Annotated in this window: 41 protein-coding genes and 1 pseudogene (1 of these 42 running past the window's edge); 26 read left to right on the forward strand and 16 right to left on the reverse strand. The window is 41.8% G+C overall.

Translation table 11 applies throughout. The features are described 5' to 3' along the window. Window positions 1–122: the 5' end (the start) of a TIGR02281 family clan AA aspartic protease gene (locus CXF95_RS20625; protein WP_101200455.1), read on the reverse strand. It extends 382 nt beyond the left edge of the window; the window shows 122 of its 504 coding nt (coding positions 1–122); the start codon lies at window positions 120–122; its stop codon lies off the left edge, out of view. Window positions 123–211: 89 nt separating this feature from the next. On the opposite strand from CXF95_RS20625, the gene ampD reads away from it, so the two are divergent. From ampD to CXF95_RS20670, 9 genes are all read left to right on the forward strand, one after another. After that, entirely contained in the window at window positions 212–748 is a 537-nt protein-coding gene (gene ampD / locus CXF95_RS20630; RefSeq protein WP_101200456.1) for a 1,6-anhydro-N-acetylmuramyl-L-alanine amidase AmpD, read from the forward strand. A gap of 43 nt (window positions 749–791) precedes the next feature. After that, window positions 792–1,616, forward strand: a complete 825-nt coding sequence (gene ampE, locus CXF95_RS20635; protein ID WP_101200457.1) for a beta-lactamase regulator AmpE — start codon at window positions 792–794, stop codon at window positions 1,614–1,616. Window positions 1,617–1,812: 196 nt separating this feature from the next. Beyond that, complete coding sequence (locus CXF95_RS20640; RefSeq protein WP_101200458.1) at window positions 1,813–2,559, forward strand: GntR family transcriptional regulator; 747 nt, start codon at window positions 1,813–1,815, stop codon at window positions 2,557–2,559. Window positions 2,560–2,704: 145 nt separating this feature from the next. Next, window positions 2,705–5,389 carry a pyruvate dehydrogenase (acetyl-transferring), homodimeric type gene (gene aceE, locus CXF95_RS20645; RefSeq protein WP_101200459.1) on the forward strand — a complete coding sequence of 895 codons (2,685 nt, stop codon included), beginning with the start codon at window positions 2,705–2,707 and terminating at the stop codon, window positions 5,387–5,389. 24 nt (window positions 5,390–5,413) lie between these two features. Continuing rightward, window positions 5,414–7,099 carry a dihydrolipoyllysine-residue acetyltransferase gene (gene aceF / locus CXF95_RS20650; RefSeq protein WP_101200460.1) on the forward strand — a complete coding sequence of 562 codons (1,686 nt, stop codon included), beginning with the start codon at window positions 5,414–5,416 and terminating at the stop codon, window positions 7,097–7,099. A gap of 137 nt (window positions 7,100–7,236) precedes the next feature. Then, the gene (gene lpdA, locus CXF95_RS20655) at window positions 7,237–8,658 is read left to right on the forward strand and encodes a dihydrolipoyl dehydrogenase (RefSeq protein ID WP_101200502.1); all 1,422 of its coding nucleotides are present in this window, start codon (window positions 7,237–7,239) and stop codon (window positions 8,656–8,658) included. A 508-nt stretch (window positions 8,659–9,166) separates the two neighbouring features. Then, window positions 9,167–11,233, forward strand: coding sequence for a M13 family metallopeptidase (locus tag CXF95_RS20660; RefSeq protein ID WP_101200461.1), 2,067 nt, complete (start codon window positions 9,167–9,169; stop codon window positions 11,231–11,233). A gap of 141 nt (window positions 11,234–11,374) precedes the next feature. Beyond that, complete coding sequence (locus CXF95_RS20665) at window positions 11,375–11,644, forward strand: DUF1289 domain-containing protein (protein WP_101200462.1); 270 nt, start codon at window positions 11,375–11,377, stop codon at window positions 11,642–11,644. A 22-nt stretch (window positions 11,645–11,666) separates the two neighbouring features. After that, the gene (locus tag CXF95_RS20670) at window positions 11,667–12,449 is read left to right on the forward strand and encodes an SDR family oxidoreductase (protein WP_101200463.1); all 783 of its coding nucleotides are present in this window, start codon (window positions 11,667–11,669) and stop codon (window positions 12,447–12,449) included. A gap of 2 nt (window positions 12,450–12,451) precedes the next feature. On the opposite strand, the gene CXF95_RS20675 is transcribed toward CXF95_RS20670, so the two are convergent. The 3 genes from CXF95_RS20675 to CXF95_RS20685 are packed head-to-tail and all read right to left on the reverse strand — an operon-like array spanning window position 12,452 to window position 15,653. Next, window positions 12,452–13,357, reverse strand: coding sequence for an alpha/beta fold hydrolase (locus tag CXF95_RS20675; protein WP_101200464.1), 906 nt, complete (start codon window positions 13,355–13,357; stop codon window positions 12,452–12,454). A 22-nt stretch (window positions 13,358–13,379) separates the two neighbouring features. Further along, a complete protein-coding gene (locus CXF95_RS20680; RefSeq protein ID WP_101200465.1) occupies window positions 13,380–14,180 on the reverse strand; it encodes a triacylglycerol lipase in 801 nt (266 codons plus the stop codon). A gap of 24 nt (window positions 14,181–14,204) precedes the next feature. Continuing rightward, window positions 14,205–15,653, reverse strand: coding sequence for a wax ester/triacylglycerol synthase family O-acyltransferase (locus CXF95_RS20685; RefSeq protein WP_101200466.1), 1,449 nt, complete (start codon window positions 15,651–15,653; stop codon window positions 14,205–14,207). Window positions 15,654–15,822: 169 nt separating this feature from the next. Here CXF95_RS20685 and CXF95_RS20690 point away from each other — a divergent pair, with 169 nt between their 5' ends. From CXF95_RS20690 to CXF95_RS20700, 3 genes are all read left to right on the forward strand, one after another. Continuing rightward, window positions 15,823–16,677, forward strand: coding sequence for an HDOD domain-containing protein (locus tag CXF95_RS20690; RefSeq protein ID WP_101200467.1), 855 nt, complete (start codon window positions 15,823–15,825; stop codon window positions 16,675–16,677). Window positions 16,678–16,799: 122 nt separating this feature from the next. Beyond that, the gene (locus tag CXF95_RS20695) at window positions 16,800–17,615 is read left to right on the forward strand and encodes a YdiY family protein (protein ID WP_101200468.1); all 816 of its coding nucleotides are present in this window, start codon (window positions 16,800–16,802) and stop codon (window positions 17,613–17,615) included. Between the two features lie 75 nt (window positions 17,616–17,690). Further along, the gene (locus CXF95_RS20700; protein ID WP_101200469.1) at window positions 17,691–18,413 is read left to right on the forward strand and encodes a YdiY family protein; all 723 of its coding nucleotides are present in this window, start codon (window positions 17,691–17,693) and stop codon (window positions 18,411–18,413) included. Window positions 18,414–18,578: 165 nt separating this feature from the next. On the opposite strand, the pseudogene CXF95_RS30825 reads toward CXF95_RS20700, so the two are convergent. The 7 genes and pseudogenes from CXF95_RS30825 to CXF95_RS20735 all read right to left on the reverse strand — a co-directional run. Beyond that, window positions 18,579–18,817, reverse strand: a pseudogene (locus CXF95_RS30825) (hypothetical protein); the annotation flags it as partial. Between the two features lie 117 nt (window positions 18,818–18,934). Beyond that, window positions 18,935–22,333 (reverse strand): FimV/HubP family polar landmark protein, encoded by a 3,399-nt coding sequence (locus CXF95_RS20710; RefSeq protein WP_101200470.1) that lies wholly within the window; start codon window positions 22,331–22,333, stop codon window positions 18,935–18,937. Window positions 22,334–22,743: 410 nt separating this feature from the next. Next, window positions 22,744–23,760: an aspartate-semialdehyde dehydrogenase gene (locus CXF95_RS20715; protein WP_101200471.1), complete on the reverse strand. Its 1,017-nt coding sequence runs from the start codon at window positions 23,758–23,760 to the stop codon at window positions 22,744–22,746. Window positions 23,761–23,815: 55 nt separating this feature from the next. Continuing rightward, window positions 23,816–24,943 (reverse strand): 4-phosphoerythronate dehydrogenase, encoded by a 1,128-nt coding sequence (locus CXF95_RS20720; protein ID WP_101200472.1) that lies wholly within the window; start codon window positions 24,941–24,943, stop codon window positions 23,816–23,818. 150 nt (window positions 24,944–25,093) lie between these two features. Then, window positions 25,094–25,168, reverse strand: a complete 75-nt coding sequence (locus CXF95_RS31570; RefSeq protein ID WP_369809335.1) for a hypothetical protein — start codon at window positions 25,166–25,168, stop codon at window positions 25,094–25,096. 64 nt (window positions 25,169–25,232) lie between these two features. Continuing rightward, entirely contained in the window at window positions 25,233–26,123 is an 891-nt protein-coding gene (locus CXF95_RS20730; protein WP_101200473.1) for an alpha/beta fold hydrolase, read from the reverse strand. Between the two features lie 3 nt (window positions 26,124–26,126). Next, window positions 26,127–26,882, reverse strand: a complete 756-nt coding sequence (locus tag CXF95_RS20735; RefSeq protein WP_101200504.1) for a class II aldolase/adducin family protein — start codon at window positions 26,880–26,882, stop codon at window positions 26,127–26,129. A 91-nt stretch (window positions 26,883–26,973) separates the two neighbouring features. On the opposite strand from CXF95_RS20735, the gene CXF95_RS20740 reads away from it, so the two are divergent. Then, window positions 26,974–27,660 (forward strand): Crp/Fnr family transcriptional regulator, encoded by a 687-nt coding sequence (locus CXF95_RS20740; protein WP_101200474.1) that lies wholly within the window; start codon window positions 26,974–26,976, stop codon window positions 27,658–27,660. Window positions 27,661–27,671: 11 nt separating this feature from the next. On the opposite strand, the gene CXF95_RS20745 is transcribed toward CXF95_RS20740, so the two are convergent. Genes CXF95_RS20745 through CXF95_RS20755 form a run of 3 tightly spaced genes read right to left on the reverse strand, consistent with a single transcriptional unit; the run spans window position 27,672 to window position 29,689 of the window. Then, window positions 27,672–27,860 (reverse strand): DUF2970 domain-containing protein, encoded by a 189-nt coding sequence (locus CXF95_RS20745; protein ID WP_101200475.1) that lies wholly within the window; start codon window positions 27,858–27,860, stop codon window positions 27,672–27,674. After that, the gene (locus CXF95_RS20750) at window positions 27,861–28,058 is read right to left on the reverse strand and encodes a hypothetical protein (RefSeq protein WP_157828193.1); all 198 of its coding nucleotides are present in this window, start codon (window positions 28,056–28,058) and stop codon (window positions 27,861–27,863) included. Between the two features lie 11 nt (window positions 28,059–28,069). Beyond that, window positions 28,070–29,689, reverse strand: a complete 1,620-nt coding sequence (locus CXF95_RS20755) for a cation:proton antiporter (RefSeq protein ID WP_101200477.1) — start codon at window positions 29,687–29,689, stop codon at window positions 28,070–28,072. Between the two features lie 626 nt (window positions 29,690–30,315). Here CXF95_RS20755 and CXF95_RS20760 point away from each other — a divergent pair. The 4 genes from CXF95_RS20760 to CXF95_RS31575 all read left to right on the forward strand — a co-directional run bounded on the left by CXF95_RS20760 (window position 30,316) and on the right by CXF95_RS31575 (window position 32,729). Beyond that, on the forward strand, window positions 30,316–30,921 hold the full coding sequence (locus tag CXF95_RS20760) for a DNA-3-methyladenine glycosylase I (RefSeq protein WP_101200478.1): 606 nt from the start codon (window positions 30,316–30,318) through the stop codon (window positions 30,919–30,921). A gap of 556 nt (window positions 30,922–31,477) precedes the next feature. Further along, window positions 31,478–31,978, forward strand: a complete 501-nt coding sequence (slyD, locus tag CXF95_RS20765; protein WP_304528710.1) for a peptidylprolyl isomerase — start codon at window positions 31,478–31,480, stop codon at window positions 31,976–31,978. Between the two features lie 249 nt (window positions 31,979–32,227). Further along, a complete protein-coding gene (locus tag CXF95_RS20770) occupies window positions 32,228–32,449 on the forward strand; it encodes an addiction module protein (RefSeq protein WP_101200480.1) in 222 nt (73 codons plus the stop codon). A 1-nt stretch (window position 32,450) separates the two neighbouring features. Further along, a complete protein-coding gene (locus CXF95_RS31575) occupies window positions 32,451–32,729 on the forward strand; it encodes a type II toxin-antitoxin system RelE/ParE family toxin (RefSeq protein WP_101200481.1) in 279 nt (92 codons plus the stop codon). 100 nt (window positions 32,730–32,829) lie between these two features. Here CXF95_RS31575 and CXF95_RS20780 read toward each other — a convergent pair whose 3' ends face one another. Then, the gene (locus tag CXF95_RS20780; RefSeq protein ID WP_101200482.1) at window positions 32,830–33,411 is read right to left on the reverse strand and encodes a PEP-CTERM sorting domain-containing protein; all 582 of its coding nucleotides are present in this window, start codon (window positions 33,409–33,411) and stop codon (window positions 32,830–32,832) included. A 766-nt stretch (window positions 33,412–34,177) separates the two neighbouring features. Here CXF95_RS20780 and CXF95_RS20785 point away from each other — a divergent pair. From CXF95_RS20785 to CXF95_RS20830, 9 genes are all read left to right on the forward strand, one after another. After that, window positions 34,178–35,335 carry an ice-binding family protein gene (locus CXF95_RS20785; RefSeq protein WP_101200483.1) on the forward strand — a complete coding sequence of 386 codons (1,158 nt, stop codon included), beginning with the start codon at window positions 34,178–34,180 and terminating at the stop codon, window positions 35,333–35,335. A gap of 827 nt (window positions 35,336–36,162) precedes the next feature. Continuing rightward, complete coding sequence (locus tag CXF95_RS20795; RefSeq protein WP_101200484.1) at window positions 36,163–37,200, forward strand: cysteine synthase A; 1,038 nt, start codon at window positions 36,163–36,165, stop codon at window positions 37,198–37,200. A gap of 1,461 nt (window positions 37,201–38,661) precedes the next feature. Beyond that, on the forward strand, window positions 38,662–40,176 hold the full coding sequence (locus tag CXF95_RS20800) for a choice-of-anchor C family protein (protein ID WP_101200485.1): 1,515 nt from the start codon (window positions 38,662–38,664) through the stop codon (window positions 40,174–40,176). Between the two features lie 343 nt (window positions 40,177–40,519). Then, entirely contained in the window at window positions 40,520–42,157 is a 1,638-nt protein-coding gene (locus tag CXF95_RS20805; protein WP_101197715.1) for an IS1634 family transposase, read from the forward strand. 58 nt (window positions 42,158–42,215) lie between these two features. After that, window positions 42,216–42,407 carry a hypothetical protein gene (locus CXF95_RS20810; protein WP_101200486.1) on the forward strand — a complete coding sequence of 64 codons (192 nt, stop codon included), beginning with the start codon at window positions 42,216–42,218 and terminating at the stop codon, window positions 42,405–42,407. A gap of 182 nt (window positions 42,408–42,589) precedes the next feature. Continuing rightward, on the forward strand, window positions 42,590–44,134 hold the full coding sequence (istA, locus tag CXF95_RS20815; protein WP_101200487.1) for an IS21 family transposase: 1,545 nt from the start codon (window positions 42,590–42,592) through the stop codon (window positions 44,132–44,134). 9 nt (window positions 44,135–44,143) lie between these two features. Next, entirely contained in the window at window positions 44,144–44,890 is a 747-nt protein-coding gene (istB, locus tag CXF95_RS20820; RefSeq protein ID WP_101200488.1) for an IS21-like element helper ATPase IstB, read from the forward strand. A 97-nt stretch (window positions 44,891–44,987) separates the two neighbouring features. Continuing rightward, window positions 44,988–45,515: a transposase gene (locus CXF95_RS20825; protein WP_198556657.1), complete on the forward strand. Its 528-nt coding sequence runs from the start codon at window positions 44,988–44,990 to the stop codon at window positions 45,513–45,515. Window positions 45,516–45,776: 261 nt separating this feature from the next. Further along, the gene (locus tag CXF95_RS20830) at window positions 45,777–46,184 is read left to right on the forward strand and encodes an SMI1/KNR4 family protein (RefSeq protein ID WP_369809336.1); all 408 of its coding nucleotides are present in this window, start codon (window positions 45,777–45,779) and stop codon (window positions 46,182–46,184) included. Window positions 46,185–46,730: 546 nt separating this feature from the next. On the opposite strand, the gene CXF95_RS20840 is transcribed toward CXF95_RS20830, so the two are convergent. After that, window positions 46,731–47,358: RHS repeat-associated core domain-containing protein (locus CXF95_RS20840; RefSeq protein WP_101200505.1), on the reverse strand; the 628-nt coding region annotated here is incomplete at its 5' end.

Here is a 47,358-nt window from a genome sequence, read left to right on the forward strand (position 1 = left end):
ATAGGCTCGGCATTAGGATTAAACTGCTTGGCAAGCTGATCATCGAACAACAGAGTTAACAGGCCCAAACCAATGATCCAAGCAACAATTAACATGCCTTTACCCATTTTATTTTGTTGCATTGTTTAATTTACCCTATTGAAAATTTATCGGCGTTCGCTGATCCACTTTGTTATGATAACAATATCAAGCCTTTCATGCCGCTAATACCTTGATTAAGAACGCCATTTGTACACAAGCTGAATATTGTCCTACCACCCACTGGGACGAACGCCCCAAGCAAACTACCATTTCACTCTTGGTAGTACACAATATTTCTTTGCCACCGAATGAGTTTGGTGGTGACTATATAAAATACTTTTTTACCGGCTGTTTAGATCCTAAATTACACCCCTATTTTGCCAGCATTTATCAGATGCGGGTGTCCGCTCATTGCTTAATTAAACGGGATGGGCATATTTTGCAGTTTGTGCCTTTTGACAAAAGAGCATGGCATGCTGGCCTATCAAGTTTTCAGGGTGTGAATAGCTGCAACAATTATTCTATTGGAATTGAGCTTGAGGGAGCTGATGATATTGCTTACACCCAAACTCAGTATCAAACTTTAAGTGCATTAACCAAAGAATTGATGCAGGATTATCCTGCAATCACCCTAGGGCGCATTGTTGGTCATAATGATATTGCACCCGGCAGAAAAACCGATCCAGGCGTCGCTTTTGACTGGCCACGATATCGACAGATGATATAATTTATTCGTCCAATCTAACTAAGATTTAACAAGAGATAAAATCATGACATTAATCAGCTTGTTGCTGGTACTACTAGTCGAACGCGTCACCACTAAATCCAAATATTGGCAAGCCGGGTTTTACACCGATAAATACTTACACAGTATCCAGTCTCGGGATTGGTTTAGCTCGTCATCAAAATCTTGGGTTTTGGCTCTGGTTATTTTTGTGCCTGTGATTATTGTCTACTTAGTGGTACAAAAATTTGCTGGCGGATTATTAGAGTTAGTCATAAGCACGGCCATATTGATGGTTTGTGTGGGTTGCCCCACTATCCGCGCCACCTATAAATGTTTTTTACAAGCCGCAAACAGAGGCGATTTGCAGGCATGCAGTATGTACGAGGATCAAATAAGCGGCGATGACAAAGGGACGATTTCATTTGGGTTGAACCTAGTTTGGCAAAACTACCGCCACTATACTGCGGTTATTTTATGGTTTGCAGCCTTTGGTGCCGCAGGAGCCATTTTGTATGTATTGGTCAGAGAATTAGAGTCAAAGTTATCAAATGATAATGAACAAGTGGGTCATCAAATAAAGGGATTACTCAACATTGTTGACTGGATACCTGTACGTATAACGGCATTGGGATTTTTATTGGTTGGACATTTTTCTCGTGCTTTCCCCACTTGGTTAGGCTACCTACCCGACCCAGCAGTGCAAGCAAAAACACTGTTGTTAGATGTATCAAAAAAAGCCGAAGAAATTGAGCCAGATGAAAATGATTGCACCGAAGAACCCTGTACTTTAGTTCGCTTGGCTAAAAGAAATGTCATGTTTTTGTTGGTAATTATTGCATTGTTAACCTTAACTGGTTGGATTGATTAAAAGGTCTGACCAGAAAACCCACCTCCTATTCATCTGATTTTTATATGTTTTATTTATTTCACCCGCGGCTTAATTGGTCATTTGTAAAATTAATATTTACCCAAAGGTCAATGTCTACTAAGCTATGTCGGCTTAATGGTCTTACCAATTTACCAAACAATAAATTTATTGTTGTTACGTACCGTGGAATTATTGAATGCGCCGAGTGCAATCTAGAAAATTATCTGATGATATTATGGAGCAATTAGAATCCATGATATTAGACGGTAGACTGCTGGCCGGACAAAAACTTCTATCAGAACGTACCCTCGCAGAACAATTTGCGGTCTCTAGGCCTTCAGTAAGAGAAGCGATTCAAAAGCTCGAAAACAAAAATTTGGTGGAACGCAAACAAGGCGGAGGGACTTTTGTTAAGCCCCGTCTCAACGAATTGATTACCGATCCTCTGCTGCTACTCTTATCCGAGAAACCAGAAATGCAATTCGATTTACTTGAATTTCGCCATGCACTAGAAGGCATGGCGGCTTATTATGCAGCCCTGCGAGGTCAACCAGAAGATTACCAAGCGCTAGAAAGCGCATTAGATGCGCTCCCAGATGACTCAACCGATAAAAGCCAACAAGCCATCGCCTTAGTTGATTTTTATCTCACTATGGCCAACGCTGCTCATAACATGGTTTTACAGCATGTGATGCGCAGTCTACAGTATATGCTCCAAGACAATATCCAGCGCAACTTAGAGGTATTAGCCAAACATGCTGATGCGGCTCAAAATATACACCGTCAAAGGCGCAATATAGTCCAAGCTATTTTAGCAGGTGATCCTGAGCAGGCTCGCAAGGCTAGTAATGAACACTTGGCTTATATTGAAGACACCTTACTGAACATTAATCGACAAGACATGCGTATGCAGCGGGCGTTGCGGCGAATTGAAGTAAATTAACTATTTCATTGGATGTGTTACGGCACATTCAAGGATGAAATGAATAACAACTTTTTAAATTATTAAGCAAAGCGGGTGTCATACACTGGTTTTATTAATAATTAATAAGTTCCTACATTAACAAACTATAAAAAAGGAAAGCACCATGGCTGATATGATGCATCCGGATGTGGATCCACAAGAAACACAAGAGTGGTTAGACTCTCTAGAAACAGTTTTTGAAGAAGAAGGCGCAGAACGTGCGCATTTCCTTTTAGAGGCGCTAATCGATAAAGCTCGTCGTAGTGGAGCGCATTTACCCTATGACGCAACCACTGCGTATATCAATACGATCCCAGTAGTTCAAGAGCCAACTATGCCCGGTGACCAAACAATCGAAGCGCGCATTCGAGCTGCAATCCGATGGAACGCCTTAATGATCGTGTTGCGTGCTTCTAAGAAAGACTTAGACTTGGGTGGTCATATCGGTAGCTTTGCTTCATCGGCTATGTTGTACGATGTAGGTTTCAACCACTTTTTTAAGGCACCTAATGACAAAAATAGTGGCGATTTTATTTTTTATCAGGGTCATATTTCTCCAGGTATCTATGCTCGTTCTTTCCTTGAAGGCAATTTATCAGAAACCCAATTAAATAATTTCCGTCAGGAATGTGATGGTCAAGGTATACCTTCTTACCCACATCCCCACTTAATGAAAGATTATTGGCAGTTTCCTACTGTTTCTATGGGTTTAGGTCCATTGCAAGCTATCTACACTGCGCGTTTTTTAAAGTACTTAACTAACCGTGGCATCAAAGATTGTTCGGAGCAAAGAGTCTATTGTTACTTAGGTGACGGTGAGTGTGATGAGCCTGAATCATTAGGTGCTATTGGTTTGGCTTCTCGTGAGGGTTTAGACAACTTAACATTTGTGATCAACTGTAACTTGCAACGTTTGGATGGACCGGTTCGTGGTAACGGCAAAATAATCCAAGAGCTTGAAGGCACTTTCCGTGGCGCAGGCTGGGAAGTAGTCAAAGTCATTTGGGGTAGCTACTGGGATGCACTGATTGCCCGTGACAAGTCTGGTAAACTTTTACAACTGATGAATGAAACCGTAGACGGTGAATACCAAAACTGTAAAGCCAAAGGTGGCAAGTACACCCGTGAAAACTACTTTAATAAATACCCCGAAACCGCGGCATTAGTGGCAAACATGTCAGACGAAGATATTTTCCGTCTGAACCGTGGTGGACATGATCCCGTTAAAGTATTTGCGGCTTACCAAAAAGCCATGGACACCAAAGGCCGTCCAACGGTTATCTTAGCCAAAACCATTAAAGGTTTTGGTTTAGGTGCATCAGGTGAAGCGTTAAACATCGCCCACAACGTGAAAAAAATGGACGTGGATTCTCTTAAAAAATTCCGCGATCGCTTTAATATCCCTGTTGCAGACGAAGATATTGCTGATTTACCTTATTATAAATTTGCTGAAGACAGTGAAGAATATAAGTATATGAAAGCACGTCGCGAAGCATTAGGTGGTTCATTGCCACAGCGCCGTGTACAAGCAGAAGAACAGCTTGAAATGCCTGAATTAAAAGCCTTTGATGCTATTTTAAAAGGTTCAGGAGATCGTGAAGTATCTTCTACTATGACCTTTGTACGTGTACTGAATGTCTTATTGAAAGATAAGAAAATGGGTAAACGTGTGGTCCCTATTATTCCTGATGAAGCCCGTACCTTTGGTATGGAAGGTTTATTCCGTCAAGTGGGTATTTATGCCAACGAAGGTCAAAAATACACTCCTCAAGATGCGGATCAAGTGGCTTATTACCGTGAAGATAAAAAAGGTCAGGTATTACAAGAAGGTATCAACGAACTAGGTGCAATGGCTTCTTGGGTTGCTGCTGGTACGTCTTACTCCACTTGTAATGCCACCACTATTCCGTTTTACATCTACTACTCCATGTTTGGTTTCCAACGTGTAGGCGATTTAGCTTGGGCTGCTGGCGACAGCCAAGCACGAGGCTTTTTGTTAGGTGCCACGGCAGGTCGAACAACCCTAAACGGTGAAGGTCTACAACACCAAGATGGACATTCACATGTTCAAGCTAATTTGATCCCTAATTGTGTCACTTATGACCCAACTTACGGATATGAAGTAGCGGTAATAGTACAAGACGGTTTACGCCGGATGTACACTGAAAACGAAAATGTTTTCTATTACCTCACATTGATGAATGAAAATTATCAACATCCTGCTATGCCAGAAAGTAAAGATGTAGCCGCACAAATCATTAAAGGTATCTACAAATTAGAGCGTGTTGAAGCAAAAGGTAAGGCTAAAGCCAAGTCTAATGTTCAATTAATGGGCTCGGGCACTATCTTAAATGAAGTGCGCAAAGCAGCACAAATTTTAAGTGAAGACTACAAAATATCTTCTGATGTGTATTCAGTTACCTCTTTCAACGAATTAGCCCGTGAAGGTCAGGCCATAGCACGTTGGAATATGCTTAACCCTGAAGCTGATGCTAAAACGTCATACATAGGTGAAGTGATTACTAAAGATGCTGGCCCTGCTATTGCAGCCACTGATTATGTGAAAGGTTATTCTGATCAAGTGCGCGCCTTTATCGACACCGACTATCGTTGCCTAGGCACTGACGGTTTTGGTCGTAGTGATAGTCGCGCCAACTTGCGTACCCACTTTGAAGTCAACGCTGCATACATAGTTGTTGCGTCTTTGTATGAACTCGCCAAACGTGGTGAAGTTGACAAGAAAGTGGTGACCGAAGCAATCAAACGCTTTGACATCAACACCGACAAACTTAATCCACTTTACGCCTAATAGTGACTAGTAAGGAGTTTACATATGTCTGATATACAAAAAATTCTAGTCCCCGATGTAGGTGGCGAAGAAGTTGAAATCATTGAAATTTGTTTCGCCGTTGGCGACACACTTGAAGCTGAAGATGGAGTGATTACCGTTGAAACCGATAAAGCATCAATGGACATCCCTGCCCCTTTTGCAGGTGAATTGACCAGTTTGTCGGTCAAAGTGGGTGACAAAATCAAAGAAGGTGATGTGATTGGTGAAATTAAAACATCAGGATCAACCGCTGCTGATGAAGAAGCGCCAGCAGAACCCGAAGAAAAAGAATCCGCCCCTGAAGTTGCTGTAAAAGATGAGCCTAGCAAAGTAGAACCTGCTCCGGAAGCTGAGCCTGAAACAACGGGAGGCATTGAGCTAATTGACGTGGCTGTGCCGGATATTGGCGAAGACGGCGAAGTGGATGTGATTGATGTATTGGTGTCTGTTGGTGATGTGATTGAACAAGAAGACGGTTTGATCACCTTAGAAACAGACAAAGCCACTATGGATGTGCCCTCTACTCACGCTGGAACAGTCAAAGAAGTCTTTATTTCCTCTGGTGATAAAGTCAAGCAAGGCACTCTTGTAATTAAACTTGAGACTACTGGTGGTAAAGCCGCTGACAAATCAGCTGAAGCGGCACCAGCCGCTGCCGAAAAGCCTGAAGCAAAGCCTGAAAAAGAGTCTCCTGCAGTTGCAGAAAAACCGGCGCCGGTTCCAGAAGCGCCTACTCCTACTTCTGGTGGCAAAGCACACGCTTCACCTTCAGTACGCAGAGTAGCCAGAGAATTTGGTGTCGACTTAAGCCTAGTTGCAGGTACCGGCCCTAAAAAACGTGTTCTGAAAGAAGACGTACAAGCCTATGTGAAAGCAGAATTAGCGAAACCTCGCTCAGCCAGCGGCAACGCAACTGGCGGCAACGCGGTTGGCGCAGACAATGTTTTACAAATTGCTACCGTTAAACCTGTTGATCACGCCAAATTTGGTGAGGTTGAAATCTTACCTTTAAGCCGAATTCAGAAAATATCTGGCCCCTTCTTACACCGTAATTGGGTCACTATTCCCCATATTACTCAGTTCGACGAGGCAGATATCACTGAAGTTGAGACTTTCCGTAAAGAGCAAAACGCTTACCACGCCAAGGTTAAGTCTGGATTAAAAATCACACCTCTCGTTTTTGTGATGAAAGCAGTAGCCAAAGCATTGGAAAAATACCCAGCCTTTAACTCTTCTTTATCTGAGGATGGCGAAAGTTTAATACTTAAGAAATTTATTAATATCGGTATCGCGGTAGAAACACCAGGCGGTTTAGTGGTTCCCGTTATTAAAGATGTCAACAAAAAAGGCATCGAACAGCTTTCTAAAGAGTTGATCGAAATTTCTGGTAAAGCCCGAGAAGGCAAGTTAAAAGCAAACGATATGCAAGGTGGTACATTTACCATATCAAGTTTAGGTGGGATTGGCGGAACAGCGTTTACGCCTATTGTTAATGCGCCTGAAGTTGCTATATTGGGCGTCTCTAAATCAGAAATGAAACCTAAGTGGAATGGGTCAGAGTTTAAACCACGCCTGATGGTGCCATTAAGTCTGTCTTACGACCACCGGGTTATCGACGGTGCAGTAGGCGCGCGCTTCTCAACTGAAGTGGCTGCAAATTTAACTGATTTACGTAGAATTATACTTTAGTGAACATGACTTTACTGAAGAACCGGTGACAGGTTACTGTTACCTGTTTTTTTAAAGCCAAAAAGCAGAATTTATTCACGACATGTTAACTGCATTGTTAGCAAAACATGTCGTTCAAAAAAGAATTTGAGGAACATATGAGCGAAATCAAGACACAATTAGTTGTATTAGGTGCAGGCCCAGGAGGCTACGCAGCCGCTTTTCGTGCTGCTGATTTAGGTGTGGAAACGGTTATAGTTGATGCTCGTGATACTTTAGGCGGCGTGTGTTTAAACGTAGGTTGCATACCTTCAAAAGCATTACTTCACGTGGCCAAAGTGATAGACGATGCCAAAGACATGGCGGGTCACGGTGTCACTTTTGGTGAGCCCACTATCGATTTAGACAAAATACGCGGCTGGAAAGACAGCGTAGTTACCCAGTTAACCAAAGGGTTATCTGGTATGGCTAAAATGCGTAAAGTCAAACACGTACAAGGTTATGGTAAATTTACCAGCAGCAATACACTTGAAGTGGAAGGCAAAGACGGAAAAACGACTATAACCTTTGATAATGCTGTTATTGCAGCAGGCTCTGAGCCAGTTAGTTTGCCGTTTATTCCAAAAGATGATCCTCGCGTAATCGATTCCACTGGCGCACTTGAGCTGGCTGATATTCCAGAAAAAATGTTAGTCCTAGGCGGCGGTATAATCGGCCTAGAAATGGGCACAGTTTACCGTGCATTAGGTTCAAAAATTGATGTGGTTGAGTTCCTTGATCAGCTAGTACCGGCGGCTGACAAAGATGTAGTCAAAGCCTATCAAAAATACGTTAAAGATAAATTTAACGTTATGTTAGAAACCAAAGTCACAGGCGTGGAAGCGAAGAAAGATGGTTTGTATGTATCTTTCGAAGGCAAACAAGCACCAGCAGAGCCAGTTAAATACGATAAAGTATTAGTCGCAGTTGGCCGTCGTCCAAATGGCAGCATGGTAGATGCAGAAAAAGCCGGTGTAAAAGTAGATGAACGTGGATTTATCAATGTTGATAAACAACTGCGTACTAACGTGTCTAACATTTTTGCTCTAGGTGACGTAATAGGTCAACCCATGCTTGCTCACAAAGCTGCCCATGAAGGTCATGTCGCTGCGGAAGTGATCTCAGGCTTGAAACACTACTTCGACCCTAAAGGTATTCCTTCTGTTGCTTATACCGATCCAGAAATGGCATGGGTAGGCGTCACTGAAAAAGAAGCCAAAGAACAAGGCCTCAAGTACGAAGCAGCGACTTTCCCTTGGGCTGCATCAGGCCGTGCGATTGCATCAGCACGTACTGAAGGTTTGACTAAGTTAATCTTCGACAAAGAGACACACCGTATCATTGGTGGCGCTATTGTCGGCATTAACGCCGGTGAAATGTTAGGTGAAATTGGCCTAGCCATCGAAATGGGCGCCGATGCAGAAGATATCGCATTAACTATCCATGCTCACCCTACCCTTAACGAATCAATCGGCCTAGCCGCTGAAATGTACGAAGGTAGCATTACTGACTTGCCAAACGCTAAGGCAAAGAAAAAGTAAATACTAGTAACTATTCATTCTAAAAAAATAAATCCGATGAAAGAAATTTCATCGGATTTATTTATGGGTGGAAAATAAGCTAATACCAATCGATCTTAATTTATTCCCTCTACGCAACGCTCTGTGTTCTGAGACGAGTTGCAGATTCGCTGATAAGACAAAACCTATATTTAAATTAGTTCGTCTAAACATGCCTATTCCTCTGTGTAGCGAAGCGCTCCTTTTTCTCTGTGGTGTATATAGCTTTTAATGCTGAAGAGCCAAAGAACAAGATATTTAAACCACCGAGGTCACCGGGTGCCGCGCATCGGGTGCTGCGCACAGAGAGCCCAGAGAAAAGCAAAGCCTATTGATTGCGAGTTACCGAGACATGCATGTTTATTCACTGTAACAAATCCTCACACTTAACTCTTTTCACCTTTTGCAGTTACCTCTAGCAATCAGTAAACTCACGCCCCTCCATAAAACAAAACGAGAGCTAATAACATAGCTCCATGAAGGTAGACAGATGAAAAAAATTAGTATGTTAGCGTTCAGTATCAGCTTGGCGCTAGGTTTAAGTGCGTGTACTCCCGCAAGTCAATCTGACACAATTTCCGCTCCAGCAGTGATCACTGATACGGCTATGACTTCGGGTATCGATTTAACAGCCGTTGATAAAAACGTCCGTGCCCAAGATGATTTTTTTAGGCATGTAAACGGTACATGGTTAATTCAAACCGAGATCCCAGCAGATAAGTCTCGTTATGGGTTGTTCAACGTTTTATATGATGACACCCAAGAAAACTTAAAAACGCTTATCCAAGAGGCAGCGAATACTCAAGCTAAAAAAGGCTCAAACACCCAAAAATTGGGTGACATGTATAACAGCTACATGAATGTCGAGATGGCCAATGAAAAGGGCATGACTCCAATTCAACCTCTTTTAGATAAAATCAGCCGCGTAGAAAATATGCAGCAACTTTCTAAAGTATTTGGTGAATTGTATGTATTCGGAGTAGGCGGTGCGTTTAACTTCTATACCTCCCCTGATGCTAAAGATCCTGAAATGACGACTATGTATCTTTATCAAAGCGGTTTAACGCTTCCGGATCGAGATTATTACAGCAAAGAAGAAGAAAAATTTGTTAATTTCCGCGCTGCCACTGAAAAATATATGGCCAAGATTTTAACGAAAGTGGGACATGAGTCCGGTACTGAAGCAGCCAGTAAAATAATGGCTTTAGAAAAAGATATCGCTGGCAAACATTTATCACGGGTTGAAAGCCGAGATGCTCAGAAAAATTATAATAAACAGTCTGCAATACAGGTGAAGGAATTACTTGGCAGCTTTGATTGGCAAACCTATGCAGCAGCCAGTGGCGTAGATCAAGTGAATGATATGATAGTGCGCAACATGCCCTATTTCGAGGAAATGGCCGGGATATTCGCCGCTCATGACCTACAAACATGGAAAGACTATCTAACCTTTAACTTAGTCGACACTTACGCTTCTCGTCTCAATCAAGATATGGTGGACTTACATTTTGATTTCCACTCCACCACCTTAAACGGAATACCAGAACAAACTCCACGATGGAAACGTGCGGTAGCTGCCACCAGCAGTATATTAGGTGAAGTATTAGGCCAGCAATATGTAGAGCGTCACTTTACCCCAGAAGCTAAAACCAAAATGGATGTTTTAGTACAAAATCTGACTAAAGCCTACGGTGCTAGTATCAATCAATTGGAATGGATGACCGCTGCAACCAAAACAGCAGCCTTAGAAAAACTGGCTGCATTCACCCCTAAAATTGGTTACCCAGATAAATGGCGTGATTATTCTGACTTAGAAATCAAAGCCGATGATCTAGTTGGGAATTACCTTCGTTACTCTACTTTTGATCACTTCGAAGACACTAACAAGATAGGCAAACCTGTCGACAAAGCTGATTGGGGCATGACGCCGCAAACCATCAATGCCTATTATTCTCCCGTTAGAAACGAGGTCGTGTTCCCAGCAGGAATTTTGCAAGCGCCCTTCTTTGATATGAATGCCGACGATGCAGTGAATTACGGTGCCATTGGTGCCGTAATTGGCCACGAAATTGGTCATGGCTTTGACGACCAAGGTTCAAAATATGATGGCCAAGGCAACTTGCGTAGTTGGTGGACAGATGCAGATCGTGCAGCGTTTGATGTATTAGGCAAAAAATTAGTTGCCCAGTTCAACAAATTTGAACCGATTAAAGGCCAGAACGTCAACGGAGAATTGACCTTAGGCGAAAATATTGGTGATTTAGCTGGCGTTACTATTGGTTATAAGGCTTATCAAATGTCATTAAATGGCAAAGATGCTCCCCTGATTGATGGACTAACAGGTGATCAACGTTTCTTTATGGGATATGCCCAAGTATGGCGCAGTAAATCCCGAGAAGACGCATTAAGAGCACAATTGATTAGTGACCCACATTCACCAGGGGAGTTCCGCGTTAACGGTATAGTTGGCAACGTAGATGTTTTCTATCAAGCATTTGATGTTAAAGAAGGCGATGGGATGTATCTTAAACCCGAAGACAGAGTGAATATCTGGTAGTATGATATTGATATTTAAGGCTGCTAATTTGCGGCCTTTTTATTGTCTGTAATAGCAGTCAGTATAAAAAGTGACTGCTCAGATTTCGTGCAACATGTTATTATTAAGATCACACGATATATGTAGCTTTTGAGGCAATCATTGAAGCAGATTGAAATCTTTGAAATAACCAGCCCATGTATTGGCGTCTGTCAATCTGGGGCAAAAGGTTTCTGCGTAGGCTGTTATCGCTCCAGAGAAGAAAGAGTGCATTGGATAAACTTGGAACAAGATGTACAGAGTAAAATTATCAAAGCCTGTGCCGCACGTAAAAAACGGGCAAAAGCTGCACAAAATAAAAAGAAAAGTCCAACCGGCACGTCACCACAACTTGGTTTTGTTGACGACTCATTCAACCAAAAAGATCAATAAACTCACGCTTAACGAGAAATAAATGCCCAAACTTAACACAGCACTCATCACCGGTTCTTCAGAAGGCATTGGCCGCAGCTTTGCAGAGATATATGCAAAGAATGGACATGACTTAGTGTTAGTTGCGCGTAATGCCGCTAAGTTAATGGAGTTTGCCTCCGAACTAAAAGCAAAATACCCAGTTAATGTGCATGTCTTCGCCGCCGATTTGATCCCCATCGATGCAGCACAAAAATTATTTGAAGCGATTGCATTAAAAGAAATTAAAATTGACATATTAGTGAACAATGCAGGCATGATGCAAGTCGAAAAGTTAAGCCTTAGTGACTCACAGCAGCTCAATAATTTGTTGCAATTAAATATCCAGAGCTTGGTCAATATGACCCAACAATTTGTTAACCCCATGCTCGCCCGTGGCCAAGGAAAAATTGTCAATATAGGCTCTATTGCTAGTTTTATGCCCACACCTAATTTTGCAGCATACGGTGCCAGTAAAGCGTTTGTCTTATCTTTTTCAGAAGGTATCGCCGAAGAACTGCGAGGCACTGGAGTAAGCGTCACTTGTGTATGTCCCGGCATGACAGAAACCAAAATGCTCAGTCACGCTGATGGTTTTGAAAAATTTATTCCTAAGTTTTTAAAAGCCGACCCTATGGAACTTGCTGCACAAGCATATAAGGCAAGTATGAAAGGTGAGGTGGTATTTTTGGACAAGATAGCCAACAAATTATTAGTACAAATGGCCACACACTATCCTCGGTGGATGGTGCGCAGCGTTAACGGATTGTTTGCACGTTTTAAATAAAGTCAGCTAGCCTTAATGTGATCCAATATCTGTTGGGTTATATCAGCATATAGTTGACTGGGTATGGTGTGCCCCATGCCTGGGTAGGTTTTTATTTTGGCATTGGGTATAGCTTTAGCTGTGGCATACCCACAAGCAACAAGTACTAAAGGATCGTCCTCACCATGTAGGATTAAGCTGGGTACGGTTAAAGTATTTAGGGCTTCAGTTCTATCCGGTGAGTCCAAAATAGCCGCTAGTTGCCGGGTGTTGCCCGCAGGATTAAAACCTCGCTGTAATGCCCGCGTTATTAAACCAAGCACTTTTGGTTGATCAAATGGATAATAATTCCCCTGTATCATTCGCCACACATGCATGCCATAGGTAACTGCTTTATCAACATCTTTAGGAGGAGGTTTAAGCATTTTAAAGCTAAAGGCCGCAGACGGCTTGGGTAACTTCCTATTACCGGTAGTAGACATGATAGAAGTCAGACTTTTAACTCTGTGTGGGTGATGGATTGCAATTTCTTGAGCAATCATTCCGCCCATAGATGCACCCACTATATGTGCACTTTCAAGCTGTAATGCATCTAATAAGCCCACCGTATCTTGCATCATATCAGACAATAAATAAGTGGCACCAAGTGGGCGTTTAAACACCGCATTTGTCAGTAAAGCAAGACTAGTGGGTGGAGGTATTGAGTCCAACCAAGTACTTTTGCCATTATCCCGGTTATCAAACCTGATGACCCAATAACCCTGTGAGGCGAGTAATTTACAAAATTGTTCGTCCCAATAAATCATTTGGGTGGCTAACCCCATGATCAATACAATGGCTGGATGACTTTTGTCTCCAAAACTATCGTAATTAATATGGAGGTTGTTAGCTGCAACCAACTGCTCGGGGTGGTGAGTGATAGAATTCAAAGGTGTCAAAACTCCTAGCAAATTAAACGTACTTTAGCTTGCCTGAAAACTGAGTTTTTTCAAGTTCAGCGTTTTTATATGGCTGCCAACTAGCTTCTGATTGCGACAATCTATTCGCGACAATCCAAACAGCCTGTGGGTTGTGACCTAAACCAGAATGACTGCCTCGTACCTGAATATTTTCTGCTTGATGATGTGCTTCAATTCGGTGATTGATACAAGCTTGCCAATGAACAACACCATCAGTTTTAGAATATAATGCCGAATTTGGAACCGGTGGTGGGGTAAACATTTTTCTCACCACATCTGGATTAGATTGAGAAACATTACCATTAATAAGTTCAAACAATCTTTCGACTGCGGGAGAAGACCCATGAGAACCATTGAATGGACTACCCAATGTAATGACTTGGCGTACGCAATCTGGAATGATACGAGCAAGTTCTCTAGCCAAAATGCCACCCAAACTCCAGCCTATTAGGCTCACCTTCGCGTTGTGGATCACCGATAACTCAATCACTCGATTAATTAATTGATCACTTAATACTTGTTCACCCCCGACTATATGGGTGCCTAGATTGCGGCCAAGTTCCCAGCCATAGGTGGCATAACCTTTACCTTTTAAAAAAGAGCGTATGGGTTTAGTGGAAAAATCACTGGCTAAAAAACCGGGAAGTACCATCACTGGGTGACCGTCACCAGAGGGAGCCCTCTTTAAAAAGGGTAACGCCGCACCGAACGCACTGAGTTCAATTAATGCTCTGCCTTCGCTGAACATATGCAATAAAGAGGGCCTCGGAATATTAGGTAATACATGTTTCATAACAAATCCTATAATATTGTGTAATTATTCACTTTTCATAAGCGCATCAATGGCTGCTTTGCCAGCTAGTTTTTCCTGAACTGCCAGTTCTAACTCATTCGCACTTTCGCGAATGTAACGTGTAAACATATCTAAATCTGGCATTAAGTTTGCTGAGCTTGTTGGGCTAATAGAAATGGTGCCGTTATAACTGCAAATAGGCATGATCAAACCCATACCATCAAAAATAGGGGCGGTCCCCATATTAACGATGAGCTTATGACCGGCAAGATAAATGGGTATTTGTGGCCCAGGTACATTGGTAATAACCACATTGAATAAAGGATTATGATGTTTGGCTATGGCCGCACGGGAGTAAAACCTCGCAGCCACACCTGCTAACCCAAACGGAATTAACTCAGCGTATCCCATTAAACTTTTTGCATCGATGGCATCTTGGTAAAGCTTACCTACCATAGTATTAATTTGAATTTTCTCAAATCGCTTAATAGGGTCTGCAACATCGGTAGCCAACTGCACATACATGGCAGATACTTGATTCCCCATCGCATTTTTTTGTTCTGCGGTTCTCGTGGATACTGGCACCATGGCGACAAGTGGTTTATCGGGTAATTCACCTTTATTTAATAAGTAACGCCTCAGTGCTCCCGCACATATCGCTAATATCACGTCATTTAAGGTTGCCCCGTCTACCACTTTTCTGAGGGCCTTCACTCGGTGGATATCTAAAATAGTAGAATTCCACACACGTTCCATTTCAACGGTGTCATTAAACCTTGTTTTAGGTGCATTGAACGGCATAGTCGGCATTGATATACCTTGGGCTCGGGTCATGTAACCCGCCTTTAGCGTAGCTTTACCGGTATCCCACAGCAGACCTGGAAGCTTAGTAGGCCGTGTAATAAAGTGATAGGCGCTTTTTGCCATCAATCCAACCGGCCCTGGGATCTCCTTGCGCTCCTTAGGTATGGCTGGTTTTGGTGACCTAGGTGTAGGTGATGCGTCAAATAACATAGACATCAAATCGGCTCCAGACTTACCATCAAATCCTGAATGATGTACTTTGCTTATCAAAGCCACAGACCCTTTAGGCACTTGAGGGATAGAGTCTAAACCTTCAACGAATATAAATTCCCATAGAGGGCGATCTCGGTTTAGCTGTTGGGAAAACAATCTGGATGCCAAATAACGTAGCTCTTTCCAACCCCCTGGACGGGGTAAGGCAGTACGGTGCATGTGCATATTGATATCAAAATCAGGATCTTCAACCCAATAGGGTCTATCTAGGCTAAGAGGCACCGTGACCAATTTTTGGGTAAGTTTTTCTACGGTATGCACACGTTCACTGACATATTGTCGAAAATCATCAAACTTAAGTGACCCTTCGATGACAGCCACAGCACCTATGTGCATAGGCATTTTGGGTGTTTCAAGATATAAAAAAGAAGCGTCTAGTCCAGAAAGCTCTTCCATAGGTATGCCATTTACATTGTAAACTAGTTATTAAAACACCCTATATTTTTATCAATAAAAATCAACCTCTTTTATCCATACCCCTGTATACAAATCTAAATAAAAAGAAACTCACTTTTAAAATCATGAATGTTTATACTAGGTAATCTTTGACTTAAAAAAATAAACTATGCCATCAATTCATCCTATAGATATCGCTAGAGTCGCCAGTCAGTCATTTGCCTTACCGGACATTTGTTTGCGTATTCGTTCAATGTTAGATGACGGTCAATCAAATTTAGAAGATATTAGTCGGTTCATTGAATTGGATCCCTCTTTATCCTCTAAATTGCTTAAGTTAGCAAATAGTCCATTGTTTCGTTTTGAGTCACAGATTGATTCTTTAGCAAAAGCCATCAACATTATTGGCGGCGAAGCCTTATATAACCTGATTATGGCAGAAACAGCCAGCTCTGCATTTGAACACTTCAGCAGCGACGTAATTGATTTAAAAAGGTTTTGGTTACAAAGCATCTATGGGGCTTTAGTGGCAAAAAATTTGGCAAAGATGGTCAAAATAAGAGGCAGTGAACGCTTTTTTCTACTGGGTTTATTACACAATTTAGGCGAGTTGTTAGTTGCGGTTCAGGCCCCAGATTTAGCCATTAAGTGCAGCAAGTATGACGAAAAAACATCGCCTTGGAAGTTGCAACGTCAGGTCTTAGGTTTTGATTACGCAGATTGTAGCGCAAAACTTATGGAGTTTTGGCATTTACCTAGTCAATTATATATTCCGATGATGGATGTGCATAACGAAAATAAAGCACTGGAAAACAAAGATGTCGCCATTATTTACACTGCGGTTCGTGCTGGTGTAGCAATGACACATGATAATTTATATTCAGCCAGCCAACTGATCACGCCTTTAGTGTTAAAATATTTGAATCTTGATCAAGAAGATTTAAAAGATGCCATTAAATTTGCATCCATGGAAGCTGATGGCGTATTGGCTGTAATGAACCCTTCACTGAGCAAATATAAATAAACCTTCAGATACAAGTATTTGTTGCACATTTTACATTTTACCTGTCCACATGCGTCATGATTTTATATATAATCTCACGTAAATTTTATTAAATTATCAATATTTACACCATGATTTACACCATGAAGTGGATTTCACTCCTTTTAGTCATGCTCACAGCAGACGATGGTTTTGCTAAGCAAAACATCATGCACTCTCTTTATCTAGCAGATAGAACCGCTTTCGATGATGATGAATTGTCGGTAATTGGTGAGTTTGGTTTTTTGATGGCAAGTGGAAATACGAATACTTCGACTATCACCGCTAAAATAAATACCAGCCAAGAGTTAACAGCTTGGAGTTATCAAATTATTAGTAATGCTCTATACAAACAAAACCAACAACAAGCTGATGGTGAAAAAAATAATGAAACATCAGCACAAAAACTATTCTTATCGGGTCAATTGGATCACAAACTGTCTGAGCCTGATGACCGACTTTTTATTTATGGCGAATATGAAAATAATCGCTTTAGTGGTTTTCGTTTTCAAGCGGCATTAGCAGCAGGATGGACTTCAAGGCTCTGGCACGATGACCAAAGCGAGTTTAAATATAGTGTTGGTCCAGGTTACGCTGTTTCTGAACTTGAAGAATACAACACCGAAGAAAACAACGTTGATGGAAACAACGTTGAAGAAAACACCAATAATATTATTGTCAGGGCTGCGATGGAGTATAAAAGAAAGGTTTCTGACACCGCTACGTTTAGGCAATTTGTTAGCACTGAAGCTGACCAAGAATTTACCAAAACCAAATCTGAAACCTCGTTGTCTACAAAGTTGACCGGGGCTTTGGCTATGAAGTTAAGTTTTGTCATGAACCTCGATACTAGCGTTGGGCCTGATATTGAAGAGTTGGACACTGAAGCGGCGGTTACCTTGGTTTATCAGTTTTTTTAAAAGGTGATTAAGCTTTGGCAGCGCCATACAAAAGCACATCTACTAATTTATATTTACACACTAAAGGATATACAAATGAATAAACCTCTCATTTTACTTGGGTTATGTGCCGCTGGAAATGTATTTGCTGCAGACGAAGTAAAATCCTTCTCTATGGATGGCGAATTTGGTTATATTGCAACAACAGGTAACACTGAAACAACGTCTATTAAAGGCAAGTTGTCTGCCCATCAAGAACTGACCCAGTGGAGCAATGACTTCACCCTAGAAGCGTTGTACAAAAAAGATCAAATCAATAATGTAGAACAAACAACTGCGCAAAAGTACTTTTTATCCGGCCAAGGTAACTACAAATTAGAAAACCCTGACCATCGTTTATTTGGTTTTGCCTCATATGAAGACGACAAATTTAGCAGCTTTAACTACCAAGCAACCCTAGCAGTTGGTTGGTCACAAAAAATGTGGGAAGACGATGCCAGTAAATTTAGTTACAGCATTGGTCCTGGTTACTCATTTGCTGAAACGAGTGAAGGTGAAGATCAAGATGGAGTGATTGTTAGGGCCGCTTTGGACTACCAATGGAAAATTTCTGACACCGCACAGTTCAAGCAATTGCTCAGTACTGAAGTCGGCAGTGACAATACTAAGTCTAAATCGGAAACATCGGTATCTGCCCAAATCAGCGGCGGTTTATCCCTCAAGGTATCGCTTATCCTTGATCATAACTCTGATGTAGCTGACGATATCGACAACCTAGATACCCAAACTGCAGTGACGCTGGTTTATAGTTTTTTCTAAGCACATAACAACTCAGATATTTTCTATCTGGCCAGTCATTGCGCCAGATAGAAATGGTACCAATCACCATAAACAATGGAAATCAGCACTAGCGTGATCCCATAGGCGAAACAATATTATGAGTGATTGAACAGAAACACCGTATCTAAACGATTACAACTTCTACGAGATTGGGCTATTGCGACTGCGACCTAGGCTATATAGTTTCAATTCTAATCCAACAGTACGAAGCTCCTCTCCTCCCCTACCCAACTATTCACAGCTGATTGGGTATAGGTAACAGGCGATAGCCAACCTGTATCGACATTTTCTAATGACAGTTTTGGATAGAAAAACCCGACCCTGGCTCGCCACCTCAATTTATGACTATTTAATGGTTTGTAACCGATCTGAGCTTGGGATATGCAATGTGTCATAAACACGCCATTTTTAGATTTCTCAGCCTTCCTGTTGGCTTAACTAAAATAATTCGTTAAGTAGTAAAAAACTACCTAACTTTAAGGGAGATCGCAATACAAACTCTAATCCAATTTATTTAAAATTGTTTTTACTTCAGCAATTTGTTCTGCACTGCCTTTTTGCAAAATTTCATCTAATAATTCTTTTGCTGAATCGTCTTCACCGATCTCAATGTAAGCATGGGCCAAGTCTAACTTAGCGCCTAAACCGTCGTCGGCGTCAACATCTATCATTTCGAGATTGTCTTGTTCATTGACGAAAGGCTCTAAGGGGATATCTAAATCTAATGCTTTATCCATTTCATCATCAGAGTCAGCACCAAAGCTTTCATTTAGTAATGCCTCAACGTCCAAAAAGTCTTCTGTATCTTGTTCATTAACATCGTTATCTTCACTTTCAGGCGTTTCATCCAATAAAGCGGCGATGTCAAACCCGGTATCATCATCGTCCAATGATGTGTCATCGTCCAAATCAATAGATTCGAGCATTTCATCAAAGCTTGAGCCTTCAAGCTCTTCTATGATCCCATCCTCAGCAGCATTAGTCTGCTTTTGGTTAGGTTTGACGTCATCCTCGTCTAACCAATCCCCCAACCCTGGTAAATCATCTAATTCATCACTACTCTTTTGTGATGACTCAAACGATAACCCATCGATAGTTTCATCAAATGCATTATCAAGTTCACTATCGTCAAAATCTTCACTAGATTCATTATCATCTAGAGTTGGTGGCGAAGAAAATGGCTTACTTGGTTCATCTTTAGTGACAAAATCATCAGCCGAGAACGCGAGATCATCAAGTGAACTAATAGAGGCAGGTTCGTTCGATGTAAGGTCTTCTAGCACCTCATCCAACTCTTCGTTCTCAAAATCTTCTAAGGCTTTTTCTAGCTGATCTTCATCTAATGTCGTGTCACTGTTGGCTGGTATATCGAAGTCTGTATCTAACTCTGTATCGAACTCATCTTCTTCATCAATACTGTCGTCAGTTAACGCTTCGAGTTCAGCTTTTGGCTCAGATAAGGCTTCAGCTTCAACCGCAGGCTCTGGCTCAACTGACTCTTCAGCTTCAACCGCAGGCTCTGGCTCAACTGACTCTTCAGCTTCAACGGCTGACTCTGGCTCAACTGACCCTTCAGCTTCAACGGCTGACTCTGGCTCAGCTAACCCTTCAGCTTCAACAACTGGCTCTGGCTCAACTGACTCTTCAGCTTCAACTAATGACTCTGGCTCAACTGACTCTTCAACTTCAACTACTGGCTCTGGCTCAACTGACTCTTCAGCTTCAACTACTGGCTCTGGCTCTGGCTCTGGCTCAACTAACTCTTCAGCTTCAACCGTTGACTCTGGCTCAACTGACTCTTCAACTTCAACTAACGCCTCTGGCTCAACTGACTCTTCAGCTTCAACGGCTGACTCTGGCTCAACTGACCCTTCAGCTTCAACGGCTGACTCTGGCTCAGCTAAACCTTCAGCTTCAACAGCTGGCTCTGGCTCAACTAACTCTTCAGCTTCAACTAATGACTCTGGCTCAACTGACTCTTCAGCTTCAACTACTGGCTCTGGCTCAACTAACTCTTCAGCTTCAACTAATGACTCTGGCTCAACTGACTCTTCAGCTTCAACCGTTGACTCTGGCTCAGCTAACACCTCAGTTTCAACCTCCGGCTCTGGCTCAACTGACGGTTTTTCTTCAACTGGTAGTTGTGCTTCATTTAGAACTTCAGATATATCAACTTCGATTTCATCCTCTGTAACTTCTATATCTTTTATATCTTCTTCATCAAATTCATCGGCCAATACATCTTCATCAAGCTCTTCGGCTAAGTCTTCAAGCTTCTGAATACCAAGCTGCGGCTCCTCTACTCCGAGTAATTCTTCATCGTCTTCATCATCATCGTCAGGCAACATGGAACGCATTTGTTCAACTTGTTCCAGCTCGTCAATGAGAGTGCCGGTAACAGTATCTAGCTCTTCATTTTGAGAAATAATTTCTTTATCGAGGCTCTGTAAAACTTCCTCATTGATATCTTCTGAGTCATCTATTAAAGAATTTTCGCTGATGTCATCTTGTGACTCATTAAGTAATTCATCAATACTGATCTCAGGCGGCTCTTCATCATCTAACACAGATTCAGAAGCAGTTTCATCATCAACTGCAACAGGTAGTGACTCATCCTCCACATATTCCATGTCATCAACTTCAGCATCGACTTGTGGTTCATCTTCCTCGATCGACATGTTTTCAAGATCAGAGTTATCTTCGTTGTCTTGTACTTCAGCTAATAAATCGTCGTCTTCATCAAATAAACTATCTAAGTCATCTTGCTCAACAACCTCAGCACCGACTTCAAATTCTTCTTCAAGTAAATCATCTATACTGTCTCCCAAGGCATCATCTAACGATTCTTCAAGCTCTTCAGATAACACATCATCGGGTAGGTCGTCATCCCGAAACAAGTTATCATCGTCTAATTCATCATCGGTATCTGCGGACAGCTCAGCACTTAGTGCGTCTGACAAATCATCCATTTCGGCGGCGAGAGGATCCAAAGAAAATTCATCCACATCATCATCTTCTGGTGTAACAACCGCAGGGGTTTTATGCTTAATCATCCAAAAAGCAAAAGCAGTAAGGACTAATAAAACCGGTAATGTGAACAACAATATCAGCATAATCGGATTATCTAACCAAGACGCGTTTTTTTCCGCCATTTGCGCATCTTTTAGCGCATCATCTTGACGAGATTTCACTAACAGCTCTTCAATACTTTCGCCAATTTGATTCATTTGCAGAGTCTTTTGTTGTTCCTCACTGCGCATTTCATCAATGTCGGCATTAACTTTATTGAGTCTTTCAGATAACTTTTTATTCTCATCCAGAATGCTTTGCACACTGTTTATAGATTCGGAAAATTGTTTCCGAATGGCCATAAACTGGCGATTTTGTGCCTCGTCAATCGCTCCTAATTTTTGCTCTATCAATTCCCTGGTTTGATCCAAAGCCACCGCATTTGAGGCTTGTTGTCTTGGTTGATTTGATGGGTTCGAGTTTACGCTCTGTATGTCTTGCATAGCTTTTTGTTGGGCTTGGCTGTTATTAATACCAGAGATGTAGGCTTCCGATGGCATTCTTAATATCGAACCATCTTTCAACAAATTAATATTTTGTTGCTCAAAAGCGTCAGGATTAAGCTCGTATATTGCTTGCATTACCTGATAAATAGACTGGGAGCGATTAGGACGATAATTCTGAGAAATTTGCCATAACGTATCCGAAGAAACTATAGGTCCATAACCGTCAGACTGAGTACCGCTCTGGGCTTGAGGTTGTGATTCAGATGACCTAGGCGCTGAATTTTTAGGACCTCTTAAATTACCCTGTTGAGAATTGGCAGCAGGAATAGCAGTAACAAAACTCAGCACAATTAAAAGCTGTATTGCTATTTTTCGCAAATTCATATGATTCCTTCTCGCCCCAAAATATAGCCCCTCGTTATGATTGACGTCACGACACACCGCAACACTCAACTTGCACAATATCTTTATGTGTTTCTTTTGAAAATAGTTACAAGTGTTTATCTATATAAATTAACTAGTTATGCGATTTCACATAGTGTCATTTTATTGGATTTTAACACATTTATTCATAATAATTCACATTAATAAGCAAGTCGTATTCCAAGTTTGAAAAAGTCGCGTAAAATACGCCCATAACTATAAACCAGTTGCTCTGTTTGATCTAGAATGACGAGCTGATTTGGAAAGAGACTAATTTAAAATGTTATCGGCAATTGGAAAGAATTGATGAGGGTCGGTTGCGGCTGCATATCTCTGAGATATTTGCAGCCGCAACCGACCTTAATGTATATTTACATGTAATCTCGGATAAGCACTTCAGCAATCTGCACACTGTTGGTTGCCGCACCTTTGCGTACGTTGTCTGAAACAACCCATAGATTAATCCCATTAGGATGGGTGATATCGTTTCTGATACGACCAACATGCACATCATCATTACCGCTAGCACTGCTGACTTGGGTAGGAAACGCGTCTCTTTCCCTATGCAACACTATGCCCGGCGCATTGGCTAACAATTCTTTTACTTCTTCAGCGTCTATTGGCGAGCGTGTTTCGAGATGAATGGCTTCACCGTGACCGTAAAATACGGGTACACGTACAGCAGTGGCATTCACTAAAATAGTATCATCACCCATGATTTTTTTAGTTTCCCAAACCATCTTCATTTCTTCTTTGGTGTAATCGTTATCCATAAAGACATCGATTTGTGGGATAACGTTGAAAGCAATTTGGCGACTAAAGGCTTCAGTTTTCACTTCTTTGCCACTTAGCAGCGCCGCAGTTTGATGAGCTAACTCGTCGATTGCCGCCTTACCACCACCAGACACAGACTGATAGGTGCATACATTAATACGCTCAATGCCAACAGCATCATGAATAGGCTTTAAAGCCACCATCATTTGGATAGTAGAACAATTAGGATTAGCGATAATATTACGATTACGGAAATCAGCTAATGCTTGAGGATTCACTTCTGGCACCACCAATGGAATATCGGCTTCGTAGCGAAATTGAGACGTATTGTCGATGACGACACATCCCGCTTCAGCTGCAATAGGTGCGAATTTTTCTGAGACACTGCCACCAGCAGAAAAGAAGCCTAGTTGTACCTGACTCCAATCAAATTCATCAGCATCTAAAACGGTAATCTCTTTTCCCTTAAAGGTCACCTTTCCACCAGCAGAACGAGCACTGGCTAATGGATAAAGTTTGTTGATCGGAAAATCTCTTTGTTCAAGAATTTCGATCATGTGTTGTCCTACTAATCCAGTAGCGCCCAACACGGCGACATCAAAGGCCCGAGACATGGTTTTTTACTCCTAAAAATTTAAATTATGGGTTGCATTGAATTATATGCCCCACCTATTTGGCGGGCAAAAATCCAACGCCGTAGATTGCCTTCGAATCAGCAAAATTTCCAGTGTTTAGCGCAATTGCTGAAAATTCTCTTCTTATAGGATAGTGTTTTCGGATATATCTAAACTGATCGGCGCTGTGCATATTGGCCCTGAAATATTGATCATCTGTCTCAATGTTATACACATCTAACACTAACTGGTGCAATACTTGCCAAAAATCTTGTTTTTCACTTATTTGTATTTGGCTAGGTTGTGCCTTGGGTAAATAATCAGAGAGTTTTTTGTCAGCTTGAATGCCTAAATGTTTACACAAAGCCAAATACAGCATTTCTGTTCCTCTGGCTTTGCCTTCAATGGTGTGACCTGCAATATGCGCAGTAGCCAAAGCCGTGTGGGGGATTAAATCAAGATTGATACTAGGTTCGTTCTCCCAAACATCGAGCACTAAATTCAGTGACTTACCTTGCTCAAAAAGTGCCAGGGCGGCTTGATTATTGGTCACCTCTCCTCGACATGCATTGATCAAAAGCTGATTGTCTTTAAGTGCTGTCAGTCTCGCTTTATCAAATAAGTCTTGTGTAGGATAGGGTCCGTCTTTAACCCAAGGTACATGCAAGGAAATTACGTCACACTGCATGATATCGTGCATTGACACAAATTCTCGCCCGTCCCCCCCATCAGCCAGAGGCGGATCACATAACTTATGGTTAATACCCAAAACGGTCAAAACTCTTGCCAAAGCAGTGCCCACATGCCCTGCGCCAATAATACCCACTGTTTTGTCAGCCAATTGCCAGTTAAGCCTTTTACTCATGACCAACATGGCACTTAACACATACTCAGCCACAGCAACCGCATTACAGCCACCTGCCGAAATAAAAGGGATATTTTGACTCGCCAGATATTGTTGATCTACATGGTCAGTGCCAGCCGTAGCCGTGGCCACAAATTGAAGCTGCTTATTTTTAGCTAATAACTGTTGATTCACCTTAGTGGTAGAGCGCACCAACAATACATCTGCATCGGCTAACCTATCAGCGTTAATTGTTTTGTGAGAAAACACTTCACACTCGCCAAGTTCAGAAAAAAACTCTGCCCCGTAAGGCATACTGTCTTCGTAATAAATTTTCATGATGGTTACTTAGGATAAGTATCTGGAAGTGGCGGCATTATGCCACCATGTGGATAATTTAAAACATGGTTCTGTTGTGTTAAATACTTTATTAAGGCGGAGAACACACCTTTTTAAAGGTAAAATCTTGTGCTGATTCACCTTTCTCATTCAGTATCGCCAACCTATCTTTCGCTTCTTGAACATAAAATTCCTTAGAGCATCTACCGACTCCCAAACCGACATATTAACAAGTTCATTGAGATTATCTGAAAAAACGATATCGGTTATAGGGTTAAGTGTTGATAAATCAACCTTTAATTTCAGTCAAAAAAGTCTGATACAAAGACAACACCTTCTCTGGAGCCTCTAGCTGTGGATAATGCCCAACATCTAGGGCAGTCGTTCTAGGATGGGGAATAATGTCGATATAATAGTCAAGCATGTGTTGCCCCGAAATAGGGTCGTGCACACCATTGATAAAATATAAAGGCACCAATGTGCTGATCATGCTTTCTACCCAACGTTTTCCATGTTGCTTGCGTTCATCAAGGTAACTTAATAACTTAGGCAAAACCCTCTTGCCATTATTATGTTCAAGCAACTGCCACAAGGTATCTATTTCATGGGTATTTGGCTGACTGTTAGCAGCGAATATTTTATTAAACCCTCGGCTCAAACTTGCCTTATTCATAAAGTGACTGGCTAAACCGCCGAACCGACTCTTCAATAACTTCTGGGTAAACAGAGGTCTGTGATGAGAAGCAAATAAGCCACCATTTAAAAAGCAAATAGACTGAATCTTAGCCGCGTTATCGATAGCCTCCTGTCGACTTAATAGTTCTTGAGCGACCGAATCACCATAGTCGTGTGCCAGAATATGGTATTGCTTGACACCTAGCTTACTCAGCAATGCCTGCACAATGTCGGCTTGCTCCAGCAAACTATATTGATGTTCTGTGGGTTTATCAGATAAACCAAAACCCAATAAATCTAGACTGAGTAAACGATATTGCCCGGCTAAATGTTTCCACTGAAAATGCCAATCCCAAGCGGCACTTGGAAAGCCATGAATAAACAAGATAACGTCTTTGTTTGGATCTTGATGAAAGTTAAGTGATTGCCAATGAGCTATACGATGGTCGCATAACTCACTGAAATCTGCATGCTTTTGATAATTGTCAAAGGTTAATTGATTCAAATGTTATTTGTCATATCCAGGATTAGTGCGGTCTAATTTACGCAATATTCCTGGCCATGCCAAGCTTCCTCCTGCAGAACGTGTGACTTGTTTTGCTTGAGCTTGAATGCCGGCTAAAATATTGGCAGGTATCAGGATCAGTTCTTGGCCACTGGCCTGAGCTTTCAGTTGAATTTGGCAAGAGCATTCTAGTAAATACATTCCCAAAAATGCATCGGCAATCGTTCCAGCACAAGTTAACAATCCATGATTACGCAAAATCATAAACCTGGTTTCGCCTAAATCTGCCACAAGGCGGGTTTTCTCATCAGGATTAAGCGCCACACCTTCATAGTCGTGATAAGACAATGACGAAAGTGCAAACAGGGATTGTTGACTTAGAGGCAACAAACCTTGTTTGCTTGCAGACACAGCAATACCGGCTGCAGTGTGCAAGTGCATCACACATTGAGCATCCTCACGTGCTTCATGCACCGCACTATGAATGGTAAACCCTGCTGGATTAATCTCGTAATCCGAGTCCATCACTTTTTTACCTTGCAGGTCCACTTTGACCAAATTCGAAGCCGTGACTTCTTCAAACATCAAACCATAAGGGTTAATTAAAAAGTGATGTTCAGGCCCAGGTACGCGAGCAGATATATGAGTGAACACTAAATCATCCCAGCCAAACATAGCCACGGCGCGATAACACGCGGCTAAATCGACTCTTACTTGCCATTCTTGTTCACTGACTTGTTGTTTTACTGAAGTTAGCATTTGATCCGCTCTTAGTTGAATAATCATCAGCTTAAGATAAGCTACTAAGCACGATTGAAACTGTCGCCAAAACGACAATTGAGACATTTTTATGCATTCAAATGAAATCCAAAAAATCCTCTCGCAAAATACGTGGTTTGCTTCTTTGCCAGAATCCTTAGCTGATATGTTGCTTGAAAAAGGTAAGGTAAAAGTCCTACACGACCAACAAACATTGCATCAAAAAAATGACTTAGCTGATGGCTTTCATTGTGTTGTTATAGGGCGTATTCGTATCAGTAATTTCACAGTCGAAGGTAAAGAGCTAGTCTTAACCTGGATCCAACCCGGCAATTGGTTTGGTGAAATTTCACTGATAGACGGTCAACCTCGTACCCACGATGCTCATGCTGAAGGTACAACAACACTATTAAAAGTGCCTAAATCCGCTTTTGAGCAATTATTTATAGATCACCATCAATGGTCTCGACATATTATGCGCCTGCTGTGCCAAAGAGTACGCGCCACTTTTAGCCTGATAGATGAAACAGGCTGCCTATCATTGAAAGGGCAATTATGTAAAAGATTAAGCCTGATGTATCAGGGACTAGAAGAACAACAATCAAAGAGTATGGAGATTACGATTTCTCAAGATGCCTTGGCGCAACTTATTCATAGCTCTAGGCAAACAGTGAACAAAATTTTACAAGGTTTACAAAAAGAAAAAGTGATTACCCTGCGATATGGAGAAGTCGTGATTTTAGACAGAAACGCCCTTGAAGCATTAAGTCAGATTTAACCGTCGATGTTTTATAGCACCAGATTCACAATTAAAACCAAGATACCAATCAGCCCCAACACAAATAACACACCGACTATGGCATAAGGTACAAAAGACGACTGTTCAAAATCACTTTTGTAATTGGCATCACTTTGTACACCCAACACACTAGCAGCAACACTTTTAATTACTTGCCATAAATTTGTTTTTTTTGCCATCTAAGTTTGATTCCTGTGTTTGTAGCCCTGATTACCCATTCTTGAACAACCATTGCCATCTAATCGATTCGCTGCAAAGTGTGCCATACCAAGGGAGAGAAGTATTGATAGTTTTATGCCCTGAGGGTCACCTGCTCCCTTACGGGCTTTTGACTTGAATGCTTTAGAGCCAGATACTTTTTTATTAACTGCTGACACTTGCACTTTACTCAAAGGTCAGTTGCAGCAGCGGATCCCACACTCTTTTTCACCAGTAATAATGCTGCTTCATGGCGGGCGTGAACAAAAGAATGAATATTCAGACCCGACAAAGCAGATTGTTCGGCGCGGCTATTTACCTTAACAATCAGTTTGGCCTGGGGATAATAATCCAGCACTGCTTGGCAGATGATTTTTTTGGTTACCAAGGTATTCATGGTGATAATAATACTGGATGACTGCTCAACCCTGAGTGACTCCAATACGGGGAGTTTTTCCAAGTGACCAAAATAGGCCATATAACCGCGTTCGCGGGCGAGTAACACATGGGTTAAATTGTCAGAGATAATCACAAAGTTTTTACCTTGTTTACTCAGTTCGCTGGCAACAATGCGCCCTACTATCGTAAAACCACCAATAATAATATGATTGTGTGCGGCTATAGGCGTAATTTTGTCTGATTCAAAAAACTCCACCACAAAATAAGACGCCAATTTATAGATATTATTCACCATAAAAGGCGTGACTATCATCGACAACACAGTGACTAAAATCAGAAAACCACCTAACTCTTCAGAGATGATGTGCTGGCTGGTCGCCAAAGAAAAAATCGCAAAAGAGAACTCACCAATTTGACACAAGGCGATGGCTGACTTAATGGAATCACTCTTGGTGGCCTTGCGGCGAATTAAGGTAAAAATGATCGCGGCTTTCACTAACATGGCCAGCAGCAATACCCCTAACACCAAAAAGAACTCTCGGTAAAAATAAAAGATATCTATCTTAGTGCCAATAGAAAAGAAAAATGCACCCAGCAGAATATCTTTATATGACGCAATATCTGATTCAACTTTCACGTGATAGTGCGTCTCGGCAATAATCATCCCCGCAATAAAAGCACCGAGGGAATAAGTAAAGCCCATTTCATGAGCCAATAATGATGCCCCAATCACTATGGTCAAAACTGAGCCTAAAAACAGCTCTTCAAGTTTGGCATGGGTGGAAAAATGCAATAACCATTCAATCAGTTTTTTACCCAAGGTGAACATAAAAATGATCACCGCAGCCGCCGACAGCAAGGTTTTTATTAGGATTTCCTGCATAGACAGTTCGTTATTGGCTAAAAAGCTAATCAATAACAAAATCGGTATCACCGCCAGGTCTTGAAATATCAGGATAGCCACTGACTTTTCACCATAAGGTGTCATGATATCTTTAGATTTTTTTAAGTAAGTCAGCACGATGGCGGTAGACGACAAACTAAAAGACAAAGCAATCACAATAGATGGGATGGGGTCCAGAGCAAAAATATAATGGGCCACGGGGTAAATCACTACAGCACTGAGCACCACTTGCAAAGTACCGTTAATAAACACCACTTCACGCATTTTCTTGAGCTTAGCAAAAGACATCTCCAAGCCTATGGTAAACATCAAAAATACTATGCCAAACTCACCAATTAAATCTAAAGAGTTTAAATTTTCGCTGCCGTTAAAATCGAAGATATTGCTAATGATCGTACCGGTAATGATATAGCCGATAATGTGGGAGACAGAGAATTTTTTTAAGACCATATTAAGCACGCTGGCAATGGCCAAAGAGATAAAAATAATCAGTAGAATAGAGTCCATAATTGCTGTGCCTGCCTTAGCGCCATTAACAAAGATATAACAAAAAAGTTTGATTTTTCAGTAAAATCTGCTTTTATAGAATAAGCATTGCTTGGGAGTAAGTCCAATTATACTCATGGTTGCAGGCTATATTTTTTAGTTACTCTTTTAGTTACTCTGAGAGCTTTATGTGGTGTTTTGGGAGCAGAACATTGATTCTGATTTTTAAGCGTTAAAACACGTTCCGCGGTACCTACTTTGTAACAATGCAGCCCGGCTATCAAGGTTATTCCTTGTCAAAAATCACGGGGAATACAGTGGCAGTACACCAAAAATTGAACTGAATGAATTAGTTATCATGACTATGCTGTTAATTCTTAGTTAGATAATTAATATTGAACTATCGCTTTTGTAGATATCACTGTCATTCGATTGGTGTACTCATTGTAGTAATTTATTATTCACTCGCATTGGTAACTAAAATAGGCATAATCGGGTACTCACAAAGACATAGGTGGAATAACCAAACCCAAGAGTTAATGCCTTTTTTGGATAATGAATGAGATGATTGAAATCGAACCTAATCAAAGCTAATCAAACTAATGAGCAACTCGCTTTTCTTTTAAATAAATAAGTGAAATTTAACTATGTCAGAAATCTATATCGCCGAGGATGGAAAAGCTCGATGTGCTTGGTGTCAGGCAACGCCTCAGTATGTTGCGTATCACGAAAACGAATGGGGCTACCCCGTTACCGATGATCAGCGACTATTCGAAAAAATCTGTTTAGAAGGATTTCAGTCTGGCCTGAGCTGGCTAACTATATTGGTAAAGCGCCAAAATTTCAGAGCCGCCTTTGCTAATTTCGATTTTAACCTTGTGGCTAAGTTTACCGATGACGATGTTGAGCGTTTAGTGCTAGACGCTGGCATAGTGCGCCATCGCGGTAAAATCACTGCCACCATAAACAACGCCAAACGGGCGCAAGAAGTGATGACAGAATTTGGTTCATTAGCCCATTACTTTTGGCAATTTGAGCCAAAGCGTGATGAAGCTATTGCCACAGAGTTTATGGCGACATGCGAAGAATCCGTCGCTTTATCTAAAGACTTAAAAAAACGCGGCTGGAAATTTGTTGGCCCCACTACTATGTACGCCTTTATGCAAGCAATGGGGATGGTGAATGATCATGCTCAAAGTTGCGCTTTGAGAGTAAAGGCGATGCAACTAAGGGCGGGGTTGGTTCGCCCTTAAACTGAAAAACGTTACTTAAGCACCACTATGCTCACTACGATGGCTGTTCTTTTCATTTTTGCTTACTTTATGCTGCTGTAGGTAAAAAGTCATACGAAAAGGTTTTTTTTGAAAGAAGCCTTTTTGTGCTGAAACTTTAAATACGGAAAAGCAGTGGAGGCGTCACCAGGGATGATACTGAATGAATTAGAAAAGCTCTTTTTATAATAAATAGTTATCGTGGCTTCCCTGCCAATTATTCTACGTAATATATTGATTTAATTATGTTTATATTGGTTCTTACAATGGGTATCTCTGTCATTATTTTTTCAAAGAAATCAACGTCTCTGACCCCGCAAGTCAGCTTATCAGAATCATACAGATTTTAGTGATCCTAAGCGCAGAGGGTCTGCCAGCAAGTATCAGCACCATGTTCTAAAGACCCCCCTTGAATTGAGTGAGAAAGCCCCAAATTCTTATGCTGAGACATTTATAGTGCAATTGTGCTTGAGCGACTTGAATATTGGTGGCATCCACCTTCGCTATAAATACAACTGACTAAATATGACAGGATGAAATAATGATTGCAGATCAAAAAGTAGTATCTTTGAACTACACAGTGAAAGACACCGAAGGCCAAGTTGTTGATAGCTCAGAAGGGGCTGCACCACTGGTATATTTACATGGCCAAGGCAATATTATTCCCGGTTTAGAAGCTGCACTTGTGGGTAAAGCCCCTGGCGAAGAGTTTGATGTAACCGTTGAACCGGCCGATGCCTACGGTGAATACAATGAAGAAATAGTACAAGTTGTGCCTCGCAAAGTCTTTGAAGGCGTTGAAAGCATTGAAACAGGCATGGTTTTTAATGCCCAAGCTGAAAACGGCCCGGTTCAATTGACGGTCGCTAAAGTTGACGGTGATGATATCACTGTCGATCCTAATCACCCGTTATCAGGTAAAACATTGCATTTTTCAGGCTCGGTAATTGAAGTGAGAGAAGCGACTGAAGAAGAACTTACTCATGGCCATGTTCATGGTGAAGGCGGCCATCAACACGAAGAACAAGCAGCAAGTTAAGTAAATAAGACCAGCAAGAATAGCCCAGAGAGTTTCATTCCGGAAAAAAAGGGGGGTGTGAATAGTAATAAAATTCACTCCCCCCCTTTTTTTTTTGCTCTGATTGCCTTGATTGCAAAGAGTGGGGGGGGGCAGATCTTGTATTTTGTGCAAACTTAAGACCTGCCCTTATGCTGCTAATTATACTTTTTTATTCAAAAGTGCCAATGCAGTGATAAACTTACTTCTTTGTTGGTGGGGGTATTAAATATGTCTGAAGCTTTGAAATATGTACTTGAAAATATAGAACATATGACATCCAGTGAAAAAGCATTAGTCGCACATTGTTTATTGTCTTCACTTGAAGAAAAACCAAATAATGATGTTGATCCTGCTTGGTTAGCCCTATCTCAGGACCGAAGCAAAGAGCTAGCAACAGGTGAAGTGGAAGCGGTTAGTTGGGAGCAGATAAAAAGTCAGATCGTAAAATAATATGTTTACGCTGTCGTTACATCCCGACGTAAAAAGTGACACGCGATCATCTTATGATTGTTACCAACTTCAAGCACAAGGATTAGGTAATGATTTTATCGCAGAGTTAGAATCTGCGTTCGATACGATATCATCGCTCCCTCAGACTTGGCCAAAGTTTGGGGCAAACCACCATCGATTTTTACTTTCACGATTTCCTTTCTCTGTTATTTATCAAATCCAATCAAAACATATCTACATCATCGCGATTATGCACAATAGCAAACGACCGGGATATTAGCTGAAGCGAACTTAGATGGTAGTCAGCGAAGGCGAATACTTTGCTCTAGAATCTAACAGTTCAAAATTATCATGCCTGTCCTGTTAAAGGCGACAAGGTATTAAGATTGGCGTCTACGAGCAAATCCAATACCAACGAGCCCCAATGCAAATAGGGCAATGACTGCCGGTTCGGACACAGCCGCGTCCTTAACCAACGCAACGCCGAGATATTTAGAATACTGGTCGATATCTCTGAAATCCCAAAGCCCTTCGAACCCCGCAAATACTAACGAACCATCGCTCCCAACGAGGCCGAACCCCTCAATCGTCGACCCAGATTGGACGGCAAACAATCCGCCACTTGTGTCCCCGAATAAACTTAAAAACTCAATATGTTTTGCGGGTAAAATCACTGAAGCCGAGCCGCCGCCGGCATGTCCGGTTGCCCCAACAACAACATTGAAGTGATTCTCAATTAAACCGACCGCCTCGGTCGCCGTCGCTATGCGCCAACCTGCCCGACTAAAATGCAAAAGCGCATCATGCTGCGTCATGTCGGTCGTTAACGTCCAATCGAGCCAGTCCAACCCCGATTGGGTATCTGATGTATAGTCCCCGTTATCAATTAATGTCGCGTTAGCTAAGGTACTAACGCTCAATATGAAACCTATACCAATTATTTTTAAAAATTTAAATGTCATGATTTATTCCTTGTATCCACTCCCGAAATTGAAAATGGTGGCCCTAAAGTGAAACCTCACCCGCGGAAACACCAGCAAAAAACGAGCCATAAGAATTTTAATTCATTAAAACAATAACTTACATTAAATTAATTTTTTTAAAAACATCAATGGTGTAAATAAACCTGACACAATAATCACTAAGTAATTGACTGAAATCAACTCCGTATGATGATAAGTGTGACTGGCTACGATGGTTACAGCGTTCAACAGGTATGAATGACTTTACCAATTTATTGATAAAATCTTGGGGTGTGCACTACGTTGCTATTATATAGGTAATTCGGGTGTGCTAATCATCCAAGTAAAGTTAAAATTCGACAGTCCGTTATCGTTAGAATCAGTTAAAATGTGAAAAGGCATTGACTGACGGCAGATCACTCTAAGAAGACATTAAGTTTTTCAATTCGTTATGTCAATTAAGCGCACCAATAAGACCTAAATGACAAAATAAAGGAACCACAACATGTAGTGGTTGGTCGGGCTAAGTGGATAGTCCTTTTCATTTGACTCTTGACCCTGTTATTTTTTAATAATGTGATGTTAAGTGGATTTATACAGTCGGTAAATTACATTCGTACGATACTAGGATCAAAACATCGCCTAGGTTTTGGTCTTTTTATTAATCCGAAGGTATGAAATCCAATACTCAAAACCTTAACGGTGCGTTAATAGTTTTTGCTAGCATGGCTTCACTGAAAATCAAATATTACAGTGAAAATAATAAATGAATAAATATGAACGCTTTTTTAAACCGACCAAAAAACAACTTACACCTTGTATGCTGGGTATTACCGCTCTATTCGCTGTTTCCTCTCACGCCAATGATGTCGAACCGAAGCTGTCAGACTTCGCCATATTAAGCGCGGCAGCGGCTGTCACCTGTACTAACTCTACGGTCATCGGTGATGTGGCTTCTCAGGTATCAATTACGAAGACTAATTGCCACCATGCAGGGGATGAGGTTATACCCGTTCCTGACCAGGTCATTACTGAGTTTAGGGATAAGCGTTACGAGCTGGAAGCTCTCTACTGCGAAGAAACACTAACAAGCCTGGCCGGCAAAACCCTCGGGCCTGGGGTTTACTGTTTCGATGCGGCATCAACCACCACTAATGGTGTATTAACTCTGGATCTGAAGCTGGACAGCAATTCTTCGGATGTTACAGACCAATGGATCTTCAAAGTTGGCTCCGATACGGGAGCGCTTACCGGTACCGATTTTGTCGTCAATATGGCCAACGGTGGTGAAGCTTGCAACGTCAACTGGTGGGTCGCCGAGGCCGCGACAATCACTCGGGGTGACTTCAAAGGCAATATTTACGCAGGCGCAGCGATCACCATAACTGGTGTAGGACCAACCTCACCGTTTCACGGTCGTGCCTTGGCTAATGCGGGGGTCACCCTGACCAATTCAGCGTTTACAGGTTGTGCCGGCGAGCCGACCACCCCTGATACCGATGACGATACGTCAGGCGGTTTTTGTCCAGTTGAGGCGAAAAACGATGTCGTTTATGTGAGATATGATAGTCAATATATAGGTGATGAAGAGACCATAGACACAGAAGTCATCGCCTACCTGGACCCGGATACTCAGGCATGGCAAAAATACGACAGCGATTTAGAAGGCGCTTACAAGGAGAATTGGTATAAGGATGAAGGAGGACAGTACACAGTGACAACACAGGATGAAAATTCAGTGTATACCTCAAGGAGCAACTCGGAGAGTGAATCCGATGAAAACCTTAGTGAATTCCATATAGACCTGAATAAGGGTGTGGTTACTAACTGTGAGCTTAATCAAGGTACATTAACATGTGTTCGTAGTGATATTACCGAGAGCAGTGTTAGTCTCCCTCAGGATCTAAATTATTGGATAAAGTAGTTTCCCTTATAAAAAGGTGATTAACCGGGACGGTATGCTGTAATAAACCCTGTCAATCAGGGTTTATTACAGTCTCAAAGTCGTTGCCACTGTATTCATCAATGAGCGGCCTCAAGAAGCATCAGACAATTTGCCTGATGCTTCTTTCCTGTTTTCATATCACCCAGCCAGCCTAAACAGCGACATAATCTAAACACCAAAATAATAAAGTCCTCAATCACAGCATAATCCACACACACAAAGTGCCAAAACTATTTTCATTCTTGGGTTTTAAAATAAGGAATTCACGCTTATTTAGAATTGGACGAGATGAATGCAGTTAAAAAGGTCCCTTAGCCCAAATTCTAGGCAGCATGTTTAAGCCAAGTTTCGTTAGGAGCTTTAAAGATAAATTGAGGTAATGTTCTTCATCCAATTATTTATGAGATTTAGATCTTCTTTCGCTCCCCGATTCAAACACTTTAAATTGGTCAATCACACGTCCATGATGATCAGCACCCAATCTCGACTTCCTTGTCGAGCTGTTCAACTGGGCGAAGCGGTGCTTCTAAGGAATCCAGTTTCACCCTGCTAAATATCAAAAATAATTGGCGAACATACATGCGAGGGTAAATCAAAAGATAACCGCATCAGCGGAGCCGACAACCAGTAACACTATGATGGTTGTCTTGTTAATTGTTGTCTTGTTAATTGTTGCTTGAAAAAATCATAAGGGATGCTGAGGTTTAAGTTAACCTTGACTCCAATTACAATAAAACAGCTACCATTATCCGATTTATGTTTATGGTCGTTATTAACCGCTTTTTCTTTTTAGGAGTAACTAATCAATGCGTGCTGACAATATTAGCCAATTAATCGGTAACACCGATCTACTCAAGATAGAATCACTTTCTAAGCTGACCGGAAGTGATATTTACATCAAGTGTGAGTATCAAAACCCCGGCGGCTCAATTAAAGATCGAGCAGCCATACAAATGGTGCTTGATGCGGTCAAAAAAGGGGAATTGAAACCCGGTATGACTATCGTTGAGGGCACAGCGGGTAATACCGGTATTGGACTCGCTTTAGTGGCAAAAGCCTTGGGTTACGGTATTAAAGTGGTGATGCCCAAAGGGCAAACCATTGAAAAAGAACGCATGATCGGCTTGCATGGTGGTGATTTACACCTTGTACCACCTTGCCCTTTTAAAGACCCGAATCACTTCTATCATAAAGCCCGGCGGATGGCAGAAGAAAACGAGCAATTTTGGTGGGCTAATCAGTTTGAAAACTTAAGTAATTATCGAGCCCACTACTTAAACACAGGGCCCGAGATTTGGCAGCAGACCGAACAAGGAATCGATGTTTTGGTGTCGGTATGTGGCACCGGGGGCACTATTGCAGGCACCTCTGATTATCTCAAACAGCAAAACCAAGACATACAGATATGGTTGGTTGATCCCGACGGTTCAGGGATCTATAGCTATTTGAAAGATAACGAATATCGATCAAGCGGAGGCTCATTTACTGAAGGTATCGGCATCATGCGCACGGTGGATAACTTTAGGAAAGCCAAAATCGACTATGCAGTCAATTTACCTGACAAGGATCTCGTGGCAGTTGCTCACTTTCTGGCGCACAACGATGGCATTGTATTAGGCAGCAGCTCAGCATTAAATGTTGCTGGCGCAATACGAGCAGCCGCCGTGTCGGGGCCCGGTAAAACAATCGTAACCTTTGCTTGCGATGTGGGTGAACGTTCATTTTCTAAGCTTTATAATCAGGAGTTTTTACAAGAAAAGGGCTTTCCAGTCGAAAACGAAAGTGTAGCTACCTTGTTTAAACGTTATCAAACACAGGCAATGGATGGTGTGGTCACAGTTTAATTTGAGTGAGGAAAATAGAACGTTATGTTGCTTAGGGAAAAACATAATAGCTGTTGAGGTATAGGTTTCCCCTGCTCTCTACAATTTGGTTTTTGACATCGATAATTTAAAATAACCACAAATTCGTCTGGAACGAATTGACTCGCTACATTCTTGTAGCTCACCTGCCGTGCAGGCCAGCTGAAGCTGTTGTGATTTGTTCTAACAAATCTTGGTGAACATCCTCGGGATGGCCCGAAGGGTGAAATACAGCGGACGTATTTCATAAAAAGAAGCTGCTCGCCACTATGTTCTTCATCCAATTATCTGGCAAATTTAGCAGGTCGTCACGAATGTTCTTTCCTGCCCGATGTGAACGCTTTAATTTAGTCACTCGCACATCCATGATGATCCGCACCCAATCTCGACATCCGTGTCGAGCTGTTCAACTGGGCGAAGCAGTGCTTCTAAAGAAACCAGTTTCACCCATGTCATTTGACCCAAGAATAAGCCATTTTTAACTGAAACTTTAAAGGCGAAAAAACAGTGGCAAATCCACCAGAGATAGAGGTTAAGGTGTTTAAACGGCCTTTTAAAGTATGAATAATTAACGTGGCTGTTCTGTTAATTCTTGATCGGCGAACATACATGCGAGGATTAATCAAAAGATTAGAGCATCGGCTTTGCCGACAACCAGTAACACTATGATGGCTGATGTCTTGTTAATTGTTGTTAATTGGCTGACTTGTTAATTGCTTAAATCGACCCAAAATGGGCGGGTGCATTCCTGAGGTAAGGACTTTAATTTGAGAAAAACACAGCATAGACGGTGCTTAAGGTTTTTATCAAATAGAAGAGGCTACTGCCTCTTTGCTACTTTAGGCACAGTTAATGCCACTTAATAACTTTTACTTTAAAACAACAGCTTACTGAGCCTAATGGGTTATCGAAATGAAAAATGTAAATAAAGCTGACACAACAAACACGTATTGAAAGCGTTCGAAGCCACTTCGTATTCCATAAAATGTGTCGAACTATGCAGGTTGCAGTGTTCAATAAGCACCCCAGGGTCTTGTATTTTGCACAAAATTCAAGACCCTAATCGTGTTCAAAATTCAAGACCCCTTTGGTTCTTCATACTTAAAATTGGCACGATGGCGAGAGTACTACATTGACATCACGGGAGAGTCCTAAAAGTCTTTATAATTTTTCGTAAATTGTCCTTCTAGTCCAAATGCATGAGTCCAGTTCCTTTACACTTTCAGAAAACTAAAAACAAGTTAATTTTTAACCATATGAAACCATTGACATTTTATTTTTTGGTATGATTGACCAATCCACAGTTAATAGGCAGTAGCCTCTTCTGATTACCAAATTATTAGGCGGTTCACCTGCCGGGTGTTGATTAATCTGAAGTCCTTACCTCAGGAATAAAATGCCTCATAGTTGGGGATTTGAACTTTTTTTTACAAGGAAATTATTTTGAAAAAATTTAAAACACTCACATTAGCTTGCTTGCCAGCGGCAATGCTGGTTTGTTTGGCATCACCTGCAAATGCCGAGCTGAACAACTTAATCACCAATGGATCTTTCGAAAACGGAGATTATACCGGTGCAAATTACAGCTGGTTACAAGTTAATCAGGGGGAGTCATACATTACTGGTTGGAGTGTAGGCGGTCAGGCTGTTGATTGGCATAATGATTACTCATTTTCTCCTATTCAAAACGGGAAAAAAGCTGTTGACCTTAACATAAGCGGAGGAGGTCTCAACAATACAGGGACAATTTCACAGACGTTTAGTACCGTAGTAAATGCAACGTATAGCCTTGAGTTCTACTTCTCAGGTCCGCACACAGGTTTCCCTAATCCTCGCCAAGTGAGAGTAGAAGTCGCGGGAGTTAGTCAAATCTTTTCTCAGACAGCTTCTTCGAATAATAATCTAACTTGGGGATTACACACTTATAACTTTAAAGCGATCGACACATCAACAACGTTAAAGTTCTCTGCAGTTAATGGCTCTGGTTATTGGGGGCCTCTTATTGATAATGTGAGTGTTAATAAAGTTTCTAATCCACCATCCCCGTTTAAATCCCATGCTGCAATATCGGGTGGTGCGATAAATATAGCCGCAGGCTCCACTGTTAATGGTGATCTCGCTGCACAAGCGGCCGTTGTGATAGGAGCTAACGCTGTAATAGATCACAACATCTATGCAGGCGCTGCTGTGACCACCGGTGCTCTGTCTACCGTTGAAAACATCTTTTCTGGTGCCGCCGCAGGTATAGGCGCTAACGCTATTGCCCAAAATATCCATGCCGGAGCCGCTATTACCTTAGGCGCAAGTGCTCAAGTCCAAGCGGTCTATGCTGGCGCAGCCATCACGGAGGGCGCGGGCGCTTCGACTAATGACGTTTTAACTAAGCATGCCAACTCAGATGACAATGCTGAAGCCGGCGATATACATAATGCTGGTAATATGGCAGACATGATAGCGCTGATAACGGACACACAGTCCGCTTTATCTGACCTCGCGCCATCCTCTGCTAATGGACCATTATCGACCACTATGGGCACACGCACGTTAGCGCCTGGTGTATGGGAAGGCAGTGCTGTGAGTATCGCCGCAAGCTCAACCATTACCTTTGATGCGAATGAGAATGGAGTTGGTGAGAACCACGTTTGGGTTATTAATCTTAGTGAGGCGCTGACGGTGGGTGCGTCGACTCATTTCGAGATAATGGGTTTGGATGACACCGATACCGCTACTATCATCTGGAATGTAGGCGCTGCGCTCACCATGGGTGCAGGCACCTCTTTTCGTGGTACCGCATTTGTAGGGGGAGCCGTTAACGCGGCGACTTCATCGGTTAGTTGTGGTCACTTGTATGCAACGGGCGCCATTAGTATCGGTAGCATTGGTGTCGATAGTGCAGGTAGTCCAGTCACTTGTGAAAACTCTGATGCCGTCTTCACTTATCTGGAGACACTTGATTAATTAGCGGTAATTACGCACTTTAATACGTGCAATTTCACAAAGTAAATGGCCGGCTGTTATAGCCCGGCCATTTTTTTATTCAATAAAGTCATTAAATAGTTATCAGTGTAATACCTGAACAGGTGTGTGAGTTTTTATCGGGACAGCCAAAATAGTGAATCAGAGAACTATCGGGGTCAGAACAACGTTAAATAACGCATAGTAACTATCGGGGTCAGAATAACGTTAAATAACGCATAGCTGACATTGATCAGACCAAATTGAATAATTTCTATTTATAATATTTCCCACAAGATCGCGGGTTTAGTACAATATCACCTCAACTTTTGAGGGTGAAATCACAATGAAAATCAAACGGTTAGACCACCATGGCATTGTTGCTGGCGTTATCGACGACTTAAACATGGTGCCTTTGTTAGATAAGCATTTGCCGCAAGATGATCTTCAAGAAATTAGCCCGGGCGAGGCGATAAAGGGCATGATAATGAATGGCCTGGGGTTTTGTAATCGCCCTTTGACGCTTAGCCCTCAGTTTTTTGCCAATCTCCCGATGGAGCATCTATTTCGTGAAGGCGTTGAGGCATCTCACTTTAATCGCCATAAACTAGGCCGAACACTGGACCAATGTTATGACTTTGGTTGTGAAAGTCTGTTTTCCTTGGTATCGCATCAGGCCTGCGAAATAGAGGCTGTAGATTGCCAGTTTAAATCCCTTGATACCACAAGTCATTCGTTAACCGGCGAGTATGCGCATGATGAGGAAGGCTGTGACGAGCATGTTATCAGAATTACACACGGTCATAGCAAAGCGCATCGCCCTGATTTAAAACAAGTTGTACAAGAAATGATTGTCAGTCAAGACGGAGGAATACCCTTGGCCGTTAAAAATTGGGATGGTAATAGCGCTGATACAAAAGTGTTTAAAGAGCGCGCTAAGGCGCTGGTCAAGATGGTGAAAACTGCGCCCAAGCCTAACTACTTGGTCGCTGACTGTAAGCTTTACCATAAAGACAATGCTGAGTTCTTATCGCAACTGACGTTTATTACGCTTATCCCGTCCACTATTAAACTAGAAAAAACACTCATTACAGAAGCCCTAACTGCGCAAGAATGGACGACTATTGATGACAACTACCAGTACACAGTGAATGAAGTAGAGCACATGGATATTAAACAGCGCTGGATAGTCGTCAATTCAAAAGCCGCAGGTGAGCGTGCAACAAAAACGATTGGCAGACAAGCCGACCGCGCCAAGGAAAAATTAGACAAAGAGTTATTTCATTTGCAAGCCCAGCGCTTCACTTGCAAAGAGGACGCACTGAAGTCGTTGGCCGCGCTTAACAAGCGACAAAAGTATCACCAACTGACTGAGCTTAACTGCATAGCACACAAGGTTTACGAGGGAAAAGGCCGACCTAAAAAAGATGCACCAGTCAAACAAATTGTATGGCAAACGAGCGCGGTGGTTGAGCTAAATGATAAAGCAATTCAACATGCTATTGAACAAAAATCATGCTTTATACTCGCCACAAATGCCGACGAAAAAGCGCTATCACCTGAGGGAATTCTGCATCATTACAAGGCGCAATCGGTGGTAGAAAGAGGGTTTAGATTCCTAAAAGACCCACTGTTTTTTGTGTCATCCTTGTTCATCAAAAAGCCTAGTCGTATCGACGCATTGTTAATGATCATGACCTTATCTTTATTGGTTTACTCAATCGCGCAACGACGCATGCGCGCGAGCATGAAAAAAGCCAATGAAACCATCCCAAACCAGATTAACATACCCTCTGCTACCCCCACACTGCGCTGGGTGTTTCAATGCTTCGAGGGTATCAACCTCGTTCAGCCTGAAGAAACCTATGATAAAACAAGCACTTACTTAGATGGATTCGATAAACTAAGGACAAAAATCATTAATTTGATTGGAGGCCATTCGCTGCATTTGTATAATATTCAAAAAAGTAGCGTGGGGGTCTGATCAATGTCAGGCATAGGTTATACTTATTGCTTACTTAACTCAAAGATAAGGACATCCTATGAGTCGTTTGCCTCGTATCTGCCCAATTGGTATTGCACAGCATATTATTCAACGGGGTAATAACCGTCAAATTTGTTTTGGTAGTGAACAAGATTTTTTTGCTTATGTGGGTTGGTTAAAAGAGTTTTCTGTTAAGTGTAGAGTTGATATTCACGCTTGGGTGCATATTAACATCAGCTTAGATCGCTGAATACCATCCATGAAGATCAGGTAATAACATCAACTTAGATCGGCGAATAACATCCATCGAGATCAATTTCGAGCCAAAATGTTATTTAGCGATCTGCATCGATGTTATTGAACCGCTTACTTTCTAGTCAATAGATGTGTTTAACCTTTACTCTGTCATTTTTACCTGTGACGCGAGTAACCATGTCGACAACACCTATTACTATGAAAAAACTAAAAGATATTCTGAGACTTAAATACGGGCAAAAACTGACACATCGGCAAATAGCCAAAAGCTTATCTATCTCCCCTTCGGCGGTATCACGTTATGCCGCTAAAGCCGCGAAAATGGGTATCACTACGTGGCCATTAGAGGATAAGTGGGATGACGTTGCGTTAAAAAATACATTTTTGAAAACCAAAGCGCCTCTCAAAAAGCACAGTTTACCGAATTGGCAAACGGTGCAAGATGAGCTTAAAACACGCAAATATATGACCTTGCAGCTCTTGTGGGAAGAGTATGTGGATGACAACCCTGGGGGGTATTACAGTTACAACCATTATTGTCGAATGTATCGACAATGGAACGTCAGTGTACGCTTATCAATGCGGCAAACCCATCATGCTGGTGAGAAGTTGTTTGTTGACTATTGCGGCCCCACGATGGCTATTGTGAACCCTGAAACAGGTGAATATCGCAGTGCTCAGGTGTTTGTAGCCGTTATGGGCGCCAGTAATTACACCTATGCTGAAGCCACGTGGTCGCAGCAGTTAGAAGACTGGATAATGAGTCATGTGCGCTGTTTTGAATTCCTAGGGGGCGTGCCGGACATGGTTATCCCTGATAATCTTAAAAGTGGCGTCCATAGAAGCTGTCGTTATGAGCCTGACTTAAACCCTACTTACCATCAGCTATCCGAGTATTACGATACGACCGTTGTGCCTGCCAGACCCTATAAACCCAAGGACAAATCCAAAGCCGAGGTCGGCGTGCAAATTGTCGAGCGCTGGATAATGGCAAGAATACGCAAAGAAACCTTTTTCAGTTTAAGGCAACTCAACCAACGCATTAGCGAACTGGTTAACTGGATGAATCATAAAGTCATGAAGCAGTACGATGAATCACGCACATCCCTATTTCAACGTATTGATAAACCCGCCTTAAAAGCCTTACCAGAATGCGCCTATCAATACACGTATATCAAAAATGTACGCGTCAATATTGACTATCACGTTGAGATTGAAAAACACTATTACTCTGTACCTTATAGCCTCGTTAAAAAGCAGCTTGAAGCAAAGATAACCGGTCAGCTTGTTACCTTAAATCATGAGGGCAATACGGTCGCCACTCATGCTCGCGCTTACCAAGCAGGTCGACATTCCACCCAAGATGCCCACATGCCCAAAGCACATCAAAAGCAACAATGGTCGGCTCAGCGCTTTGAACATTGGGCTAAAAATATCGGGCCACATACCTTGCTGCTGGTGCAAGAAAATCTCGCCAGTAGAAAACACCCTGAACAAGCGTTTCGTTCTTGCTTAGGCTTGCTGAGTTTATCTTCGAAATACACTAACGAACGGTTAGAAAATGCCTGCCAACGTGCTCTGCTTACCGGCGCTAAGCGACTTAAAAACGTCACCAACATACTCAAAAAAGGATTGGATAAAACGGCCATGCCGGAGCAACAACCTGATTTATTATCGTCGATTGAACATCAAAATATCCGTGGCAACGGTTACTACCACTAAGGAGTCATTATGCAAGACATTACCCTACAACTGAATCAACTAAAACTGACCGGGATGCGTGACGCCCTGAATCAACAGCTTGTTCAAGCCAATACCTACGCCGAGTTAAGCTTCACAGAGCGCCTACAATTATTGCTTGCCCATGAACTCACGCAACGTGAGCAACGACGGATTGAACGACTGACACGGGAGGCTAAATTCAGGCAAAAAGCCACGCTCGCTGATATCCATTACAAAGCCAGTCGCAATATAGATAAAGCACAAATCAGAACGCTGAGCCAAAGTGATTGGCTTCATCATGCGCACAATTTAGTGATAACAGGTGCGACCGGTTGCGGGAAAACCTTTATCGCTTGCGCCCTTGGCGCAGAGTATTGCAGACAAGGAAAAAGCGTATTGTACTTCCGCTTAAAAGGATTACTGGAACACATGTATCTCGCTCAAGCAGAAGGCAGCTATCAAAAGCTGGTTAGCAAACTTATCAAAGCCGACTTATTGATTATCGATGATTGGGGCTTAGAGCCACTAAACGCCAATCAGCGTAGCGATTTACTTGAGCTTATTGACGGTCGCTACGACCATCATTCAATACTGATTATTAGCCAACTACCGATCAATAAATGGTATGAAATGATCGGCGAATCGACCCATGCTGATGCCATACTTGACCGCTTAGTGCATCGCTCAATAAAAATGGAATTGGAAGGAGAGTCAATGCGAAAAATCACAAAATCATTGACGCATGCAGATCAATAAAAGTAGATTAACCAAGGTCCTATTGATTAGAGAGTTTGCGATCTCCATGAATGTTATTTAGCGATCTTCCTGATGTTAATACGCAGCTTGGGTATTGATGACTAATCACGTCCATTTATTGTGTACGCCGCACGAAGCAGGTGGCGTTAGTCGAATGATGCAAGCTCTGGGTAGGCAATATGTCAGATACTTTAATCACCGCTATAAAAGAACGGGAACATTGTGGGAAGGGCGCTTTAAGTCTTGCCTAGTGGAAGATGAAGCCTACTTAATTCATCTTTATCGTTACATTGAGCTGAACCCAGTTAGGGCCTCGATGGTGGCACAACCTTCTGAATATGTTTGGTCTAGTTATCAGATAAATGCATTAGGTAAGGTTTCAAATCTATGCACTCCACATTGTTTATACACCGCGTTAGGTATTAATGATACCGAGCGCCAAGCCACCTACCGACGTTTATTTACTAGTCATGTCGAGGGGGATTTGTTAGAAGAAATTAGAGCCGCAACTAAGTCAGGTATGGCCTTAGGTAATGATAGATTTAAAAGCGAACTGACATCACTAACAGGTAGACGCTTACATACATTGCCGCCTGGCAGGAAACTTGGATGGCGTAAGAGTTAATTTAACTTTGTTCTGACCCCGATAGTTAGTTCTGACCCCGATAGTTAATTGGACCCTACTAGAAATGTACAGGCTCCGCCTAACCCATTTAGTGATGATTGCCCTGACTGCGTGTAAATTATGAATAAAGATATATTTGATAAAATGGTTCTCAATAAATAGTTACTTGCCTCCAATTCAGGAGACATAATAAATTCGTGCGGAACTCAATTAGTTGGACACAAGCCAGAAATTGCGCCGAAAGCTTTTGCTCATGTAATTATTAAAGGGCTAGCAGAAAAACAATTAGATGAATTGGAGTCGATTCTAGGTGTGAAATTAGGCCCAATGCTTAAAAGTTTTTATAGTCAAGCTAATGGTTTGATGATTTTTTCAGGCTCCTTGAGGGTTCTAGGATATGTACCTAATGATGCACTGGATTCAGGGGTCTATGACTACCCCTCTAGCATCTTGACTCCGAATGTCTCAGCTAGGATTGATGGACTAATGGAAGGAGATATCGTTGTTGGCTGGTATAAGAACGATGGTTCATATGTTGTAGTTAAAAAAAATGGAGAAGCTAGTCGATATGACGTACTCGGAACTGGTGAAGAAACCCAGAGGTGGGTTGACTTTGACAACTGGTTGGCATCAGAAATTATAGTGTTACATGAAAATTATACTTACTAACCTTTGAATCCTAGCCCCGACGAGCGAGGCTTTGGATTCAAACAATGTGAGTACTATATTGTACGTGCGAACACACCTGACTCCGACCAAATTTTATGTAATTTCATAGTTTTATTCGAATCTACAAAACACCTGACTTTCCTTATTTTTGGAAAAAGTAAGTTTAGTAAAATGTTTTAATCGTTTAAGATTTACTATAATGTCGCTTTTCCCTTTTTGCTTGCTTTTACAAACCAGTTCACCGTTTAATAGAACCTTAACAACATTGTAGCTAAGTAAGTTGGACTGGAGCGTAACTAATATTTCGTCATCATCATTCAAATATTTCCAACGATATTTAACAGTGAAACTTAAAACAATAAGTATCAGAATCGCAAAAAAAACTATTTCTGGAAGTACCCCACCAAGATGGTTACTTGTTACCTTAGAGTACAATAGAATATTCAATACTATCAATAAATTGTAAAAAACCATTTTAACTAGGCCATACAAAAAGTTATTGTTATTCGACGTTATAGGTATTTTCATCTGATCTGAGTTCACTTATTAATTACATCCACTAGTTCCGTTACAGGCACTGCTTGACACAGATGAACTATCAGTATCTGATGGTTTCACCTCTTCAGCTTTCCCTTTAGCAGGAGCCATTGCGCCGCTAGCAACAGCGGCGATCGTCAACGTTTGTTTCGTGGTAAACCCTGTTGCCGTCGCTAGTACTTTCAATCCAGCAGTAGCAGAGCCTGTTAAACTAGAAACTGCCATTTGCCCACCATCCACCTGAGACAAATCTCCTCCATTACCAACTAATTGTCCAGCACCATCACCAAGTCCACCCGAAAGTGCCCCAGTAAACATTTTTTTGGCTATTTCTTTAGCAACCGACACGACAGCCCCTCCCATTCCCAAAGAAGCGCCCGATATAAAGCCTGATGCCGCACCCGCTCCTGCCCCTATCAAAGCTTTTCCCAAATCACCACTTTCCATATACGCAGCCACTCCACCAGATATACCACCGACTAAAGCGCCAAACCCGCCGAGCCCTAGATTTAATGCAAATTCCCCTGTCGGATCAACAAAATTAACCGGATCATTTCCCACATAAGCATACATATTCATCTGATCTTCATAACCCACAGGGTCAGTCTGCAGGAAACGCCCCAACTTTGGATGATAA

The sequence above is a fragment of the Paraglaciecola sp. MB-3u-78 genome, assembly GCF_002835935.1.
GTDB lineage: Bacteria > Pseudomonadota > Gammaproteobacteria > Enterobacterales > Alteromonadaceae > Paraglaciecola.

Bases quoted from the DNA above. Each gene is read 5' to 3' on its own strand.
- CXF95_RS20715 (WP_101200471.1), bottom strand. From the start codon at position 23,760: ATGTCTCGGGCCTTTGATGTCGCCGTGTTGGGCGCTACTGGATTAGTA.
- istB (WP_101200488.1), top strand. From the start codon at position 44,144: ATGCAAGACATTACCCTACAACTGAATCAACTAAAACTGACCGGGATG.
- CXF95_RS20660 (WP_101200461.1), top strand. From the start codon at position 9,167: ATGAAAAAAATTAGTATGTTAGCGTTCAGTATCAGCTTGGCGCTAGGT.
- CXF95_RS20745 (WP_101200475.1), bottom strand. From the start codon at position 27,860: ATGGCAAAAAAAACAAATTTATGGCAAGTAATTAAAAGTGTTGCTGCT.
- CXF95_RS20720 (WP_101200472.1), bottom strand. From the start codon at position 24,943: ATGAAAATTTATTACGAAGACAGTATGCCTTACGGGGCAGAGTTTTTT.
- CXF95_RS20785 (WP_101200483.1), top strand. From the start codon at position 34,178: ATGAATAAATATGAACGCTTTTTTAAACCGACCAAAAAACAACTTACA.
- CXF95_RS20680 (WP_101200465.1), bottom strand. From the start codon at position 14,180: ATGAAACATGTATTACCTAATATTCCGAGGCCCTCTTTATTGCATATG.
- CXF95_RS20695 (WP_101200468.1), top strand. From the start codon at position 16,800: ATGAAGTGGATTTCACTCCTTTTAGTCATGCTCACAGCAGACGATGGT.
- aceE (WP_101200459.1), top strand. From the start codon at position 2,705: ATGGCTGATATGATGCATCCGGATGTGGATCCACAAGAAACACAAGAG.
- CXF95_RS20685 (WP_101200466.1), bottom strand. From the start codon at position 15,653: ATGGAAGAGCTTTCTGGACTAGACGCTTCTTTTTTATATCTTGAAACA.
- istA (WP_101200487.1), top strand. From the start codon at position 42,590: ATGTCGACAACACCTATTACTATGAAAAAACTAAAAGATATTCTGAGA.
- CXF95_RS20670 (WP_101200463.1), top strand. From the start codon at position 11,667: ATGCCCAAACTTAACACAGCACTCATCACCGGTTCTTCAGAAGGCATT.
- CXF95_RS20810 (WP_101200486.1), top strand. From the start codon at position 42,216: ATGAGTCGTTTGCCTCGTATCTGCCCAATTGGTATTGCACAGCATATT.
- aceF (WP_101200460.1), top strand. From the start codon at position 5,414: ATGTCTGATATACAAAAAATTCTAGTCCCCGATGTAGGTGGCGAAGAA.
- CXF95_RS20825 (WP_198556657.1), top strand. From the start codon at position 44,988: ATGACTAATCACGTCCATTTATTGTGTACGCCGCACGAAGCAGGTGGC.
- CXF95_RS20690 (WP_101200467.1), top strand. From the start codon at position 15,823: ATGCCATCAATTCATCCTATAGATATCGCTAGAGTCGCCAGTCAGTCA.
- CXF95_RS20700 (WP_101200469.1), top strand. From the start codon at position 17,691: ATGAATAAACCTCTCATTTTACTTGGGTTATGTGCCGCTGGAAATGTA.
- CXF95_RS20640 (WP_101200458.1), top strand. From the start codon at position 1,813: ATGCGCCGAGTGCAATCTAGAAAATTATCTGATGATATTATGGAGCAA.
- CXF95_RS20760 (WP_101200478.1), top strand. From the start codon at position 30,316: ATGTCAGAAATCTATATCGCCGAGGATGGAAAAGCTCGATGTGCTTGG.
- CXF95_RS20770 (WP_101200480.1), top strand. From the start codon at position 32,228: ATGTCTGAAGCTTTGAAATATGTACTTGAAAATATAGAACATATGACA.
- CXF95_RS20735 (WP_101200504.1), bottom strand. From the start codon at position 26,882: ATGCTAACTTCAGTAAAACAACAAGTCAGTGAACAAGAATGGCAAGTA.
- lpdA (WP_101200502.1), top strand. From the start codon at position 7,237: ATGAGCGAAATCAAGACACAATTAGTTGTATTAGGTGCAGGCCCAGGA.
- CXF95_RS20805 (WP_101197715.1), top strand. From the start codon at position 40,520: ATGAAAATCAAACGGTTAGACCACCATGGCATTGTTGCTGGCGTTATC.
- CXF95_RS20795 (WP_101200484.1), top strand. From the start codon at position 36,163: ATGCGTGCTGACAATATTAGCCAATTAATCGGTAACACCGATCTACTC.
- CXF95_RS31575 (WP_101200481.1), top strand. From the start codon at position 32,451: ATGTTTACGCTGTCGTTACATCCCGACGTAAAAAGTGACACGCGATCA.
- CXF95_RS20780 (WP_101200482.1), bottom strand. From the start codon at position 33,411: ATGACATTTAAATTTTTAAAAATAATTGGTATAGGTTTCATATTGAGC.
- CXF95_RS20755 (WP_101200477.1), bottom strand. From the start codon at position 29,689: ATGGACTCTATTCTACTGATTATTTTTATCTCTTTGGCCATTGCCAGC.
- CXF95_RS20710 (WP_101200470.1), bottom strand. From the start codon at position 22,333: ATGAATTTGCGAAAAATAGCAATACAGCTTTTAATTGTGCTGAGTTTT.
- CXF95_RS20740 (WP_101200474.1), top strand. From the start codon at position 26,974: ATGCATTCAAATGAAATCCAAAAAATCCTCTCGCAAAATACGTGGTTT.
- ampE (WP_101200457.1), top strand. From the start codon at position 792: ATGACATTAATCAGCTTGTTGCTGGTACTACTAGTCGAACGCGTCACC.